The sequence below is a fragment of the Faecalibacterium sp. Marseille-Q4164 genome (genome assembly GCF_017377545.1).
GTDB lineage: Bacteria > Bacillota > Clostridia > Oscillospirales > Ruminococcaceae > Faecalibacterium > Faecalibacterium duncaniae.
The window spans coordinates 1-54,530 of sequence record NZ_JAFREJ010000013.1 but is presented as its reverse complement, the minus strand read 5'-3'; the positions used below and the strand labels follow the sequence as shown (position 1 = coordinate 54,530).

Annotated in this window: 64 protein-coding genes and 1 tRNA gene (1 of these 65 running past the window's edge); 54 read left to right on the top strand and 11 right to left on the bottom strand. The window is 58.5% G+C overall.

Features of this window, described 5'->3' with window-relative positions:
* The 39 genes from rplD to J3352_RS10750 all read left to right on the top strand — a co-directional run.
* On the top strand, window positions 1-441 hold the 3' portion of the coding sequence (gene rplD, locus J3352_RS10940) for a 50S ribosomal protein L4 (RefSeq protein ID WP_005934920.1). It extends 183 nt beyond the left edge of the window; 441 of the gene's 624 nt are visible here — the last part of the coding sequence; the start codon falls outside the window, past its left edge; it ends in the stop codon at window positions 439-441.
* Window positions 441-737, top strand: coding sequence for a 50S ribosomal protein L23 (gene rplW, locus J3352_RS10935; RefSeq protein ID WP_005934919.1), 297 nt, complete (start codon window positions 441-443; stop codon window positions 735-737). Before rplD ends, rplW begins: the two co-directional genes overlap by 1 nt.
* A 78-nt stretch (window positions 738-815) precedes the next feature.
* Window positions 816-1,646, top strand: coding sequence for a 50S ribosomal protein L2 (rplB, locus tag J3352_RS10930; RefSeq protein ID WP_097771302.1), 831 nt, complete (start codon window positions 816-818; stop codon window positions 1,644-1,646).
* Between the two features lie 17 nt (window positions 1,647-1,663).
* Window positions 1,664-1,930 (top strand): 30S ribosomal protein S19, encoded by a 267-nt coding sequence (gene rpsS / locus J3352_RS10925; RefSeq protein ID WP_005934915.1) that lies wholly within the window; start codon window positions 1,664-1,666, stop codon window positions 1,928-1,930.
* Between the two features lie 18 nt (window positions 1,931-1,948).
* Window positions 1,949-2,284, top strand: coding sequence for a 50S ribosomal protein L22 (gene rplV / locus J3352_RS10920; protein WP_005921882.1), 336 nt, complete (start codon window positions 1,949-1,951; stop codon window positions 2,282-2,284).
* Window positions 2,285-2,296: 12 nt separating this feature from the next.
* The gene (gene rpsC / locus J3352_RS10915; RefSeq protein ID WP_005934914.1) at window positions 2,297-3,001 is read left to right on the top strand and encodes a 30S ribosomal protein S3; all 705 of its coding nucleotides are present in this window, start codon (window positions 2,297-2,299) and stop codon (window positions 2,999-3,001) included.
* The gene (rplP, locus tag J3352_RS10910) at window positions 3,001-3,441 is read left to right on the top strand and encodes a 50S ribosomal protein L16 (RefSeq protein WP_005934913.1); all 441 of its coding nucleotides are present in this window, start codon (window positions 3,001-3,003) and stop codon (window positions 3,439-3,441) included. The genes rpsC and rplP overlap by 1 nt, the downstream gene beginning before the upstream one ends.
* On the top strand, window positions 3,431-3,616 hold the full coding sequence (gene rpmC, locus J3352_RS10905) for a 50S ribosomal protein L29 (RefSeq protein ID WP_005934912.1): 186 nt from the start codon (window positions 3,431-3,433) through the stop codon (window positions 3,614-3,616). The genes rplP and rpmC overlap by 11 nt, the downstream gene beginning before the upstream one ends.
* Before the next feature lie 12 nt (window positions 3,617-3,628).
* Window positions 3,629-3,886, top strand: coding sequence for a 30S ribosomal protein S17 (gene rpsQ / locus J3352_RS10900; protein ID WP_005921877.1), 258 nt, complete (start codon window positions 3,629-3,631; stop codon window positions 3,884-3,886).
* 43 nt (window positions 3,887-3,929) lie between these two features.
* Window positions 3,930-4,298: a 50S ribosomal protein L14 gene (rplN, locus tag J3352_RS10895; RefSeq protein WP_005921875.1), complete on the top strand. Its 369-nt coding sequence runs from the start codon at window positions 3,930-3,932 to the stop codon at window positions 4,296-4,298.
* A gap of 13 nt (window positions 4,299-4,311) precedes the next feature.
* Window positions 4,312-4,626, top strand: a complete 315-nt coding sequence (rplX, locus tag J3352_RS10890) for a 50S ribosomal protein L24 (RefSeq protein WP_005934911.1) — start codon at window positions 4,312-4,314, stop codon at window positions 4,624-4,626.
* 18 nt (window positions 4,627-4,644) lie between these two features.
* The gene (rplE, locus tag J3352_RS10885; protein WP_005934909.1) at window positions 4,645-5,193 is read left to right on the top strand and encodes a 50S ribosomal protein L5; all 549 of its coding nucleotides are present in this window, start codon (window positions 4,645-4,647) and stop codon (window positions 5,191-5,193) included.
* A 16-nt stretch (window positions 5,194-5,209) separates the two neighbouring features.
* The gene (locus J3352_RS10880) at window positions 5,210-5,395 is read left to right on the top strand and encodes a type Z 30S ribosomal protein S14 (RefSeq protein ID WP_005921866.1); all 186 of its coding nucleotides are present in this window, start codon (window positions 5,210-5,212) and stop codon (window positions 5,393-5,395) included.
* Window positions 5,396-5,504: 109 nt separating this feature from the next.
* Entirely contained in the window at window positions 5,505-5,903 is a 399-nt protein-coding gene (gene rpsH, locus J3352_RS10875; RefSeq protein WP_005934908.1) for a 30S ribosomal protein S8, read from the top strand.
* A 17-nt stretch (window positions 5,904-5,920) separates the two neighbouring features.
* Window positions 5,921-6,472 carry a 50S ribosomal protein L6 gene (rplF, locus tag J3352_RS10870; RefSeq protein ID WP_156067074.1) on the top strand — a complete coding sequence of 184 codons (552 nt, stop codon included), beginning with the start codon at window positions 5,921-5,923 and terminating at the stop codon, window positions 6,470-6,472.
* 18 nt (window positions 6,473-6,490) lie between these two features.
* A complete protein-coding gene (gene rplR / locus J3352_RS10865) occupies window positions 6,491-6,850 on the top strand; it encodes a 50S ribosomal protein L18 (RefSeq protein ID WP_005934906.1) in 360 nt (119 codons plus the stop codon).
* A 19-nt stretch (window positions 6,851-6,869) separates the two neighbouring features.
* Complete coding sequence (gene rpsE, locus J3352_RS10860; protein ID WP_097771300.1) at window positions 6,870-7,370, top strand: 30S ribosomal protein S5; 501 nt, start codon at window positions 6,870-6,872, stop codon at window positions 7,368-7,370.
* A 14-nt stretch (window positions 7,371-7,384) separates the two neighbouring features.
* Entirely contained in the window at window positions 7,385-7,570 is a 186-nt protein-coding gene (gene rpmD / locus J3352_RS10855; RefSeq protein WP_005934904.1) for a 50S ribosomal protein L30, read from the top strand.
* 20 nt (window positions 7,571-7,590) lie between these two features.
* The gene (rplO, locus tag J3352_RS10850) at window positions 7,591-8,031 is read left to right on the top strand and encodes a 50S ribosomal protein L15 (RefSeq protein ID WP_005934902.1); all 441 of its coding nucleotides are present in this window, start codon (window positions 7,591-7,593) and stop codon (window positions 8,029-8,031) included.
* Between the two features lies 1 nt (window position 8,032).
* Window positions 8,033-9,328 carry a preprotein translocase subunit SecY gene (gene secY / locus J3352_RS10845; RefSeq protein ID WP_097771299.1) on the top strand — a complete coding sequence of 432 codons (1,296 nt, stop codon included), beginning with the start codon at window positions 8,033-8,035 and terminating at the stop codon, window positions 9,326-9,328.
* 141 nt (window positions 9,329-9,469) lie between these two features.
* Window positions 9,470-10,102 (top strand): adenylate kinase, encoded by a 633-nt coding sequence (locus J3352_RS10840; RefSeq protein ID WP_005934900.1) that lies wholly within the window; start codon window positions 9,470-9,472, stop codon window positions 10,100-10,102.
* A 2-nt stretch (window positions 10,103-10,104) separates the two neighbouring features.
* Window positions 10,105-10,896 (top strand): type I methionyl aminopeptidase, encoded by a 792-nt coding sequence (map, locus tag J3352_RS10835; RefSeq protein WP_005934899.1) that lies wholly within the window; start codon window positions 10,105-10,107, stop codon window positions 10,894-10,896.
* 383 nt (window positions 10,897-11,279) lie between these two features.
* Entirely contained in the window at window positions 11,280-11,531 is a 252-nt protein-coding gene (gene infA, locus J3352_RS10830) for a translation initiation factor IF-1 (RefSeq protein WP_005937979.1), read from the top strand.
* Window positions 11,532-11,566: 35 nt separating this feature from the next.
* Window positions 11,567-11,680: a 50S ribosomal protein L36 gene (gene rpmJ, locus J3352_RS10825; RefSeq protein ID WP_005921832.1), complete on the top strand. Its 114-nt coding sequence runs from the start codon at window positions 11,567-11,569 to the stop codon at window positions 11,678-11,680.
* Between the two features lie 81 nt (window positions 11,681-11,761).
* Window positions 11,762-12,133 carry a 30S ribosomal protein S13 gene (gene rpsM, locus J3352_RS10820; RefSeq protein WP_005937976.1) on the top strand — a complete coding sequence of 124 codons (372 nt, stop codon included), beginning with the start codon at window positions 11,762-11,764 and terminating at the stop codon, window positions 12,131-12,133.
* A 14-nt stretch (window positions 12,134-12,147) separates the two neighbouring features.
* Window positions 12,148-12,558 (top strand): 30S ribosomal protein S11, encoded by a 411-nt coding sequence (gene rpsK / locus J3352_RS10815; RefSeq protein ID WP_005934894.1) that lies wholly within the window; start codon window positions 12,148-12,150, stop codon window positions 12,556-12,558.
* 20 nt (window positions 12,559-12,578) lie between these two features.
* Window positions 12,579-13,181 (top strand): 30S ribosomal protein S4, encoded by a 603-nt coding sequence (rpsD, locus tag J3352_RS10810; protein WP_005934893.1) that lies wholly within the window; start codon window positions 12,579-12,581, stop codon window positions 13,179-13,181.
* A 110-nt stretch (window positions 13,182-13,291) separates the two neighbouring features.
* Complete coding sequence (locus J3352_RS10805; RefSeq protein WP_035394747.1) at window positions 13,292-14,248, top strand: DNA-directed RNA polymerase subunit alpha; 957 nt, start codon at window positions 13,292-13,294, stop codon at window positions 14,246-14,248.
* A 25-nt stretch (window positions 14,249-14,273) separates the two neighbouring features.
* A complete protein-coding gene (gene rplQ / locus J3352_RS10800; protein WP_005934891.1) occupies window positions 14,274-14,615 on the top strand; it encodes a 50S ribosomal protein L17 in 342 nt (113 codons plus the stop codon).
* A 299-nt stretch (window positions 14,616-14,914) separates the two neighbouring features.
* Window positions 14,915-16,222 (top strand): hypothetical protein, encoded by a 1,308-nt coding sequence (locus tag J3352_RS10795; protein ID WP_242699952.1) that lies wholly within the window; start codon window positions 14,915-14,917, stop codon window positions 16,220-16,222.
* Between the two features lie 113 nt (window positions 16,223-16,335).
* On the top strand, window positions 16,336-17,040 hold the full coding sequence (locus J3352_RS10790) for a response regulator transcription factor (protein WP_005934889.1): 705 nt from the start codon (window positions 16,336-16,338) through the stop codon (window positions 17,038-17,040).
* An 81-nt stretch (window positions 17,041-17,121) separates the two neighbouring features.
* Window positions 17,122-18,543 (top strand): HAMP domain-containing sensor histidine kinase, encoded by a 1,422-nt coding sequence (locus J3352_RS10785; RefSeq protein ID WP_098924248.1) that lies wholly within the window; start codon window positions 17,122-17,124, stop codon window positions 18,541-18,543.
* 81 nt (window positions 18,544-18,624) lie between these two features.
* Entirely contained in the window at window positions 18,625-19,572 is a 948-nt protein-coding gene (locus J3352_RS10780; protein WP_097771298.1) for a DUF1385 domain-containing protein, read from the top strand.
* Window positions 19,566-20,417, top strand: coding sequence for a peptide chain release factor N(5)-glutamine methyltransferase (prmC, locus tag J3352_RS10775; RefSeq protein ID WP_156067068.1), 852 nt, complete (start codon window positions 19,566-19,568; stop codon window positions 20,415-20,417). The genes J3352_RS10780 and prmC overlap by 7 nt, the downstream gene beginning before the upstream one ends.
* A 126-nt stretch (window positions 20,418-20,543) precedes the next feature.
* Window positions 20,544-21,725 (top strand): recombinase RecA, encoded by a 1,182-nt coding sequence (gene recA / locus J3352_RS10770; protein WP_082210798.1) that lies wholly within the window; start codon window positions 20,544-20,546, stop codon window positions 21,723-21,725.
* A complete protein-coding gene (locus J3352_RS10765) occupies window positions 21,726-22,241 on the top strand; it encodes a regulatory protein RecX (protein ID WP_156067065.1) in 516 nt (171 codons plus the stop codon).
* A gap of 114 nt (window positions 22,242-22,355) precedes the next feature.
* Window positions 22,356-23,681, top strand: coding sequence for a 30S ribosomal protein S12 methylthiotransferase RimO (gene rimO, locus J3352_RS10760; protein WP_156067062.1), 1,326 nt, complete (start codon window positions 22,356-22,358; stop codon window positions 23,679-23,681).
* Between the two features lie 18 nt (window positions 23,682-23,699).
* Window positions 23,700-24,290, top strand: coding sequence for a CDP-diacylglycerol--glycerol-3-phosphate 3-phosphatidyltransferase (gene pgsA, locus J3352_RS10755; protein ID WP_156067059.1), 591 nt, complete (start codon window positions 23,700-23,702; stop codon window positions 24,288-24,290).
* Window positions 24,287-24,949 (top strand): hypothetical protein, encoded by a 663-nt coding sequence (locus J3352_RS10750; RefSeq protein ID WP_156067056.1) that lies wholly within the window; start codon window positions 24,287-24,289, stop codon window positions 24,947-24,949. The genes pgsA and J3352_RS10750 overlap by 4 nt, the downstream gene beginning before the upstream one ends.
* A gap of 55 nt (window positions 24,950-25,004) precedes the next feature.
* Here J3352_RS10750 and asnA read toward each other — a convergent pair whose 3' ends face one another.
* Both asnA and J3352_RS10740 read right to left on the bottom strand, forming a co-directional pair.
* Window positions 25,005-26,018, bottom strand: coding sequence for an aspartate--ammonia ligase (gene asnA, locus J3352_RS10745; RefSeq protein ID WP_156067053.1), 1,014 nt, complete (start codon window positions 26,016-26,018; stop codon window positions 25,005-25,007).
* A gap of 137 nt (window positions 26,019-26,155) precedes the next feature.
* Window positions 26,156-26,524 carry a RidA family protein gene (locus J3352_RS10740; protein ID WP_156067050.1) on the bottom strand — a complete coding sequence of 123 codons (369 nt, stop codon included), beginning with the start codon at window positions 26,522-26,524 and terminating at the stop codon, window positions 26,156-26,158.
* A gap of 190 nt (window positions 26,525-26,714) precedes the next feature.
* Here J3352_RS10740 and J3352_RS10735 point away from each other — a divergent pair, with 190 nt between their 5' ends.
* Both J3352_RS10735 and rny read left to right on the top strand, forming a co-directional pair.
* Entirely contained in the window at window positions 26,715-28,475 is a 1,761-nt protein-coding gene (locus tag J3352_RS10735) for a tyrosine-protein phosphatase (RefSeq protein ID WP_156067047.1), read from the top strand.
* 330 nt (window positions 28,476-28,805) lie between these two features.
* Entirely contained in the window at window positions 28,806-30,377 is a 1,572-nt protein-coding gene (gene rny / locus J3352_RS10730; RefSeq protein WP_005934875.1) for a ribonuclease Y, read from the top strand.
* A gap of 223 nt (window positions 30,378-30,600) precedes the next feature.
* Here rny and J3352_RS10725 read toward each other — a convergent pair whose 3' ends face one another.
* From J3352_RS10725 to J3352_RS10710, 4 genes are all read right to left on the bottom strand, one after another.
* The gene (locus tag J3352_RS10725) at window positions 30,601-31,092 is read right to left on the bottom strand and encodes a GNAT family N-acetyltransferase (RefSeq protein ID WP_156067044.1); all 492 of its coding nucleotides are present in this window, start codon (window positions 31,090-31,092) and stop codon (window positions 30,601-30,603) included.
* A gap of 74 nt (window positions 31,093-31,166) precedes the next feature.
* Complete coding sequence (locus J3352_RS10720) at window positions 31,167-31,769, bottom strand: Type 1 glutamine amidotransferase-like domain-containing protein (RefSeq protein WP_156067041.1); 603 nt, start codon at window positions 31,767-31,769, stop codon at window positions 31,167-31,169.
* A gap of 243 nt (window positions 31,770-32,012) precedes the next feature.
* Window positions 32,013-32,453, bottom strand: a complete 441-nt coding sequence (locus J3352_RS10715) for a hypothetical protein (protein WP_156067038.1) — start codon at window positions 32,451-32,453, stop codon at window positions 32,013-32,015.
* Between the two features lie 117 nt (window positions 32,454-32,570).
* A tRNA-Val gene (locus tag J3352_RS10710) sits at window positions 32,571-32,643 on the bottom strand.
* A 223-nt stretch (window positions 32,644-32,866) separates the two neighbouring features.
* Between J3352_RS10710 and ruvC the strand changes: the two genes are divergently transcribed.
* The 12 genes from ruvC (at window position 32,867) to J3352_RS10650 (ending at window position 45,702) form a co-directional block, all read left to right on the top strand.
* Window positions 32,867-33,379 (top strand): crossover junction endodeoxyribonuclease RuvC, encoded by a 513-nt coding sequence (gene ruvC, locus J3352_RS10705; protein ID WP_005934868.1) that lies wholly within the window; start codon window positions 32,867-32,869, stop codon window positions 33,377-33,379.
* A gap of 162 nt (window positions 33,380-33,541) precedes the next feature.
* Window positions 33,542-34,150 (top strand): Holliday junction branch migration protein RuvA, encoded by a 609-nt coding sequence (gene ruvA, locus J3352_RS10700; protein WP_156067035.1) that lies wholly within the window; start codon window positions 33,542-33,544, stop codon window positions 34,148-34,150.
* A 3-nt stretch (window positions 34,151-34,153) separates the two neighbouring features.
* Complete coding sequence (gene ruvB / locus J3352_RS10695; protein ID WP_005934866.1) at window positions 34,154-35,209, top strand: Holliday junction branch migration DNA helicase RuvB; 1,056 nt, start codon at window positions 34,154-34,156, stop codon at window positions 35,207-35,209.
* A 29-nt stretch (window positions 35,210-35,238) separates the two neighbouring features.
* Window positions 35,239-36,114 carry a class I SAM-dependent methyltransferase gene (locus J3352_RS10690; protein WP_005934865.1) on the top strand — a complete coding sequence of 292 codons (876 nt, stop codon included), beginning with the start codon at window positions 35,239-35,241 and terminating at the stop codon, window positions 36,112-36,114.
* 243 nt (window positions 36,115-36,357) lie between these two features.
* Window positions 36,358-37,197, top strand: coding sequence for an energy-coupling factor transporter ATPase (locus J3352_RS10685; RefSeq protein WP_005934864.1), 840 nt, complete (start codon window positions 36,358-36,360; stop codon window positions 37,195-37,197).
* 15 nt (window positions 37,198-37,212) lie between these two features.
* Window positions 37,213-38,133: an energy-coupling factor transporter ATPase gene (locus tag J3352_RS10680; RefSeq protein WP_005934863.1), complete on the top strand. Its 921-nt coding sequence runs from the start codon at window positions 37,213-37,215 to the stop codon at window positions 38,131-38,133.
* Window positions 38,127-38,942, top strand: a complete 816-nt coding sequence (locus tag J3352_RS10675; protein ID WP_005934862.1) for an energy-coupling factor transporter transmembrane protein EcfT — start codon at window positions 38,127-38,129, stop codon at window positions 38,940-38,942. The genes J3352_RS10680 and J3352_RS10675 overlap by 7 nt, the downstream gene beginning before the upstream one ends.
* A gap of 104 nt (window positions 38,943-39,046) precedes the next feature.
* The gene (gene truA, locus J3352_RS10670) at window positions 39,047-39,796 is read left to right on the top strand and encodes a tRNA pseudouridine(38-40) synthase TruA (protein WP_005934861.1); all 750 of its coding nucleotides are present in this window, start codon (window positions 39,047-39,049) and stop codon (window positions 39,794-39,796) included.
* Window positions 39,793-40,995 carry a DUF5711 family protein gene (locus J3352_RS10665; protein WP_005934860.1) on the top strand — a complete coding sequence of 401 codons (1,203 nt, stop codon included), beginning with the start codon at window positions 39,793-39,795 and terminating at the stop codon, window positions 40,993-40,995. The genes truA and J3352_RS10665 overlap by 4 nt, the downstream gene beginning before the upstream one ends.
* 187 nt (window positions 40,996-41,182) lie before the next feature.
* Window positions 41,183-41,878 (top strand): hypothetical protein, encoded by a 696-nt coding sequence (locus J3352_RS10660; protein WP_005934859.1) that lies wholly within the window; start codon window positions 41,183-41,185, stop codon window positions 41,876-41,878.
* 56 nt (window positions 41,879-41,934) lie between these two features.
* Window positions 41,935-44,238, top strand: coding sequence for an ATP-dependent Clp protease ATP-binding subunit (locus tag J3352_RS10655; RefSeq protein WP_005934858.1), 2,304 nt, complete (start codon window positions 41,935-41,937; stop codon window positions 44,236-44,238).
* Window positions 44,239-44,301: 63 nt separating this feature from the next.
* Entirely contained in the window at window positions 44,302-45,702 is a 1,401-nt protein-coding gene (locus tag J3352_RS10650) for a DUF2971 domain-containing protein (RefSeq protein WP_156067032.1), read from the top strand.
* A 101-nt stretch (window positions 45,703-45,803) separates the two neighbouring features.
* Here J3352_RS10650 and J3352_RS10645 read toward each other — a convergent pair whose 3' ends face one another.
* Window positions 45,804-47,099 (bottom strand): cation:proton antiporter, encoded by a 1,296-nt coding sequence (locus tag J3352_RS10645; protein ID WP_156067029.1) that lies wholly within the window; start codon window positions 47,097-47,099, stop codon window positions 45,804-45,806.
* Between the two features lie 73 nt (window positions 47,100-47,172).
* Entirely contained in the window at window positions 47,173-48,201 is a 1,029-nt protein-coding gene (locus J3352_RS10640) for a glycosyltransferase family 2 protein (protein ID WP_005934856.1), read from the bottom strand.
* A gap of 261 nt (window positions 48,202-48,462) precedes the next feature.
* On the opposite strand from J3352_RS10640, the gene J3352_RS10635 reads away from it, so the two are divergent.
* Window positions 48,463-50,043, top strand: a complete 1,581-nt coding sequence (locus J3352_RS10635; RefSeq protein ID WP_097773281.1) for an ATP-dependent DNA helicase RecQ — start codon at window positions 48,463-48,465, stop codon at window positions 50,041-50,043.
* Window positions 50,044-50,232: 189 nt separating this feature from the next.
* Here the strand turns inward: J3352_RS10635 and J3352_RS10630 are convergent, their stop codons facing one another.
* From J3352_RS10630 to nrdD, 3 genes are all read right to left on the bottom strand, one after another.
* On the bottom strand, window positions 50,233-51,213 hold the full coding sequence (locus tag J3352_RS10630; RefSeq protein WP_035394743.1) for an Abi family protein: 981 nt from the start codon (window positions 51,211-51,213) through the stop codon (window positions 50,233-50,235).
* A 13-nt stretch (window positions 51,214-51,226) separates the two neighbouring features.
* The gene (nrdG, locus tag J3352_RS10625) at window positions 51,227-51,778 is read right to left on the bottom strand and encodes an anaerobic ribonucleoside-triphosphate reductase activating protein (RefSeq protein ID WP_005934849.1); all 552 of its coding nucleotides are present in this window, start codon (window positions 51,776-51,778) and stop codon (window positions 51,227-51,229) included.
* Between the two features lie 69 nt (window positions 51,779-51,847).
* The gene (nrdD, locus tag J3352_RS10620; RefSeq protein ID WP_005934848.1) at window positions 51,848-54,019 is read right to left on the bottom strand and encodes an anaerobic ribonucleoside-triphosphate reductase; all 2,172 of its coding nucleotides are present in this window, start codon (window positions 54,017-54,019) and stop codon (window positions 51,848-51,850) included.
* Window positions 54,020-54,530 lie beyond the last annotated feature (511 nt).

Below are 54,530 nucleotides of genomic sequence, written 5' to 3'. Positions count from 1 at the left end.
AAGAAGCCCTGGCGTCAGAAGGGCACCGGCCACGCTCGTCAGGGCTCCATCCGTGCTCCCCAGTGGACTCACGGCGGCGTTGCTCTGGGCCCCAAGCCCCGCAGCTACAACTACCACATCAACAACAAGGTCAAGCGCCTGGCTCTGCTGAGCGTTCTGTCTGACAAGGCTGCCAATGGCAACATGGTCGTTGTTGATAAGTTCACCTGCGACGAGTACAAGACCAAGGCTGTGGTTGCAATGCTGAACGCTGTTGGCGCTGGCAAGAAGAACCTGCTGGTCAACGAGACCGTCGATGCAAAGTTCGTCAAGAGCGCTGGCAACATTGCCGGTGTCAAGACCACCTTTGCAGGCAGCGTGAACACCTACGATGTGCTGAACGCCGACAAGCTGATCATCAGCGTCGACGCAGCGAAGAAGCTCGAGGAGGTGCTTGGCTAATGAAAACCGCACATGATATCATCCTGAAGCCGGTCATTACCGAGAACTCCATGGCTGGCATCGCTGATAAGAAGTACACCTTCAAGGTTGCTACTGATGCCACCAAGGTCGAGATCGCTCAGGCTGTCGAGACCCTGTTCCCCGGCGCTAAGGTCGCTAAGGTCAACACCATTTCCGTGCGTGGCCGCTTCCGCCGCCAGGGCATGCATGCTGGTTACACTGCCGCTTCCAAGAAGGCAATCGTGACCCTGACCAAGGACTCCAAGGAAATCGAGTTCTTCAACAGCATGGTCTAAACCGAACCCGCCGAGGGTTCCTCTATGGGGATATGACCCCGATAATAATTCATAAGATAAACAAAGGAGAATAGCACAATGGCTATCAAGAAGTATGGCCCCACTACTCCGGGCCGCCGCGGCATGACCGTCACGGATTACAGCGTCCTGAGCAAGGTCGCTCCCGAGCGCAGCCTGCTGGAGCCCATGAAGAAGCACAGCGGCCGCAACAACACCGGTCGTATCACCGTCCGCCACCAGGGCGGCGGCAACCGCACCAAGTATCGTGTCATCGACTTCAAGCGTCAGAAGACCGATATCCCCGCTACCGTCAAGACTCTCGAGTATGATCCGAACCGCAGCGCATTCATCGCTCTGGTCGAGTACACCGATGGCGTTAAGAGCTACATCATTGCTCCCGATGGCCTGAAGGTGGGCGATGTGGTCATCAGCAGCAAGTCTGCCGACATCAAGCCCGGCAACTGCCTGCCCTTCGAGAACATCCCCGTTGGTACCATCATCCACAACATCGAGCTGTATCCCGGCCGCGGCGCTCAGCTGGTTCGTTCCGCTGGCAACATGGCTCAGCTGATGGCTAAGGAGAATGGCTACGCTCTGGTTCGTCTGCCCTCCGGTGAGATGCGCAACGTGCCCGTGAACTGCACCGCAGTTGTGGGCCAGGTTTCCAACATCGACCACGAGAACGTCAACCTGGGCAAGGCCGGCCGTAAGCGCCACATGGGCGTTCGTCCCGGCAGCCGTGGTACCGTTATGAACCCCTGCGACCACCCCCACGGCGGTGGCGAGGGCCGCGCACCTGTTGGTCACTCCGGTCCTATGACTCCCTGGGGCAAGCCCGCTCTGGGTCTCAAGACTCGCAAGCATCATAAGCGCTCCGATAAGCTCATCGTGAAGCGTGCAGGTAAGTAAGAGAGGAGTTTAAGACAATGGGTAGAAGCATTAAAAAAGGACCTTTCGTCCAGGCTGCTCTTCTGAAGCACGTTGAAGCAATGAACGCTTCCGGCAAGAAGCAGGTCATCAAGACCTGGAGCCGCGCCTCCACGATCTTCCCCGAATTCGTTGGTCACACCTTTGCCGTTCACGACGGCCGCAAGCATGTGCCTGTGTATGTGACTGAGGACATGGTTGGCCACAAGCTGGGTGAGTTCGTTCCCACCCGTACCTTCAAGGGCCACACCGGTAATTCTAAATAATAGAGGGAGGAACACAACATGGAAGCTCGGGCAATTCTTCGTTATGCCCGCATTAGTCCCCGTAAGGTGTCTATCGTTATGGACCTGATCCGTAACAAGCCCCTGGACGAAGCGCTGGCAATCCTGCAGTACACCCCGAAGGCCGCTTGTGAGCCCCTTCTGAAGCTGGTGAAGTCTGCAGCCGCTAATGCGGAAAACAACTTCAATATGGACAAGAACAATCTGTACGTTGCTGAGTGCTACGTGTGCCCCGGCCCCACGCTGAAGCGCATGATGCCTCGTGCACAGGGCCGCGGCTACCGCATCCTGAAGCGCACCAGCCACATGACCGTTGTTCTGAAAGAGAAAGAGTAAGGAGGGAAAACAATGGGCCAGAAAGTAAATCCGCACGGCATTCGTGTCGGCGTTATTAAAGACTGGGACAGCCGCTGGTTTGCCTCCAAGAAGGATTTCAGCGATAACCTCGTCGAGGATCACAAGATCCGCACTGAGCTGAAGGCTCAGCTGAAGGACGCTGGTGTCCCCAAGATCGAGATCGAGCGTACTGTGGATCCTTCCACTTCCGCTCCTCGCGTGACTGTTAACATCTACTGCGCTAAGCCGGGCATGGTCATCGGCAAGGGCGGTGAGGAGCGCGTTGCTCTGCAGAACAAGCTGACCAAGGAGTATGGCAAGACTGTGATCGTCAATGTCATCGAGGTCAAGAGCGCTTCCACCAACGCACAGCTGGTTGCTGAGGACATCGCTCGTCAGCTGGAGAACCGTGTGACCTTCCGCCGTGCCATGAAGCAGTGCATGCGCAATGCTATGAGCCCCCGCGATCGTTCCACCGTTCCCGCTAAGGGCATCAAGGCTATGTGCTCCGGCCGTCTGGGCGGCGCTGATATCGCTCGTACTGAGAGCTATCACGAGGGCACCATCCCCCTGCAGACCCTGCGTGCCGACATCGACTACGGCTTTGCTGAGGCTGCTACCACCTACGGCCGCATCGGCGTTAAGGTGTGGGTCTACAAGGGCGAGGTCCTGAAGAGCGCTAAGACCGCTCAGAAGAAGGAAGGAGGCAACAAGTAATGTTACTGCCTAAGCGTGTTAAGTACCGCCGCGTTCAGCGCGGCCGCATGACCGGCAAGGCTACCCGCGGCAACGTGGTGTGCCAGGGCCAGTACGGCCTTGTTGCTCTGGAGCCGGCATGGATCTCTTCCACCCAGATCGAGGCTGCTCGTGTTGCCATGACTCGTTACATCAAGCGTGGCGGCAAGGTGTGGATCAAGATTTTCCCCGATAAGCCCGTTACCGAGAAGCCCGCTGAGACCCGCATGGGTTCCGGTAAAGGCTCTCCCGAGTACTGGGTTGCTGTCGTTAAGCCCGGCCGCGTTCTGTTCGAGCTGGCAGATGTCGATGAGGCAACTGCCCGCGAGGCTCTGCGCCTGGCTATGCACAAGCTGCCCATCAAGTGCAAATTTGCAGTCCGTGAGGACTCCGTGAAGGAGGATGGCACCAATGAAGGCTAATGAACTCCGCGAAATGCAGACCGCAGAGCTGACCAGCAAGCTGGTCGACCTGAAGGCTGAGCTGTTTAACCTGCGCTTCCAGCATGCCATCAACCAGCTGGAGAACCCCGGCCGCATCGACGCAGTCAAGAAGGACATCGCCCGCGTGATGACCGTTCTGGCTGAGAAGCAGTAAGGAGGTTAAACGATGGAAGAACGTAATCTGAGAAAGACCCGCGTCGGCGTTGTCGTGTCCGACAAGATGGATAAGACCATCGTGGTTGCCGTTAAGGATAGCGTGCAGCACCCCCTGTACAAGAAGATCCTGAAGCGTACCGTGAAGTTCAAGGCTCGTGACGAGCAGAACGAGTGCGGTATCGGTGACCGTGTTGAGATCATGGAGTGCCGCCCCCTGAGCAAGGATGTGCGCTGGCGCCTGGTCCGTATCGTTGAGAAGGCAAAGTAATCTTTGCCCGCTGCTTTGAACAGTTTGAAAGGAGATATCTGAAATGGTTCAGATGCAAACTTATCTCAAAGTTGCCGACAACACCGGTGCCAAGGAGCTGATGTGCTTCCGTGTGCTGGGCGGCACCCGCAAGAGATACGCAAACATTGGTGACGTCGTGGTCTGCTCTGTCAAGAAGGCAGCCCCCGGCGGCTCCGTTAAGAAGGGCGACGTCGTCAAGGCTGTCATCGTGCGCAGCAAGCATGGCGTGCGCCGCGACGACGGTTCCTACATCCGTTTTGATGAGAACGCCGCCGTTATCGTTATGGCCGACAAGAACCCCAAGGGTACCCGTATCTTTGGACCTGTTGCTCGCGAGCTGCGTGATGCCGGCTACACCAAGATCCTGAGCCTGGCTCCGGAATCGCTGTAAGGAGGTTTTAAAAATGAATAATCTTCATGTTAAAACCGGCGACAACGTTATGATCATCAGCGGCAAGGACAAGGGCCACACTGGTAAGGTCCTGCAGGTCAGCCCCTCTGAGAACAAGGTCATCGTTGAGGGCCAGAACATGGTTACCAAGCACGTCAAGCCTCGTCGTCAGGGCGAGCAGGGCGGCATCGTGAAGGCTGAGGGTGCTATGTACGCATCCAAGGTCATGCCCATCTGCCCCAAGTGCGGCAAGGCCGTGCGCGTGGGCCATGTCGAGAAGGACGGTAAGATGGTCCGCGTCTGCAAGAAGTGCGGCGCTGAGCTGTAAGGAAAGGAGTAAGGAACAATGGCTCGTTTGAAAGAACAGTATGTCAATGAAATTGCTCCTGCTCTGAACTCTAAGTTCGGTTACAAGAGCGTTATGCAGATCCCCAAGCTGGACAAGGTCGTCATCAACGTTGCCTGCGGCGAAGCCAAGGACAACGAGAAGATCCTGGAAGCTGTTATGAAGGATCTGGGCCAGATCACTGGCCAGAAGGCAGTCGTCTGCCGTGCCAAGAAGAGCGTTGCTAACTTCAAGCTGCGCCAGGGCACTCCCATCGGCTGCAAGGTCACCCTGCGTGGTGAGCGTATGTACGAGTTTGTCGATCGTTTCTTCAACGTCGCTCTGCCCCGTGTCCGCGACTTCCGCGGCATCAACGGCAACGGCTTTGACGGCCGCGGCAACTTTGCATGCGGCATCAAGGAGCAGATCATCTTCCCCGAGATCGACTTTGATAAGGTCGATGCAGTCCGCGGCATGGATGTCTGCTTTGTTACCACCGCTAAGACCGACGAAGAGGGCAAGGAGCTGCTGAAGGCTCTGGGCGCTCCGTTCGCTACCGAGAATAACTAAGGAGGAGATTGATACAATGGCTAAACTGTCTATGAAGCTGAAGCAGTCTCGTCCTGCTAAGTTCTCTACCCGTGCATACACCCGCTGCCGCATCTGCGGCCGCCCCCACTCCGTGCTGCGCAAGTACGGCGTGTGCCGTGTGTGCTTCCGTGAGCTGGCCTACAAGGGCGAGATCCCGGGCGTGAAGAAGGCTTCCTGGTAATTTGCCAGAGGGCTGGATAGAATGTCGGATATCCGCCCCGGGGCAAGCATGTTTCGGGGCGGTATCATTATAAAACAAATGAGAGCTAATCTAAGGAGGTTAGTGGCACATGCAGATTACTGATCCTATCGCGGACCTGCTGACTCGCATCCGCAACGCTAGCACTGCCAAACACCCTTCTGTGGAGATCCCCGCTTCCAACATGAAGAAGGCTATCTGCCAGATTCTGGTTGACGAGGGCTACATCAAGGGCATGCAGGTGAAGAACGACACCGTTCAGGGTACCATCGTTGTCACCCTGAAGTACCAGGCTAACGGCGAGCCCGTTATCGCTGGCCTGCGCCGCGTGTCCAAGCCCGGCCTGCGCATCTACACCAACTGCGAGGATATGCCGAAGGTCATGAAGGGCCTGGGCACCGCAATCATTTCCACCTCTAAGGGCATTATGACCGATAAGGCTGCTCGTGCTGCGCACGTTGGCGGCGAGGTCCTGGCCTTTGTGTGGTAAGAAAGGGGTAAAAGACAATGTCGAGAATTGGAAGAAAACCCATCGTCATTCCTGCCGGCGTCACTGTTACTGTTGATGAAGCAGCACACACCGTCGCTGTCAAGGGCCCCAAGGGCAGCCTGAATTCCAACTTCCACCCCCTGATGACCGTTAAGGTCGAGGGCAATGAAGTTCTGGTTACCCGCCCCAATGACGATCCCCAGGCCCGCAGCCTGCACGGCCTGACCCGTACCAACATCGCTAACATGGTCAACGGTGTTGTGAACGGCTACGAGAAGAAGCTGGAGATCGTGGGCGTTGGCCTGCGCTGCCAGAAGCAGGGCTCCAACCTGGTTATGAACCTGGGCTTCTCCCACCAGGTGAATGTCCCCGATACCGAGGACTGCACCATCGTGTGGCAGGACCCCAACCACTTCTCTGTTACCGGTATTGACAAGCAGAAGGTGGGCCAGTACGCCGCCGAGATCCGCGCCAAGAAGCCGCCTGAACCCTACAAGGGCAAGGGCATCCGCTATGTGGGCGAGGTTGTCAAGCACAAAGAAGGCAAGGCCGGCAAGGGCAAGAAATAAGGTAAGGAGTGAAAGACAATGGTTAAGCAGATCGACAAGAACGAAGCTCGTCTTCGTCGTCATCGCCGCGTTCGCAACAAGATCAGCGGCACCGCAGCACGTCCCCGTCTGGATGTTTTCCGCTCCGCCAAGCACATTTACGCTCAGATCATCGATGATGAGCAGGGCGTGACCCTGGTGTCTGCATCCACTATGGACAAGGACTTCAATGGTTTCGGCGGCAACGTCGAGGCCGCAGCTGAGATCGGCAAGAAGGTCGCAGCAAAGGCTCTGGAAAAGGGCATCACCGAGGTCGTGTTCGACCGTGGTGGCTACGTTTATCATGGCCGTGTTAAGGCCCTGGCTGATGGCGCCCGTGAGGGCGGCCTGAAGCTGTAATGAGAGGAGGAAACACATTATGGCTATGAGAAACCGTGAAGACGACGGCATGATCACCAAGGTTGTCTCCATCAACCGCGTTTCCAAGACTGTCAAGGGCGGCCGCATCATGAAGTTTGCCGCTCTGGTTGTCGTGGGCGACGGCAAGGGCACCATCGGTTATGGCATCGGCAAGTCTGGCGAAGTGCCTGAGGCAATCCGCAAGGGCGAGGCTGCTGCAAAGAAGAACATGCACAAGGTTGCCCTGAAGGGCACCACCATCCCCCACGAGATCGTCGGCAAGTACGGCGCAGGTGCCGTTCTGCTCAAGCCGGCTGCACCCGGTACCGGCATGATCGCCGGCGGCCCTGTGCGTGCCGTCATTGAGGCTGCTGGCATCAAGGACATCCGTGCGAAGTCTATGCGTTCCAACAACCCCATCAACGTTGTTTCTGCTACCTTCGCAGGTCTGTGCGGCCTGGTCAGCGCGGAGTCCGTCGCTGAGAAGCGCGGCAAGACCGTGAGTGAGATTCTGGGTTAAGGAGGTAACAAACCATGGCAGATAAGATGCTCAAGATCGAGCTGAAGAAGAGCCTGATCGGCCGCGGCGCTAAGCAGATCGCTACCGCTGAGGCCCTGGGCCTGAAGAAGCCGGGCGACGTTACCGTTCAGCCTGACAATGCCGCTACGCAGGGCAAGATCGCAAAGATCGGCTTTATGCTCAGCGTCACCGAAGCCTAATAGCAGGGGGTATACGCATAATGAAACTTCATGAACTGCACGCTATTCCCGGTGCAAACAAGGCTGTGACCCGCAAGGGCCGCGGCATTGGCTCCGGCAATGGCAAGACTGCCGGTTTCGGCAGCAAGGGCCAGAAGGCCCGTTCCGGCGTGAAGCACGCTGGTTTCGAGGGCGGCCAGATGCCTCTGGCACGCCGCCTGCCGAAGGTTGGCTTTAACAACATCTTTGCTACCCAGTACGCCATTGTTAACGTGGCTGACCTGGAAGCAGCTTTCAACGCTGGCGATGTCGTTGACACCGAGGCTCTGAAGGCAAAGGGTCTGGTCAAGAAGACTCTGGACGGTGTTAAGGTCCTGGGCAACGGCGAGCTGACCAAGGCTCTGACCGTCAAGGCCGCAGCCTATTCCGCTTCTGCCAAAGAGAAAATCGAGAAGGCAGGCGGAAAGGCTGAGGTGATGTAAGGTGTTCCAGACATTCCGTAACGCATGGAAGATTCCCGAGCTTAAAAATCGTCTCCTGTTCACGCTGGCGATCCTCGTGGTGTATCGTCTGGGCAGCGCCATCCCCGTTCCGTTCATCACCGGTTCTGCACTGAACCAGATGTTCTCCAACGGCAATATGCTCTCGTATCTCGATATGATGAGCGGTGGTGCCCTGTCTCGGTGCACACTCTTCGCGTTAGGTGTGACGCCTTATATCAACGCTTCCATCATTGTGCAGCTGCTCACCGTTGCGATCCCCGCCCTGGAAAACATGGCGAAGGAAGCCGACGGCCAGCAGAAGATGCAGCAGATCACCCGGTATGTCGGCGGTGTCATCGCTCTGGTGATGAGCCTCGGCTACTACTTCGTGATCCGCAATATGGGCGCACTGAAGTACACCAGCGGCGCGGCTGGTATCTTTACCGCTGTTGTCATCATTGCCACCTTTACCGCAGGTGCGCAGCTGATCACCTGGTGTGGTGAGCAGATCGACGACAAGGGTATCGGCAACGGTATCTCCCTGTTGATCTTCTCCTCGATCGTTTCCAACTGGTCCGGTGTCTACACCACCGTCACGGGTCTGCTGACCCGCGCCGCTGCAGGCGAGACCCGGTTCTATATCCTGCTGCCCCTGCTGCTGGTTCTGGCACTGGTTGTGATCGTGTTCATCGTTGTTATGACCAACGCTGAGCGCCGCATCACCATCCAGTATGCCAAGCGTGTGGTGGGCCGCAAGCAGATGGGCGGGCAGAACAGCTACCTGCCCCTGAAGCTGAACATGAGCGGCGTGATGCCCATCATCTTCGCTTCCGCGATGGTTTCGATCCCCGGCACCATCGGCAGCTTCCTGCAGATCGATCAGGCAGCACATCCGTTCTGGTATGCTTTCTTCCATACCTTCAACTACACGTCGCTGCTCTATATCGTGATCTACCTGCTGCTGATCCTGGCCTTCAACTACTTCTATGTGGCCATCCAGTACAACCCCGTTGAGATCGCCAACAATCTGCGTCGCAACAACGGCTCGATCCCCGGCTTCCGTCCCGGCAAGCCGACCAGCGATTTCCTGACCCGCACCCTGAATAAGATCACCCTCATGGGTGCCATCTTCCTGGCTGCGGTGGCTGTACTGCCGATCATTCTGGGCAACCTGACCGGTATGAGCATCCAGCTGGGCGGTACCAGCCTGCTGATCGTGGTTGGTGTGGCACTTGATACCACCCGTAGCCTCGACAGCTTTATGACGATGCGCAACCACAAGGGTTTCCTTGGCTGATCTAAAACAAAAGCACTGATGTGAGAAAGCACTGGAAAGGGGAGCATGCTCGTACTTTTCAGTGCTTTTTTGCTTTGAAGGGGCGTTAGTTCCTTCAAACATCAAAAAAGGCTCCTTTGATAGAGGAAAGGAAGAATACCTATGAATCTGATTCTGTTAGGCGCACCCGGCGCGGGCAAAGGCACCCAGGCCGAGATCATCTGCGCAAAGCTGAACATCCCCTCCATCAGCACCGGCAACATCCTGCGCGCTGCTGTCAAGGAAGGCACCGAGATGGGTCTGAAGGCAAAGAGCTTCATGGACGCTGGCGCTCTGGTGCCCGATGAGGTCATCATCGGCATCCTGAAGGAACGCCTGGCACAGGATGACTGCGCCAACGGCTTCATCCTGGACGGCGTGCCCCGCACCATCGCTCAGGCCGAGGCCATCGAGACCATGGGCATCCGCATCGACAAGGTGCTGGAGCTGTCTGTGGCGGACGATGTCATCGTTGAGCGGATGAGCGGCCGCCGCGTCTGCGAGAAGTGCGGCGCAAGCTACCACATCATCAACAAGAAGAGCAAGGTCGAGGGCGTGTGCGACCTGTGCGGCGGCAAGACCGTCATCCGCAAGGACGACCAGCCTGCTACCGTTCTGGATCGCCTGAAGGCTTACCACGAGCAGACTGAGCCGCTGGTGGCGTTCTACCGTGAGCGCGGCAAGCTGGCCGTGATCCCCTTCTGCCCCTCCATCGAGGAGACGACCGCTGAAGTGATGAAGGCACTGGAGGCATAATCGTGATCCAGATTAAGAATGCGAAAGAACTGGACGGAATGCGCAGGGCCAATGCCCTGAGCGCAGCTGCCCTGAAGTACGGCGGCCAGCACATTGAGGCTGGCATGACCACCTGGGAACTGGATAAGCTGATCTACGATTTCATCGTAAAGCACGGCGGTACCCCCAACTTCAAGGGACTGTACGGTTTCCCGGGAACGGCCTGCATCAGCCTGAATGATACCATCATCCATGGCATCCCGTCGCATGATATCGTCATCCGCCCGGGCGACATCGTCAGCATCGACACCGGTGCAAAGGTCGATGGCTTCAACGGCGACAACGCCTGCACCTATGCGGTGGGTAAGATCGACCTGGAAGCACAGCGCCTGCTGGATGTGACCAAGGCAGCTCTGTACAAGGGCATCGAGCAGGCAAAGGCCGGCAACCGCATCGGTGATATCGGCTATGCGGTGCAGAGCTACTGCGAGGACGCAGGTTTCTCCGTGGTCCGGGAGTTCGTGGGCCACGGCACCGGCCGTGAACTGCACGAGGACCCCGAGGTGCCCAACTACGGCCATCAGGGCCGCGGCCCCCGCCTTGTGCCCGGCATGACCATTGCCATTGAGCCTATGATCTGCCAGTACGACTGCAAGATCACCCAGGCCAAGGACGGCTGGACGGTCAAGACCAAGGACGGCGGTCTGGCAGCGCACTTCGAGCACTCGAACGCGATCCTGAAGGATCACACCGAGATCATGACCCGCTTCTGGGATGATCCCGATTTTGATCCCGAGACCTTTTGCCTGAAGTAAGCAAACCGGCACAGCATCCCCTAAGGCCTCCCGGAAACGGGAGGTCTTTTTGCATCCGGAGCAGGGCCTTTGTGCAATTCTGACAAGTTTTGGTGAAAAATTTTCATCTTCCCGGTGGAGAAGCGCAAAACCGGGGCGGGGAAACGGCCGGTTTGAAAATGCGAGAATTTTTTATCGGAAATACGGAAAAAACACTTGCAAATCCATTGCAAAAGGTGTATAATCTATAAATGGCCGTGACAGCCAGATGCTTTCTCGGTGGACAGGGATTTTCTGCCCACTTTGCGGATTTTGTGCCGCAGGAGAAGAAGTATGTGGCGGTTATCGCCGCCTGTCCGTCAATTCATGGCAAACTGAGCAGATCCAATGAGGAGGCAAATAGCTTGTCTAAAGAAGACGTTATCGAGATCGAAGGCATCGTGCGTGAAGCCATGCCCAACGCCATCTTTAAGGTGGAAATGTTGAGCGAGGATAAGAACACCGGGAAGCTCACTCCCAGCGGGCACATCCTCTTAGCGCACATCTCCGGCAAGCTGCGGACCAATTTCATCCGTATCCTGCCCGGGGACAAGGTTACCGTAGAAATGTCGCCCTATGACTTGTCAAAGGGCCGCATCACCTGGCGCTCCAAATAAGTGCCAGGGCATCAACCAAAAGGAGGTTCAACATCATGAAGGTCAAGCCTTCCGTGAAACCCATCTGCGAAAAGTGCAAGGTCATCCGCCGCAAAGGCCGCGTGATGGTCATCTGCCAGAACCCCAAGCATAAGCAGCGCCAGGGCTAATTCGGGCGCCTGGGGGTCAAGTGCGTAGAGTCCCGGCGCAGACCCCGACACTGACATGGGATGATTTTGGAGGATACTACTATGGCACGTATTGCCGGCGTTGACCTGCCCCGCGAGAAGCGCGTTCAGGTGGGTCTCACCTACGTTTACGGTATCGGTCAGACCACTGCTAACAAGATCCTGGAAGCAACTGGCATCAACCCCGATACCCGCGTCAAGGACCTGACTCTGGAAGAAGAGGCTAAGATCCGTGACTACATCGATCAGGCTAACATCATCGTTGAGGGCGACCTGCGCCGCAACGTTGCTCTGGACATCAAGCGCCTGGTTGAGATCCAGTCCTTCCGTGGCACCCGCCATCGCAAGAATCTGCCCTGCCGCGGCCAGCGCACCAAGACCAATGCACGTACCTGCAAGGGTCCCAAGCGCACTGTCGCTAACAAGAAGAAGTAAGGAGGATTTGAGAAATGGCAAGTGCAAATAACGCCAAGAAGGGCGCAAATGTCCGCATGAAGCGGAAAGAGCGCAAGAACATTGCTGCTGGTCAGGCTCATATCCAGTCTACCTTCAACAATACTGTCGTTACCATCACCGACCTGCAGGGTAATGCAGTGTCCTGGTGCTCCTCTGGCTCCCTGAACTTCCGTGGCAGCCGTAAGAGCACCCCGTTCGCAGCCCAGTCTGCTGCCGAGACCGCAGCCAAGGTTGCAATCGAGCATGGCATGAAGACTGTTGAAGTCTACGTCAAGGGCCCCGGCGCTGGCCGTGAGTCCGCTATCCGTGCGCTGCAGGCTACCGGCCTGGAAGTCACCCTGATCAAGGACGTGACTCCCATCCCCCACAACGGCTGCCGTCCCCCGAAGCGCCGTCGTGTCTGATCGAAGGAGGAAATTGAATTATGGCAAAGAATACGCAGCCTATCGCAAAGCGTTGCAAGGCCCTGGGCATTTCTCCTGCGGTCATGGGCTATGCAAAGAAGAATACCACCCGCAACTCCAACGGCAATGTCCGCAAGAAGCAGTCTGAGTACGCATCTCAGCTGAAGGAGAAGCAGAAGGTCAAGTTTATCTACGGCGTTCTGGAGAAGCAGTTCCACAATGCTTACCTGCGTGCTGAGGCTCGCCCCGGCAAGACCGGTGAGAACCTGCTCCAGATCATGGAGTGCCGTCTGGACAACGTCGTGTTCCGCCTGGGCTTTGCTCAGACCCGCCGCGACGCTCGTCAGCTGGTGAGCCACGCTCACTTCACCGTCAATGGCAAGAAGGTCAACATTCCTTCCTACCAGGTCAAGGCCGGTGACGTGATCGAGGTTCGTGAGTCCAGCCGTTCTTCTGCTAAGTTCGCAAAGCTCGTTGGCCCCGAGGCTCCCGTTGTGGCTCTGCCTTCCTGGCTGAACCGTGAGGCCGGCACCCTGAAGGGTGTTGTGACCAAGCTCCCCGAGCGCAGCGACATCGACTACGAAGTTGCAGAGCACCTCATCGTCGAGCTGTACTCCAAGTAATCCATTAAGAAGGGGAGGCCTTCCTTCTGGATGGCAACCTTTCGCATTCTTTTTAAAAGAATTTAATAATGGGCCGATGGCAACATCGGTTTGACAAGGAGGGCATAGATATGATGGAGATTGAACGTCCCAAAATCGAAACGGCAAGCCTGTCCCCGGACGGCCGCTACGGCAGATTCGTGGCGGAGCCTCTGGAGCGTGGCTTTGGCATCACACTGGGCAACAGCCTGCGTCGTGTGCTTCTTTCCTCTCTGCCCGGTGTCGCCGTGACCAGCGTCAAGATCGACGGCGTGGTTCACGAGTTCTCCACCATTGAGGGCGTCAAGGAAGACGTTACCGAAATTGTCCTGAACCTGAAGGGTATTGCTGCAAAGCTGTACACCGACGGGCCGAAGACAGTGCGTGTTGAGGCAGTCGGCCCTTGTGAGGTTACTGCGGACAACATCAAGCAGGGCGACGATATTGAGATCCTGAACCCTGAATGGCACATTGCAACCCTGGGCGAGGGCGGCAAGCTCGTCATGGAGCTCACCTTCGATAAGGGCCGCGGTTATGTGCCTGCAGAGCGCAACAAGCAGGCCATCGTCGAGAAGAACGATATCAACACTCTTCCCGTCGATAGCATTTACACCCCCGTGCTCAAGGTGAATTATAACGTTGAGAGCACCCGCGTTGGACAGGCCATCGATTACGACAAGCTGACCATCGAGGTTTGGACGGATGGCACGATCAATGCACAGGAAGCCGTTTCTCTGGCTGCCCGTGTGCTGACCGAGCACCTGAACCTCTTCGTCAACCTGTCCGATGAGGCTGCCGGTACGGAGATCATGGTGGAGAAGACCAACGACGATAAGGAAAAGGCTCTGGAGATGACCATCGAAGAGCTGGATCTGAGTGTCCGTTCCTTCAACTGCCTGAAGCGCGCCGGTATCAACACGGTGGAGGATCTGGTCAGCAAGAGCGAGGACGAGATGATGAAAGTCCGTAACCTCGGCCGCAAGAGCCTGGAAGAAGTCATGGCAAAGCTGGACTCCCTGGGCTTCAAGCTGAACACAGACGATGAGTAACTAAAATAATAAGGAGTGAAACGGGATGCCCGGTACCAGAAAGCTCGGTAGAACCAGCGACAGCCGCAACGCTATGATGCGCGCTATGGTCACCTACCTGTTAGAGAATGGCAAGATTGAGACCACTGTCACTCGCGCTAAGGACGTTCGTTCCATGGCCGAGAAGATGATCACCCTGGGTAAGGCCAGCGACCTGCACACCAAGCGTCAGGTCTACGCCTACATCACCAAGGAAGATGTTGCAAAGAAGCTGTTTGATGAGATCAGCCCCAAGTACGCTGACCGCAACGGCGGCTACACCCGCATCATCAAGATCGGCGCTCGCCGCGGCGACGCTGCTGAGATGGCAGTTCTGGAGCTCGTCTGATCGACTCTGACTGTTCAAACAGTGTAACAAAGGCTCTTTCCCTTCGGGGAAAGGGCCTTTTTTGCATCGTGTGGGCCGGGCAGCGGGGTGTTCCCAAAGCAAGTGTCCGCTGGGGTGGGACCCTGCTGCCGCAGGCAGTAGGGCGGGCGATGGAATGGCCCGTTTCACTTGCGTGGGAATGCCGCGCTGCCCGGTTGGGCGTTAGCAGCTGGGGCTTGTGATGGCGGGGCAAGAATGCTATAATTGTACTGTATTTCTGCACGACTTTGCGAATTTTCCACAGAAGGGAGGGGCGGCGGTTGAAAAGACGACGGTTTCTGGTGCTGAGTGCAGGCTGCGTGATGGGCCTGCTCTCGGCGTGCGGCCTTCCGATGTCGGAAAATGTGCAGGTGGAGGAGCTGCTGCGTGCCCCGCGCCTTCCGGGCGACTACGGTGCACTGCAAAATGCCCTGAACGAATGGCTGGGGGAGAGCGCCCAGCTGAAATACCCGATGCAGGGGGAGCTGCTCTCGCCGTTCCTTTTGCAGGATCTGGATGGTGACGGCCAGCAGGATGCCGCTGTTCTCTACACCACGGCCCAAAGTTCCAACGTCTGCATTGCATTTTTGCAGAAGGATGCCGCAGGCGTGTGGCAGGTTCGCCAGAGCATCGAGGGTCTGGCGGATACAGTGGACAATGTCCGGCTGGCACAGCTGCAGGATGGTGCCGCAACCCAGCTGGTGGTGGGGTACCTCGCCGCGCAGGGCGACAGCTATCTGGCGGTGTACTCCTACGAGAACGGCACGGTCAATGCCATTCTGGAACAGTCCTATGAGCAGTATCTGGTGGAGGATATCACCGGCGGCGGCAACGAGGATCTGATCCTGATGTCCACGCTGGAGGACGGCGGGGTGCAGATCGAGCTGCTGACCGTTGACCGGGACGGGATGTTCCAGCAGGTGGCTGTCATGGGCCTTTCGGCAGATAAGTTCTCGGGCTGCGCCGCTGTGGCGGCGGGCCTGGGAGCGGACGGAAAGCGCTATCTGGTGCTGGACGGCTGGACCGGCCTCTCGGGCAACAATCTGGCCACGGTGCTGCTCTACTTCGATGAGGAAAGCCAGCAGATGTTGCCCGCTGAGCAGATCAGCACCAGTGAGCTGTACAATGCGTCCCTGCGCAATGTCTCCACGCTGGTCAGCCGGGATCTGGACGGCGACGGCATCGTGGAGATCCCCACCCAGCCTGACGAAGCGGGCCTGCTGAACCTGAGCCAGAGCCGACGGATGGATTTTATCGTCTGGATGGACTACACCAGCCCGGAGCCGGAAAAGAGCTTCGGCCTGTTGGACGAGGAGAGCAGCTGCTACATTGAGTTGCCTGCCGAGTGGGAGGGCAACCTGATGCTCACCGACAGCGCTGAGGGAGAGGAGGCCGTGGAGCTGCACACCGTGGACGAGGGCAAGCTGGTGCTGATCATGCGCCTGGTTCCTTCCAGCGAGAGCGCGGCGGGCTGGACCCGCCTGGGCGTGGTGGCATCCCGCCAGATGCAGGCCAAGTTCGGGCCGGACGTGGTGCTGAAGGATCAGAGCTATCGACTGTCCCGGTCGTTGTATCGGTTGAATGGATGATGCCGCTCAGTTTTGCAGAAGTTTACCGGATGCAGGCTGGGTGTTCTGAGGTGAAATGCTTCTCCGTGTGCTCTTGGGCAGAGGGAGAAGGCAGAAAAATATGGAGGTCTTAGATGGTCAAGGTACTTGTGGTAGAGGATGAAGCCAGCATCCGCGAGATGATCGCGCTGAACCTGCGGCTGGCGGGGATGGAGGCGGTGGAGGCCGACAGCGCCGAAGCCGCCCTGCCTCTGCTGGAGCAGAAGCCCGGCTGTGATGCTGCCATTCTGGATGTGATGCTGCCCGGCATGAATGGGTTCTCGCTCTGCGAGACCATCCGCCGCACCGACCAGAAGATCGGCATCATCATCCTGAGTGCCAAGGGGCAGGAGCAGGACAAGATCCGCGGCCTGTCCATCGGCGCGGATGACTATATGACCAAGCCTTTCAGCGTCAGTGAGCTGCTGGCCCGTGTGGAGGCCCTCTGCCGCCGGGTGGGCCGCTCGGGCGGCGGCTCCGCTGCAGACGAAAATGCCCCCACCACGCTGGTCAGCGGGGAATTTGTGCTGGATGAGAACCGCCGTGTTCTCCTCAAGGCCGGGCGGCAGATCGAGCTGACCCAGGTGGAGTTCCAGATCATGGAGCTGTTCTTCCACAACCCCGGCATCGCGCTGGTGCGGGAAAAGATCCTGAAGGGCGTGTGGGGTGAGAACTACTTCGGCGATGTGAAGATCGTGGATGTGAACATCCGCCGCCTGCGGATGAAGGTAGAGGATGAACCCAGCCACCCCACCCACATTATGACAGTGTGGGGCTACGGCTACCGGTGGGAGGAGTAAGGAAAAACCTCTCAGTTGCGCTGTACTCGACTGCTCTCCCAATAGGAGAGCCAGGATTACTGACAGAAAGGAGGAAAAGCAATGCGCAGTGGGATTACCAACCGCTGGCTGCGGGGAAGCCTGTTCCTGACCGTGCTGCTGGTGCTGCTGGTGGAGAGCATGTTCGTGTACAACTTCGGCCGCAGCTACTACAACAGCGTCCAGCAGACCATGATGCGGCGTTTTTCCTCCATCAACGGTCAGCTGAAAATGTACACCGGCGACACGGCTCAGAAGACCGCGGCCAACCGCAGTGTGGCCCTGCGCCGGATGGTGGAGCAGTTTGCGGATAAAGACAAATATGAGTTCATGCTGCTGGACGGTTACGGCGGCGTGATCGCCTCCTCCAGCGGCACAGGTGCGGACGGCATCGTGGTGCAGGACGATTTTAACAAGGCGCAGGATGCACCGGACGGCGTGGGTGTGGCTATCTACCGCACCGCCAGCGGGGAAACGGTCATGGCTGTGTGCAGTCTGGTGCCCTATGCGGCCGAGGATGTGGCTGCCATGCGCCTTGTCACCAGTCTGACGCTGGTGCAGGCGCAGCTGAAAAGCGTTTTCATCGTCAGTCTGATCGTGGTGGCGGCCATTCTGGGCTTTACAGTGGCCTCTGGCCTGTACTTCGTGCGGGGCATCGTGGTGCCGCTGGGGCAGGTGGAGCGGATCGCCGCCAGCATCGCCCGGGGAGAACTGGATGTCCGTCTGCCTGTGACCGGTGACGAGCGGGACGAGGTGGACCGCCTGCGCGGCACCATCAATCAGATGGCCGAGGGGCTGGAAGAGACGGAGAAGATGAAGAACGAATTCATCAGCTCGGTCTCCCATGAGCTGCGCACGCCGCTCACCTCCATCCGGGGCTGGGTGGAGACCCTGCGCACCCTGGATGATCCCACTGATGAGAACTACCGCAAGGGGCTGGAGATCATCAACAACGAGACCGCCCGCCTGTACAACATGGTGGAGGAGCTGCTGGATTTCAGCCGCCTGCAGAATGGCCGCCTGAAAATGGAGTGCCGCCCCCTGGACCTTGTGGCTGAACTGACGGACGCTGTCCTTTTCTGTGAAGCGCGCATCCAGCGGGAGGGGCTTCTGCTGGCCTATGCGGAGCCGGAGGAGATGATCCCGGTCTACGCCGACCCCGACCGCCTGCGGCAGGTGTTCATCAACATTTTGGACAATGCCATCAAGTATTCGGCCCCCGGCGGACGCATCACGGTCAAGATCTGGCAGGGCGAGTACAAAGCCTTCATCGAGATCATCGATCAGGGCCGCGGCATCCCGCCGGAGGATCTGGAAAACGTCAAGACCAAGTTTTACAAGGGCAGCAACTCGGTGCGGGGCAGCGGCATCGGCCTTGCGCTGGTGGATTCCATTATGACCGCACTGGACGGCACCATGGACCTCAAGAGTACGCTGGGCCGGGGCACGGTGGTCACCCTGGGGCTGCCGATCTACAAACGATAAGAGATTGTCCATATTTATCTGGTAAGATAGAGGGGCAGTTTTTACGATAGAGAGGGGCCGCAGCGCCCCATAGGAGAGCCAATGAATCAACCGAATAAGGAACGCTTCAAGACGAGTGTGGGCGGGCAGGCCCTGATGGAGGGCATTATGATGCGGGGCCCGAAAAACATCTGCTGTGCCGTCCGCAAGCCCGATGGAACCATTGAGACCAAGGTCGAGCCCACCCCCACCCACGGCGTGTGGACAAAGATCCCGCTGGTGCGGGGAGCCATCTCGATGATCGAGAGCTTGATTATGGGATACAAGTACATGATGTACTCGGCACAGGTGAGCATGGGGGACGACTACGACCCCGCCGAAGAGGAGACCGCCTTTGAAAAATGGGTGGGCGACCATCTGGGCAAAAAGGCCGAAGATATCATGCTGGCGGCAGCTGCCGTGATCGGCGGGCTGTTTGCCATCCTGCTCTTCACCGTTCTGCCCACGGTGCTGGTGGGCGGCCTGAACCATCTGGTGCCGCTGGGCCGCTGGGCCAAGGTGGTGCTGGAAGCGGTGCTCAAGGTCGCCATCTTCCTGACCTACATGGCCGCCATCTCCCGGATGAAGGAGATCCACCGGGTGTTCGAGTACCACGGAGCCGAGCACAAGACCATTGCCTGCTACGAGGCCGGAGACCCCCTCACGGTGGAGAATGTCCGCAAATATACCCGCTTCCACCCCCGGTGCGGCACCAGCTTTTTGATCCTGGTGGTCATCGTCAGCGTGTTCCTGTACAGCGTGCTGCCCTGGTCCAGCACCAGCCTGCGGGTGGTGTTCAAGCTGCTGCTCCTGCCGCTGGTCATGGGCATCAGCTACGAGCTGCTCAAGTGGTGCGGCCGGTCGGACAACATCGCCACCCGCATCATCCGGCAGCCCGGCATCTGGGTGCAGCATCTGACCGTGTTTGAGCCGGACGACAGCATGATCGAGGTGGCCATTGCTGCCGTCACGCCGGTCCTGCCCGAGGACCCGGAGGACGGCAGATGGTAACCGCAGGGATGCTGCCCCGGGCAGCAGTCCGGGAGGTGGAGGCACGCCTGCGCGCCGCAGGCTGCCCCGACGCGGATTTTGACGCGGCCGAGCTCTTCCGGCTGGCAGCGGGCGGGGATGTCCGCCTTGCCGATGCTCCGCTGGGTGCAGAGCAGGCAGAGCGGCTGGAAGCCCTGACGGCCCGCCGCGCGGCCCGGGAGCCTTTGCAGTACCTCTGCGGCAGCTGGCCCTTCCTCGACTTTGAGCTGGCTGTCGGCCCCGGCGTGCTCTGCCCCCGGGCCGATACTGAGGTGGTGGCCGAAGCCGCCGCCGGAATGCTGGCTGGGGTGGAGGCACCCCGGGTGCTCGACCTCTGTGCCGGCACGGGCTGTTTGGGGCTGGGCGTGAAGCGCTTCTGCCCGGCGGCACAGGTCACCAGTCTGGAGAAGAGCCCTGCGGCATACCGCTATCTGGAGCAGAACGCCCATCTCTCCCCGGTACTGACCATCACCCCGGTGCGGGGGGATCTGTTCACCTACTGGCAGACCCTGCCGGAGGGGCAGCTCGACCTCATTGTGTCGAACCCGCCTTACCTGACCGCCGCCGAGATGGGCGCACTGCAGCCCGAGGTGGCGCAGGAGCCTGCCATGGCGCTGGAAGCGGGGGAGGATGGGCTGGTATTTTACCGCGCCATTGCGGAACACTACCAGAAAGCTCTGCGCCCCGGCGGTGCCCTTGCCCTGGAAATCGGCTGGCAGCAGCGGGAAGCTGTAACGGCTCTGCTTGCCGCCAACGGGTGGACGGAGATCGTGTGCAGAAAAGACTTTGGCGGCAATGACCGCTGTGTGATGGCGAGAAAACAATAAAAATATCTACAACTTCCTGTTGTAATATCTGTAAAATGTGTTATACTAGTACCGAAAGAATTGGAATGCCCGCGCCTGCGTTTGGCCGCACCGCGCCGGGAACAGATGACAAAGGAGCATGACACTATGGCAAAAAATCAGAACAACAACGTTGCCCCGGCGACCCAGAAGACCGATCCCGGTGCCAAGAAGGATGCGCTGGCCACGGCACTGGCCCAGATCGAGAAGCAGTTTGGCAAGGGCGCTGTGATGAAGCTGGGCGACAACGCCGCCATGCAGGTGGATGCCATCTCGACCGGCAGCATCGGCCTGGATCTGGCACTGGGCGTGGGCGGCGTGCCCCGGGGCCGCATCATTGAGGTGTACGGCCCTGAATCCAGTGGTAAGACCACGCTGGCCCTGCATGTTCTGGCCGAAGCCCAGAAGAAGGGCGGCGATGTTGCCTTCATCGACGTGGAGCACGCGCTGGACCCTGTGTATGCCGAGGCGCTGGGTGTGGACATCAACAACCTGCTGGTCAGCCAGCCCGATACCGGTGAGCAGGCCATGGAAATCTGCGAAGCGCTGGTGCGCTCCGGTGCCATTGATGCCATCGTTGTGGACTCTGTTGCCGCCATGGTGCCCCGCGCTGAGATCGAGGGCGAGATGGGCGACAGCCATGTGGGCCTGCAGGCCCGCCTGATGAGCCAGGCCATGCGCAAGCTGACCAGCGTCATCGGCAAGACCAACACCGTCTGCATCTTCATCAACCAGCTGCGTGAAAAGGTCGGCGTGGTCTACGGCAACCCCGAGGTCACCACCGGCGGCCGCGCCCTGAAGTATTATTCCTCTGTCCGCATCGATATCCGCCGCGTGGAGGGCCTGAAGGATTCTTCCGGCCAGTTCATCGGCAACCATACCCGCGCCAAGATCGTCAAGAACAAGGTGGCTCCTCCGTTCCGTGAGGCGGAGTTCGACATCATGTTCGGCGAGGGCATCTCCAAGATGAGTGAGCTCATCGATCTGGGTGTCAAACTGGGCATCGTTCAGAAGAGCGGTGCATGGTTCAACTACGGCGATATCCGCCTGGGTCAGGGCCGCGACAATGCCAAGCAGTTCCTGCGCGATAACCCCGAGATCGCCAACGATATCGAGGGTCAGGTGCGCGCCAATGCCGACAAGCTCTATGCCACCCGCCGCCCGGGGGGCAAGGCTGCTGCCGCCCCTGCAGAGGGGGAACCGGCAGCTCCTGCTACAGCAAAGGAGCCGGTGGTCAAGGCTCCCGCCCGCAGCAGCGAGAGTGAGCTGGATATCATGGTGGAAGAGTAAATGGCCTTTTACAGCCGTGGCCGCCGCCCGCTGGCCGAAGAGGAAAAATCCACCGATGCCGCCAAGGCCCGCACCCGGGCCATGGAGCTGCTGGCCGGGCAGGAGCTTTCCTCGAGCCAGCTGTATGAGCGGCTGAACCGCCGCTATACCCAGCAGACCAGTGCCGCCGTGGTGGCAGAGATGGTGCAGCGGGAGTATATCAACGATGCCCGCTATGCCGAGACCCGTGCCCACGCCCTGCTGGCGGCAAAAAAGAGCCGCCGCGCCGCTGCCCAGAATCTGCGGCAGAAGGGCCTGGCCGCAGGCGAGATCCAGCAGGCGCTGGATGCTGTTTACACCCCCGATGTTTCTGGCGAGGACCCGGAACTGGAAGCCGCCGCCGCTCTGGTGGAAGGGCATTACCGCAAAAAGCTGGAAGCGGGCCGCAGGGATCTGGTCATTGCGGCCCTGCAGCGGCGGGGATTTTCGTATTCCGTCATTAAGGAAGCCATTCGCAGGGTGGAGGAGGGGGAATAACCCTCTCAGTCAAAGCCTGCGGCTTTGCCAGCTCCCCCGAAGGGGGAGCTTTTCCGGAGCAAATCGTAAAAAATCAAAAGCATCCCTCAAAAGAGAAAGAGAGTATCATCCCTTATGAAAATTGCATGTATTTCCCTTGGCTGCCCCAAGAACCAGGTCGATCTGGACGTGATGGTGCACATCCTGCTTTCGGCCGGTCACGAGACGGTGGCCGACCTGGGTGAAGCCGATGTTATTCTGGTCAACACCTGCGGCTTTATCGAGAGCGCCAAGACCGAGGCCATTGAGAACATTCTGGAGGCCTGCGCCTACAAGCAGCAGAACCCGGAGCTGAAGGTCATCGTCACCGGCTGCCTGGCCGAGCGTTACCGCAGCCAGATCGAGGAGGAGATCCCCGAGGTGGACGCTGTGGTGGGCTGTGCCTCCAACAAGGCCATTGACACCATCGTGGCCCGCCTGTTCCACGGCGAGAACCATCTGGAAAGCTACGGTGCCAAAAAGGACTTCCCGCTGGGCGGCAAGCGCGTCATCGGCACGCCTGCCCACTATGCGTACTTAAAGATCGCAGAGGGCTGCAACAACCGCTGCCACTACTGCGCCATCCCCGGCATCCGCGGCCCGCTGCACAGCCGCGATCTGGCCGACTGCGTGGCCGAGGCCCGCTGGCTGGCCGGTGAGGGCGTGAAGGAGCTGATCGTGGTGGCCCAGGACCCCACCGCCTATGGCGAGGACTGGGGCAAGCCCGGCAGCATCTGTGAGCTGCTGGACAAGCTGAACAAGGTGCCGGGCCTTGAGTGGATCCGCATCATGTACGCCTACCCGGAGCGCATCACCGATGACTTTATTGCTGCCATGAAGCGGAACGAGAAGGTGGTGCCTTACCTCGACCTGCCCATCCAGCACTGCAACGATACCATCCTCAAGAACATGAACCGCCGCTCCAACCGCGCAGAGCTGCTGGAGGTCATCGGCAAGCTGCGCCGGGAGATCCCCGGCATCACCCTGCGCACCACCCTGATCGCGGGCTTCCCCGGCGAGACCGAGGAGCAGTTCGAGGACCTGTGCAACTTTGTCAAGGAGGTCAGATTTGACCGTCTGGGCTGCTTTGCCTATTCTGCCGAGGAGAACACTGTGGCCGCAAAGATGGACGGCCAGATCGATCAGGAGACCAAGGACCGGCGCGCTGAGCTGGTGATGCAGATCCAGACCGGCATCATGGCCCAGAAACAGGCCGAGAAGGTGGGCCAGACCGTCCGTGTGCTCTGTGACGGCATCGACGAGGAGAGCGGCCTGTACCTCTGCCGCACCACCGGCGATGCCCCCGAGGTGGACGGCAATGTCTACGTTTCCAGCGAGGAGCCGCTCTACCCCGGCCAGTTCTATGATGTGCTGGTGGAAGACAGTGACCTTTACGATCTGTACGGCACGGTTGCAAAATAACAAATTGGAGGAATCTATATGAATCTGCCCAATAAGCTCACCCTGACCCGCATCATTCTGGTGCCGGTGTTCATGGTCTTCGTTTCCCTGACCCAGATCGGCACGGAAGATTTCAACCCCACCTGGTATCTGGTGGCGGGCATCATCTTTGCCGCGGCCAGCTTTACCGATTTTCTGGACGGCCATCTGGCCCGCAAGTGGAACATGGTCACCGACTTTGGCAAGTTTGCCGACCCGCTGGCCGACAAACTGCTGACCACCGTGGCCTTCATTTACATGCTGCGGGACGGCGTGTGCAGCCCGGTGGTGCTCTGCATCATCCTGGCCCGTGAGTTCGCCGTGTCCGGTCTGCGCATGGTGGCCGCCGGTGCCAAGGACGGCAAGGTCATCGCCGCCAACATGTGGGGCAAGGTGAAGACTGTGCTGCAGATGCTGACCATCATCTTCTACTACTTCGGCACCGCATTGACCTGGGGCAATTTCATTATGATAGGCGCTGACTGCGTGTTCCTCTCTTACTGGCTGTGCTGGCTGGTGGCCATTGCCACCGCCATCTCCGGCATCAAGTACCTGTGGGACAACCGCAGCTTCATCAATACCGCAAAATGATCAAGAAGATCGCCATTCTCTGCTCCATTTTCCTGAACCTCTGCATCGTGCGGTGGGAGCCGGTGGCCATCCGGATGACCTGGGAAGCGGTGGGCAACCAGACCTTCACCTTTTACACCGAGAACTCCAATGTCTTTGCGTTCTTTGTCTGCCTGCTGGTGGCGGTGTGTCAGGTAATCTGCCTGTTCACGGGGCGGCAGCTGCCCCGCTGGGTCAAGACACTCAAGTACATTGCCACCTGCTGCCTGACCATGACCTTCCTGACCGTGGTGTTCGTGCTGGGGCCCTACTGTGCCGACCAGGGCGGCGTGGTATTTCTGCTGACCGAGAGCTCCATGCTCTACCACCACCTGCTCAACCCGCTGTGTGCCTTTGTCTCCTTTGTCCTGCTGGAACGGGAGCCAAAGCTGCCTGCGCGGTGCGTTCCGCTGGCGTTGGTCCCCACGATGCTCTATGGCTCTGTGGCCCTCTGGGCCAATTACCAGCGGCTCATCACCGGGCCTTACCCGTTCCTGCTGGTCTATCAGCAGACCACCCGGCAGACGGTGCTGTGGTGTGCGGCCATCCTGGCCATGAACCTGCTCTATGCCTGGCTTGTCTGGCGGCTGGGCGGGAATCGCCGCAAAAAGAAAAATGTGGGCTTGCTTTTCAGAAGCTGAGATGCAAAAAAGGCTCTCTGCCGGTTTTGGCAGAGAGCCTTTTCTCGTGTTTTGCTTACAGCAGGGGGATCCCGGCCTTTGCGCAGGCCGCGCGGGTGGCTTCGTCCCAGACGCTTGCCTGTACTTCGCCGATGTGGGCGCTGCCCAGCAGCAGCATGCACAGACGGCTCTGGCCGATGCCGCCGCCGATGGTGTAGGGCAGCTCACCGCTCAGCACTGCCTTGTGGAAAGGCAGGGTGCGGCGGTCGTCACAGCCTGCCATGGTCAGCTGCCGGTCCATGCTCTCGGGGCTGACGCGGATGCCCATGCTGCTCAGCTCGTAGCTGCACTGCAGGGGCTCGTTCCAGAACAGCAGGTCACCGTTCAGGTCCCAGTCATCGTAGTCGGGGGCGCGGCCATCGTGGGGCTTGCCGCTCTTCAGGGGAGCACCGATCTTCATCAGGAAGGTGGTGCCGTTTTCCTTTACAAAGGCGTTCTCGCGCTCCTTCGGGGTCAGGTCAGGGTACTTGTCCTCCAGCTCCTGGGTGGTAATAAAGGTCACGTTGGGGGTGTGCAGGGGCAGATCCTGCAGCTGGGGGAACATGGCGTGCAGGTTCATCTCGGTGGCGCAGACAGCCGACACGATGGAGCGCACCACGTTCTTCAGGTAGGCCTCGCTGCGGTCCTCCTCGCGGATGACCTTCTCCCAGTCCCACTGGTCCACATAGACGGAGTGGAGGTTGTCCAGCTCCTCGTCCCGGCGGATGGCGTTCATGTCGCAGTACAGGCCCTTGCCCACGCGGAAGCCGTAGTCCTTCAGGGCCTTGCGCTTCCACTTTGCCAGCGACTGCACCACCTGTGCCTCAATGCCGCTGTCCCGGATGTCAAAGGTGACCTTGCGTTCCACGCCGTTCAGGTCGTCGTTCAGGCCGGTGGAAGCCTCCAGAAACAGCGGAGCCGACACGCGGTAGAGGTTCAGCGTGGCACACAGGGTGTCGGCAAACAGCCGCTTCACGGTGCCGATGGCACGCTGGGTGTCGTACAGGTTCAGCGCGGGTGTGTAGTTCTGCGGGATCATCGTCTTGCTCATAACAGTTTACCCCTCTCTTTCCGTTCTCCGCCGCCGAGTTGCGGCACCGGAACGGCTTTCCCTTTAATACAGTAAATTATGGCACAATTTCAGAGCGTTGTAAAGGGGAGAACGCAAAGCCGGTGCAATTCGGGAGCTTACGCCTCTGCCACGGCCTCGATCTCGCACAGGACACCCTTGGGCAGATCCTTGACGGCAACGCAGCTGCGGGCGGGCTTGGAGGTGAAGTACTTTGCGTAGACCTCGTTGAAGGCGGCAAAGTCGGCGATATCGGCCAGGAAGCAGGTGGTCTTGATGACCTTGTCGTAGCCGGAGCCGGCGGCTTCCAGGATCGCACCCACGTTCTTGCAGCTCTGCGCGGTCTGGGCGGCGATGCCCTCGGGCACAGTGCCGTCTGCGGGGTTCACAGGGATCTGGCCGGAGGTGTAGACGAAACCGCCTGCGATGAAGCCCTGGGAGTAGGGGCCGATCGCGCCGGGAGCCTTTTCAGTAGCGATGACTTTCATGGAAAATACCTTCTTTCTGTGTGGTTGATGGAGCTTCTCTCCTCGGGGAGAAAAATTCTGCTGCTTGAAGTCTACACCATGCGGCGGGATGTGTCAATCCGGGAGGGACTTTTTGCCCGCGCGGCCTTTACAAGCGGGCAAAAAGGCGGTATCCTTAATCTATTGATACACCACCCTTCAGGAGGAACCCATGGATATCCGCCAGCTGCATTATTTTCTGGTTTTGTGCGAAGAAATGAACTACACTCGCGCGTCACAGCGGCTGTTTCTGTCGCGGCAGGCCCTGCGGCAGAGCATCACGGCGCTGGAAGCCGAGCTCTGCGGCCCGCTGTTCGTCAGCGCTCACCACAAGCTCTCGCTCACCGAGCGGGGGCTGAGCTTGCAGCGCCATGCGGCCCCGGTGGTGGAGCAGTTCCAGCAGATGCAGGCGGCCCTCCATGCGGAGATCCAGTCGGCCCAGCCGGTGCGCATCGGCATCAGTGTCTCGCTGGTGCCGGACTACCTGCCCGGGCTGGAGACCCAGCTGGACAAGTTCCGCCAGCAGTACCCCCACATTGAGATGCGGTTCCGCCTGCTGGAAAACGATGCCGTGGCCGATGGTGTGGAGCAGGGCGAGCTGGACGCGGGCCTTGTGATGGATCTGGGCACGGCGGCTCCGGTGCTGGCCCGCACCACCCTGCGGGCCGACCCGGCCTGCCTGCTGGTGCCGCGCGGCCATCCCTTCTGGGAGAAGGAGCGGGTGCCGCTTTCGGCCCTGCGGGGCCAGCGGGTGCTGCTGCCCAGCCTGCGGCAGGATCTGTTCAGCCCCCTGTGGGATGCCTGCGCCCGGGAGGGCTTTGCGCCCAACGCGGAGATCGGCCCCAGCTTCTATCAGGCGTACTATCTGGTCCAGGAGCAGCTCTGCACCTGCCTGACCCGCTACGAGCCGGGGGCACGGCGGGAGCTGGACCGGGTACGGGACGTGCTGCTGGAAGATCTGCCGCCCCTCTGCGTCTCGATGGTGCAGCGGCGGGACCACAACTCGGCCTATCTTGACCTGCTGCGGGGCTACCTGATGGAGGTCATCGGGGGCGCGGCATCCCTGCCGCCCCGGCGGGGCCGCCCGGCAAAGCCCTTCTACAACTTCCCGGTGCTGTCCAGCGCCGCCCCCAAGGCGGCACCGCAGCACCCGGCTCCGGGCACCCAGCTGCCCTTTGCGGGCGGAAACAACTTCCGGGAGCTGGGCGGCTACGAGGCCGACGAGGGCAAGCATGTCAAGTGGGGGCAGATCTACCGCGGCATTCCTACGGGACTGCTGACCGGGGCGGCTGACCGTAAGCTGCTGGACAGCCTGGGTCTGCGGCTCATCCTCGACCTGCGCAGCGAGTCCGAGGCAGCGGAGCAGCCTGACTATGTACCCGATGGCGCGCGGCTGGTGCGCATCTGCGGGCTTTGCCACCCGGACGGAAGCGAGATCTCCTTTTCTCCCGGGGACATTGAAAAGCTGCTCAAGGGCAAGAAGGATGTGGAGCATAACCTCGCCGATGCCATGTATGAGCAGATGCTCTTCCGCAATAAGGCCTACAAGGAGCTGTTCCGGGCGCTGGAGGCGGGCGAAACGCCGATCCTGTTCCACTGCTCCGGCGGGAAAGACCGCACCGGCGTGGCGGCCATGCTCATCCTGCTGGCGCTGGGCGCTTCCGATGAAACGATCTGTCAGGATTTTGTCCGGACCAATGTCTGCCGCCGCCCGGAGCTGGAAAAGATCTGGGCCGCCCATGCCGAGGAGATCGAGGCGCATCCGGAACAGAAGCAGTTCTATCAGGGCATTGCCGGTGTCCACCCGGAGTCTGCCCCCTTTGTGTTGGACACCATCCGCAAAGAGTACGGCACCACCGATGCCTATCTCGAGGCGGAATACGGCCTGACCCCCGCCCGCCTGATGCGGCTGCGGCGGATGTATCTGGAATAATGGCTGTTTTTTTAGAAAATTCCTTTCACTTTACTTGACATTGTACCAAATGTTTCGTAATATAAGAAGTAGTATGGAATCCATGACGCTGCGTGCAGGGATCTTCCGCAACCAAAGTTCAATGGGGCTTCATCTGCCCGTTTTTATATGAAAACCTTGTAGATAAAAAAGCTGCATCAGGCCGCAGGGGCAAACATGCCCTTTTTGTGCGGTGCTGTTGTCTGTTTTGTTGTTGAGAGCTTGATTTTGTATTGTTGACCCACGCCTTGCACGGCAGCGTCTCCAGATTTTAGTTGATTTTGAACTTTAATTGTAAGGAGAGTGAACACGATGTCCCCGATCATTCTGTTGATCGTGGTCGTGGTTGCTGCTGTTGCTGCCGGCGCGGGTTATTTTATTGGTTACAACAACCGTAAAAAGACCGCCGAGGCACAGATCGGCAGCGCAGAAGCCGAGGCTACCCGCCTGGTGAACGAAGCAATCAAGACCGCTGACCAAAAACGAAAAGAAGCTGTTCTGGAAGCCAAGGACGAGGCGTTCCGCCTGAAAGCCGAGGTCGATGCCCAGAAGGCAGAGGCCGACAAGGAGATCAAGCAGCGCCGTGCTGAGATCAGCCGCCAGGAGAACCGCATTGACCAGAAGGAAAATGCGCTGGACCGCAAGACCGAAGCCCTGGAAAAGAAGGAAGAAGAGCTCAAGAAAAAGCACGAGGAGGCCGACAGCCGTCTGGCTGAGGTGGATGCCATCCGTGCCAAGGAGATGGAGCGCCTGGAGACCCTGGCGGGCCTGAGCCAGGAGGATGCCCGCGAAGTGCTGCTGCACAAGGTGGACGAGGAGCTCACCCACGAGAAGGCTGTCCGTGTGGCTGCCTACGAGACCGATCTGAAGGAAAACTGCGATAACATCGCCCGCAACATGATCGGTCAGGCCATCAGCCGCTGCGCCGCTGACCACTGCAGCGAGACCACCGTCAGCGTGGTGCCCCTGCCCAGCGACGAGATGAAGGGCCGTATCATCGGCCGTGAGGGCCGCAACATCCGCGCGCTGGAAACTGCCACCGGCGTGGATCTTATCATCGACGATACCCCGGAGGCCATCACCCTGTCCTCCTTTGACCAGACCCGCCGCGAGGTTGCCCGCATGACGCTGGAGCGCCTGATCGGTGATGGCCGCATCCACCCCGCCCGCATTGAGGAGACGGTGGAGAAGTGCCGCCACGACCTTGAGCTGCAGATGAAGCGGGAGGGCGAGCGCGCCGTGATGGAGCTTGGCATCCACGGCCTGCACCCCGACCTCATCAAGCTCATCGGCCGCCTGAAGTACCGCACCAGCTTTGGCCAGAACGCTCTGACCCACAGCATGGAGGTGGCCTGGCTGGCCGGTCTGCTGGCAGGCGAGATGGGCGTGAACGTCACGCTGGCCCGCCGTGCCGGTCTGCTGCATGATATCGGCAAGGCCCTTGACCACGAGATCGAGGGCAGCCATGTCCAGATCGGTGTGGATATCTGCCGCAAGTACAAGGAAAACACCCAGATCATCCATGCCATTGAGGCCCACCACGGCGATGTGGAGCCCAAGACCCCGCTGGCCTTTATTATTCAGGCCTGCGATGCCATCAGCGCTGCACGTCCCGGTGCCCGCCGCGAGAACGTGGAGAGCTATGTCAAGCGTCTGGAAAATCTGGAGGAGATCTCTTCCAGCTTTGAGGGCGTGGAGCAGGCCTTTGCCGTTCAGGCCGGCCGTGAAGTCCGCATCATGGTCAAGCCTGATGTCATCAGCGATGATCAGGTCATCCTGCTGGCCCGCCAGATCGCCAAGAAGATCGAGGATACCCTCGATTATCCCGGCCAGATCAAGGTCAACGTCATCCGCGAGAGCCGCGCCATCGAGTACGCGAAGTAAGATCAGAACCAAGAGGAGCCCGTTGTGTTCGTACAGCGGGCTCCTTTTTTGTCTGTGAGCCTCTCGGGCGCGTCGTGTCAGATCTACGGGCAGCCACTACGTCAAGTGCACAGACGCAGAGTTTGCCCAGTGGTGCAGGTAGACCATATCCTCCCAGCAAATGCAAAGCGCCCCCGCTCACCGGTGTTTCCGGCAGGCGGGGGCGCTGCTTTTTGTAGGAAGTTCAGAAGGTCAGCCGCATCTGGTACCACACCACGCCGCCGTGGGTGGAGCCGGAAACGCCTTCGCTGACAAAGCCGAAGCCGGCGTAATAGTGCACGAGCCTGTCCTTGCAGGTGAGCACCAGCCCCCTGCGGCCCTGAGCCTTTGCATCGGCGATGGCCCGGCGGAGCAGCTGCCCGGCCAGGCCCTGTTTCCGGTATTCGGGCAGGGTGTTCACCCCAAAGATCATCTGCCACGCCCCATGCGCATCGTGCAGGGAAGCGTCGGCGTACATCTCGTCTGTCAGGTCGGGGGTATCGGTCACAAAGCCGTCCACAAAGGAGACGAGCTTTTCGTCCTCGAACAGCAGCCAGAAGTGGTCGGCATAATGGGCCAGCCGCCCGGCAAATTCTTCTTTTGTGGCCGCCTCCGCAGCCGGAAAGCAGGCCGCCTCCACGGCGGCAATGGCAGCCAGATCTTCAAAGGTGGCAGTACGGATCTTTTGCATAGTCATTCTCCAGAGTTTGATTTGTTGAGCTGAGTATACCACACCATCCCGCAAAGCGCCAGCAAAACAAAAAGAACCACTTAGTCTTTGCAAATAACCTTTGAACCTTCACCATCAATTACAATTCCCTGACGGTTGTTAATTGGGCATAGATTCAAATCCGAAAACTCAGTCATTATTTTCTCGGTAACTTTCTTAAATGGTGCTGTAAGATAATGCGGAAGAACATAGAAATCAATCAAATTAAGCCCTGTATCATCTTCTTGTGAGTAGTCCTCCGGCTTTTCATCCATTTGCTCGATATATTGGATGCTTGGAGCGCATATAATCGCACCTGCCGATTCACCAATCATCAGTTTTCCCTTTGCCAATTCTTTCTTCAACAGCTCATCCGTTCCCGTTTTACGGAGCTGGTCTATAAGGAAAAAAGAATTTCCGCCGGTAAAATATATCACATCCGCATCTTCAAAAACAGACTGTATCGTTGAATAAGCCTCCGTTGAAATATCAATTTCAGTTACGATTGCTCCCAACTTTTTGAATAATTTTCGAGCCGAGCCGACATAACCGGTGTAGCCTTCACGCAGCGAAGCTGTTGGAATAAATGCGACTTTTTTATTTTCAATTTCTTCCTTTATCAGACTTCCTACACTTGAAAAGTGCGAACATAAAAACAGTTTCATCAATATTCTCCTTTATAAATTCCGCGTTGTTGAACTAAGCCGAGTATACCACACCATCCCACAAAGCGCCAGCAAAACAAAAAGAACCACCGATTGAAGTCGATGGTTCTTTTCCCCGGGCGGTGCAGGGGCCATCCGGGACTTCACTTCTCAAGCTCCTGCGAGTTTCCGAAGTGCTCTTGTTGGAGTACGCCTGCTCCAAACCCTGCCAGGAACGAGTACGGCAAACTGGAAGTTGTCTGCTTAGTTCATTATTTCAATCATTTGCTCAATAAACCGTTCAGCGTCTTCCATATTATAAGTTTTTTCATTGATGACAACTTTCCCTGATGATGTCGCAAATACACTGTTGATCAGCAAATCATCATCATACACATAAATAGAAAGTGTTTTGTTCCCTAAATCGGATGTAGACCCATTTGAAAATAGTGTACCTACTGTTCTCCTGTAAGTATATTTATCTAACAGAGATAGAATGGCATTCTTTTGGTCTATGGTAATATCCTGGTAATTCACAGAATCAATGTATGCCTCACCATTTTCTACTCCAATCTGGCTGTATATCATTTTCATCTGGTTGTCAGCCTCTGCAACATCTGAAAGTGATAAAGGCTTGAAATATACGATACAGCAAATTAAAAATGCAATCACAATTACTATAGAGCATAACATTTTCTTTTTCATACACAATATCTCCAAATTCCGAGTTGTTGAACTAAGCCGAGTATACCACACCATCCCGCAAAGCGCCAGCAAAACAAAAAGAACCACCGACCGAAGTCGATGGTTCTTTTCCACGAGTGGACGGTACAGGACTCGAACCTGTGACCTCCTGCACGTCAAGCAGATGCTCTACCAGCTGAGCTAACCGTCCATATTCTGTTTGTGCCGCAATCAGCTTGATTATGATATCATACCGCCGGGCAAAAAGCAAGCCCTTTTTTGAAAATTCTGCAAACTTTTTGATGCCGGGTTTACTGTGGATGGAAAATCAGCCGCCCAGCGCACATTTTGTAAACCGCCCCAAGGTGTTTCCGTTGCCCTGAACGCCGGTTTGTGGTATAATACATTGATTATAATAGGAAAGGTATCGCAGAATGAGAGTTTTGGGCATCGACCCGGGTTACGCCATTGTGGGCTGGGGCGTTTTGGACTATGCGGGCAACCGGTTTGCACCGGTGGATTTCGGGGCCGTGTGCACCGATGCCGGGGTGCCGTTTGAGCAGCGGCTGGACGAGGTCTACACCGGCATCCGGGAGGTCATCGAACGGACACAGCCTGAGGTGCTTGCCATCGAAAAGCTGTTCTACCAGCACAACCAGACCACCGTGATCGGCGTGGCCGAGGCCCGCGGGGTCATCCTGCTGGCGGCGGCGCAGGCGGGCATCCCCATCTACGAGTACACCCCCATGCAGGTAAAACAGGCCGTTACCGGCTACGGCAAGGCCGTGAAAAAGCAGGTGCAGGAGATGACCCGCATCCTGCTGCATCTGCCTGCTGTGCCCAAGCCCGATGATACCGCCGATGCACTGGCCATGGCCATCACCTTTTGCCATACCAACGGCAACCAGCTGAACCGCTTTGCAAGAAGGGGCGTTGGGCCGATCTGAGCCCTCTCCGTCAATGCTGCGCATTGCCACCTCTCCCGAAGGGAGAGGCAATCGCGGCTTTTGGTATAGTAGCAGCCGCCCAATTCGATGCTTTGGCTCCCCCTTTGGGGGAGCTGGCGAGCGAATGCAAGACTGAGAGGGGAAGGCTGCTGGAGGAAAACTATGATTTACAGTCTATCCGGAAAAATCATCAAAAAGACCCTGAACGCTGTGGTGGTGAGCTGCGGCGGGGTGGGCTACTATGTACAGTGCCCGACCAGCGTTGCGGGCGCACTGCCCGGGGTGGGCCGGGAAGCCACCCTTTACACCGTGATGAGCGTGACCGAAAATGACATCAGCCTGTACGGCTTTGCCACTGAGGAGCAGCAGAGCTGCTTTGAGCTGCTGACTGCCGTTTCCGGTGTGGGCCCCAAGGTGGGTCTGGCCATTCTCAGCGTGATGGAGCCTGACCGGGTGGCGCTGGCAATCTCGGCGGGCGACCACAAGGCGTTCAAGGCGGCATCCGGCGTGGGCCCCAAGCTGGCCCAGCGCATCGTGCTGGAGCTGAAGGATAAGGTGGCAAAGGGCTTTGTGGATGGCATCAACCTCGAGGATGTGGGCGCGGCCACTGCCGCCCCCGCCGCACAGGGAGCCGGGCAGGCCATTGCGGCGCTGGTCTCGCTGGGGTACAGCCAGAGCGAAGCCGCTCTGGCCGTTTCCAAGATCGACGCAAGCCTTCCCGTGGAAGAGATCATCAAGCTGGCCCTGCGGGGCATGGCAGGCAGGAGGTAATCCATGCAGGACGAAACCGCGCTCTATGGCGCAAAAATGATGCAGCCCGGCTTAACGGCGGCGGACAACGAGGAAAACAGCCTTCGCCCGCAGCATCTGGAGGACTACATCGGACAGGACAAGGTCAAGCAGAACCTGAAAATCTATCTGGAAGCCGCCAAGCGGCGCGGCGAGCCCATGGATCACATCCTGCTCTATGGCCCCCCGGGCCTGGGCAAGACCACGCTGGCGGGCATCATCGCCAACGAGATGGGGGTGCAGATCCGCATCACCAGCGGCCCGGCCATTGAGAAGCCCGGCGACCTTGCCGCCCTGCTGACCAATCTGCAGGAGGGCGACGTGCTCTTCATTGATGAGATCCACCGCCTGTCCCGGCAGGTGGAGGAGGTGCTCTACCCGGCGCTGGAGGATTACGCGCTGGATATTATGATCGGCAAGGGCCCCAGCGCCCAGAGCATCCGGATCAACCTGCCCCGCTTCACGCTGGTGGGCGCTACCACCCGTGCGGGCCAGATCACCGGCCCCCTGCGGGACCGCTTCGGTGTGCTGCTCAAGCTGGAGCTGTACAGCCCCGATGAGCTGAGCCGGATCATCCAGCGCTCGGCGGGCATCCTCGACCAGCCCATCACCCCGGAGGGCGCTTACGAGCTGGCCAAATGCAGCCGGGGCACCCCCCGCGTGGCAAACCGCTTCTTGAAGCGTGTCCGCGACTTTGCCACCGTGCTGGGGGATGGCATCATCGACCGGGATGTTTCCCTGATGAGCCTGAAGCGGATGGACGTGGACGCGCTGGGTCTGGACGAGCTGGACCGCAGCCTGCTCCGCGCCATCATTGAGATGTACAACGGCGGCCCTGTGGGCCTGGAAACGCTGGCGGCGGCGCTGGGCGAGGAGGCCGTGACGCTGGAGGATCTGTGTGAGCCCTACCTGATGCAGATGGGATTTCTGACCCGTACCCCCCGTGGCCGCTGTGCCACCCGCCTTGCCTATGAGCACCTGGGCCTGAAAGCCCCCGAGACCGGAAGCCCGGAGGACAACGGCCAGCAGAGCCTGTTCTGAGCCGTTTGAAGAGAGAAAGGAGGACGCTTATGCGCCCTGCAGATAGTTGGAAAGATTACGAGCTGCTGGATGCCACCGGCGGCAACCGCCTGGAACGCTGGGGAGAGACCATCCTCATCCGGCCCGACCCGCAGGTGGTGTGGAAAACCGAGAAGCAGAGCCCGCTCTGGGCCAAGGCCGATGCCATCTACCACCGCTCCAATCAGGGCGGCGGAGAGTGGGAGTACCGCCGCCGTCTGCCTGAGAAGTGGAAGATCTCCTGCGGTGAGGGCGAGGACAAGCTGACCCTCATCGTCAGCCCCACCGGTTTCAAGCACACCGGCGTGTTCCCGGAGCAGGCCGTTAACTGGGCCTGGTACGCCAGAAAGATCCGTGCGGCAGGCCGCCCTGTCAAGGTGCTGAACCTGTTTGGCTACACCGGCGGCGCAACGCTGGCCTGTGCCGCTGCGGGGGCTACTGTCTGCCATGTGGATGCTTCCAAGGGCATCGTAGCGTGGGGCAAGGACAACGCCGTGGCCAGTGGTCTGGCTGACCGGCCCATCCGCTGGCTGGTGGACGACTGCGCCAAGTTCGTGGCCCGGGAAAAGCGCCGGGGCAACACCTACGATGGCATCATCATGGACCCGCCCAGCTACGGCCGCGGCCCCGGCGGCGAGATCTGGAAGCTGGAGGACTGCATCTACGAGCTCATCAGCCAGTGCGAGGAAGTGCTGAGCGATACGCCCCTCTTCTTTGCGGTCAACAGCTACACCACCGGCCTGTCCCCCGCGGTCATGGAGTATATGCTCAAGACCACACTGGTGCCACGCTTTGGCGGCAAGACCAGCTGTGATGAGATCGGCCTGCCCGTTTCCGCCACCGGTGGCGTTGTGCCCTGCGGCGCAACGGCCATTTGGGAAGAATGAACTCCCTCAGTCACGGCTGTCGCCGTGCCAGCTCCCTCGGGGAGGGAGCCTTTGGCATGGCGGGAACGTTGACCGTTTGCCGGAAAACTTCTCGGTTGCGCAAGAGGCCCCATCTCAGAGGGGGCTGTCTGCGAAGCAGACTGGGGGAGTGTCCTGACGACAGCCATTCTGAAAAAATGAAGAAGAACCAAGAATGGGGTACAGCCCTTTTGAGAAGGGCGCACCACCGGAAAGAGAAAACCTATGGAAGAAACGATTTTAACTGCGAAAGATCTGAAGTTCCGCTATGACCCGGAACAGCCGGACTACGCCCTGAACGGCGTGTCGGCTGAGGTGAAGCGGGGCGAATTTGTGGCAGTGCTGGGGGCCAACGGCTGTGGAAAATCCACGCTGGCCAAGCACTTCAACGCCATCCTCCTGCCGGAGAGCGGTACTGTGCTGGTGGAGGGGATGGACACCAAAGACGAGGACAAGATCTACGATATCCGCCAGACCGTGGGCATGGTGTTCCAGAGCCCGGACAACCAGATCGTTGCCACCGTGGTGGAGGAAGATGTCGCCTTTGCGCTGGAAAATCTGGGCGTGCCGCCGGAGGAGATGCGCCGCCGCGTGGATGAAGCGATGAAGATGGCGGGCATCTACGAGTACCGGGAGCGTGCGCCCCACAACCTGTCCGGCGGCCAGAAGCAGCGCGTTGCCATTGCGGGCGTGGTCGCCATGCGGCCCGACTGCCTGATCTTGGACGAGGCCACCGCCATGCTTGATCCCCGGGGCCGGGAGCAGGTGATGCAGACCATCCACCATCTGAACAAGAATATGGGCATCACGGTGGTGTCCATCACCCACTATATGGAAGAAGCTGCTCAGGCCGACCGCGTGCTGGTGATGAGCAAGGGCAATGTGGTCATGGAGGGCACCCCGAAAGAGGTGTTCAGCCAGACCGAAAAGGTGCGCGCCCTGCGGCTGGATGTGCCGCAGGCTGCCGAGCTGCGGGATGAGCTGGTCAAGGCCGGCATCCCCATGCCCGAGGGCATCATCGACACCGGCGCGTGCGCACAGGCTCTGTATGAGCTTTTGAAGTAAGGGAGGGGACGGAAGATGGGAAGCATTATCAAAGTAGATCACCTGAGTTATGTCTATAACCCGGGAATGCCCAATGCCGTCACCGCGCTGGATGACGTGAGCTTTGAGGTGGAAGAGGGAGATTTTGTGGGCATCATCGGTGCCACCGGCTCCGGCAAGAGCACCCTCATCACCCACATGAACGGCCTGAACAAGCCCACCAGCGGTCACATCATCATCGATGGCCGTGACCTGTGGGCCGAGCCGGAAAAGATCCGGGAATTCCGTTTCCTCACCGGTCTGGTGTTCCAGTACCCGGAGTACCAGCTGTTTGAGGAGACCTGCTATAAGGATATCGCTTTTGGCCCCAGAAACATGGGGCTGGACGAGGCCGAGATCGACAGGCGAGTGCATGAAGCAGCGGACTTTGTTGGCCTGGATGAGGCGCTGCTGCAGCGCAGCCCCTTTGAGCTGTCCGGCGGCCAGAAGCGCCGGGTGGCCGTGGCGGGTGTGATGGCCATGAAGCCCCGCATTCTGGTGCTGGATGAGCCTGCCGCCGGTCTGGACCCCGAGGGCCGGGACGAGATCCTGTCTGAGGTCAAGGAGTACCACAAAAAGACCGGCACCACCGTGCTGCTGGTCTCCCACAGCATGGAGGATATTGCCAAGTACGCGGACCGTGTGCTGGTGATGAGCAACAAGAAGATCGCCATGTACGACACCGTGGAGAACGTGTTCGCCCGTGCGCCCGAGCTGCTGGCGCTGGGCCTGAGCGTGCCGCAGGTCACAAAGATCTTCCTCAAGCTGCGGGAGATGGGTGTGGATGTCCCGGCGGATGTTTACACCGTGCCCTATGCCGTCAAGATGATTTTGGAAGCCAAGAAGCGCCGGGACGCAGGCGAAAGCCTTGTGCTGCCCCGTGTGGATGCAAAGAAGGGGGGCGCTGCCACATGCTGAGAGATATCACCATCGGCCAGCACTTCCCGGGCGACAGCCTTGTGCATAAGTTCGACCCCCGCATGAAGCTGGTGCTGACCATCGTCTACATCATCCTGCTGTTTGCCGCGTCCAACCCGCTGGGCCTGACGCTGTCCCTTGTGTTCCTTGTGGCCATGTACGGCGTGGCGAAGATCCCCTTCAAGCTGATCACCAAGAGCCTGAAGCCCATTTTGCCCATCATCCTCTTTACCGCGGTGCTCAACCTCTTCTTTGTTTCGGGCGAGGGCGAGCCGCTGGTGCACTTCTGGGTGCTGAACATCTACGCCGAGGGCCTGCGCTATGCCATCCTGATGGCGGTGCGCGTGATGGCACTGATCGCGGGCACCAGCCTGCTGACCTATACCACCAGCCCCATCGTGCTGACGGATGCCATCGAGCAGCTGCTCAAGCCTTTGGGCAGGCTGCACTTCCCGGTGCATGAGCTGGCTATGATGATGAGCATTGCCCTGCGGTTTATCCCGACCCTGATCGAAGAGACCGACAAGATCATGAACGCCCAGAAAGCCCGCGGTGCCATGCTGGACAACGGCTCCATGATGGAGCGTGTCAAGGCGCTGGTGCCGGTGCTCATCCCGCTGTTCATTTCGGCCTTCCGCCGCGCCGATGAGCTGGCCATGGCCATGGAGTGCCGCTGCTACCGCGGCGGTGATGGCCGCACCCGCCTGAAGGTGCTGCGCTGCACCCGGCAGGATTATATCGATCTGGCGGTGTGCATCGTCTGCTTTATGGTGATCCTGAGCTCGAGACTGGTGTTCCCGAATTTTTAAAAACTCCCCCAGTCGCCTGCGGCGACAGCCCCCTCGAGGAGGGGGCCTTATAGCCTCCCTCTTTGAGAGAGGTGGCACGGCAAAGCCGTGACGGAAGGAGTTCCATGCAGAACTATTTACTGACCCTTGCCTACGACGGCACCAACTACTGCGGCTTTCAGGTGCAGCCCAACGGGCGGAGCGTGGCCCAGACCTTTCAGGATGGGCTGGAAGCGGTGCTCCACAGCCGCCCCGATATCAAGGGGTGCAGCCGCACCGATGCCGGGGTCCACGCGCTGGGCTTTGCGCTGAACTTCCACGCGGAGACCCGCATCCCCCCCGAAAAGCTGCCGTTGGCCATCAACCAGCACCTGCCCCCGGATATCCGGGTGCTGTGCGCCCGGGTGGTGCCGGAGGAGTTCCACGCCCGCTATGCCGCCCATACCAAGACCTACCTGTACCGCATCCACAACCACCCCATCGATTCGCCTTTTGATGAAAAATATTACACCCGGGTGCCCCGGCGGCTGGATGTGGATGCCATGCAGAGGGCGGCGGAACAGTTTGTGGGAAAGCACGATTTTCTGGCCCTGTGCGCGGCGGGCTCCTCTGCTGCTGCCCACGGAGATACCGTGCGCACCATCACCGACTGCCATGTGACCCGGAAGGGCGACGAGGTGGACATTGAGGTGACAGCGGACGGCTACCTCTATAACATGGTGCGCATTCTGGCAGGCACCCTGTGTGAGGTGGGCGCGGGCCGGATGCAGCCCGATGCCATCCCCGGCATCCTTGCCAGCCGGGACCGCAGCCAGGCCGGGCCGACGCTGCCCGCAAAAGGGCTATTTTTGGAGAAGGTGGACTACGACCTATGAGAAAAAATCGCAACCGTCCGGAGAGTGACGAGCCGCTTTCGGAAGGGCGGGTCGAATATCTGGAAGCTGCCCGCCAGCGTGTGCGGAACAGGCGCATCCGCCGCACGGCGGTGCTGCTGGTGCTGCTGACGGCGGTGGTGCTGTTTGCCACCGGCATCGCGGGCAGCTCGGTGGCGGCCCTGAAGGACCTGACCGATACGGCCCGCATTGCCCTGCTGCCCGGCTCCGGTTGGCCCCAGCAGACCGGTGTGGCCGAGCTGGAGCAGATGGCCCCCCTGACCGGCAGCTTTGTGGAGCTGGGGGACGAGGGCTGTGTGGTCTGGTCGCGCACCGGCAAAAAGCTGAACAGCATCCAGAGCGGCTATGCCCGCCCGGCGCTGGCCGCGGGCAAGACCCGCTTTGTCCTCTACAACCGCTCCGGAAACGAGCTGCGGGTGGAGAGCCGCACCCAGAACCTTTACACCAAGCAGCTGGAAAACAGTATTTTCCTCTGCGCCATGTCGGACAACGGCACGCTGGCCGTGGTCACGGAGGACCAGACCAGCATGGCAAAGCTGCTGGTATACAGCCCCTCCATGGAGCAGCAGCTCAGCTGGAGCATGACCTCCAACGACGGCACCCCCCTGCGGATGGCCTTTTCCCCCGACAGCCGGAAGCTGGCGGCGGCAGCCGTCACCGTCAGCGGGGGACAGGTGATGACCAACCTCTACCTCATCAATCTGGCATCGGGCGATCCCGTCAGTCTGGTGAATCAGGGCGGTGTGCCCCAGTGGCTGGGGTGGACCTCTGCTTCCACGATCCTGGCTGTCTACGATACCAGGGCCGTGCTCTACAATGCGGGCGGCGGCGAGCGTGCGGTCTATGATTTTGCGGGCACGGAGCTGAAAGATGTTTCGGTGGACGCGGCAGGCAATGTGGCCCTGCTGCTGGCATCGGGGCAGGTCTCTCAGGCTGTGACGCTGGACAAAAACCTGAACGTCCAGTTCAGCGCCGCTGTCTCGGCGGCAAATTCCATTGTCCGGGCGGGGAACCTGTTCTATCTGCTGGCCGATAACGCCGTGGAGTGTTTTGATGCGTCCGGCACCCAGCAGTGGAGCCAGAACCTTGACACCAGCCCGCAGGCATTGCTGGCCAACAGCAAGGATCTGCTGCTGTTCAGCGGCAACACGGTGCAGAAGTTGGAAGCACCCGCTGAATAACCCTCTCCGTCAATGCTTGCGCATTGCTACCTCTCCCAAAGGGAGAGGCAATTGCGGCTTTGAGGAAAAAGAGTGCAATCTATTTTGTAGCTTCCCCTGTCAGAAGCGTTGGCTCCCACTTTGGGGGAGCTGGCACGACGGCAGTCGTGACTGAGAGGGTGAGCCAGTTCGGAATAAGGTTAAACGTATGTTCAAGAATCCGTCATTTATTTTTGATATCCTATGTACGGTGGTCTGGCTGGTGCTGGCCGTCCGGTATGCCCGCAAAGGCTTTCTGGCCTCGGTGGTGCAGCTGACGGGCAGCCTCATCAGCCTGTTCGGTGCCAAAGCCTTTTCAGGCTGGGCAGCCGGGCAGGTGTTCGAGCGCTTCCTCGCCGGAAGCTTCCGGGACCAGATTGCTGCCAATATCGCCGCCGGGGGAGCCGTCAGTCTGGATGGCATTGCCCAGCGGTACGCGGGCTTTCTGCCCGAGGCGTTCCGGGCATCCATCGTGGATGCCTGCGAGCGCTCCATCTCTGCCGTCCTCAATGACAACGCCGTTGTGCTGGCGGATACCATCGTCCAGAAGGTGCTGGCTCCGCTGCTGACCCCGGTGATCTCGCTGGTGCTGTTCTTTGTGGCGTTTGCCCTGCTGCGGATGCTGGTCAGCCTGCTGGTCACAGTGCTGGGGCTGGTGAACAAGCTGCCCGTGATCGGTGCAGTGAACCACTGGCTGGGCTGGGGCGTGGGCGGCATTGCCAGCCTTGTGGACATCTATCTGGTGCTCTGCGTGGTCTGGGCGCTCATTGTGATCACCGGCGGCAACCTCACCATGCTCAACGACACGGTGATGAGCGGCAGCCTTTACTATAAAGTATTCAATGTGTTCAACCCGTTTGTCTGAAAAGTATTCAATGTGTTCAACCCGTTTGTCTGAGCGGGGAGGGAAAAGGAGGAACAATGGTCTGCATTCGATGCCAGAAGCGGCCTGCCATTATTTTTGTCCAGCGGATGGAAAATGGCCAGATGAAAAACGAGGGGTACTGCCTGCACTGTGCCCGGGAGATGCACATCAAACCGGTCGATGATCTGATGAAGCAGTTCGGCATGTCCGACGAGGACATGGATGCCATGGAAGACCGGATGGAAAACATGATGCAGGAGATGGGGGACATGAGCAACATGAACCCCTTCTCCATGATGATGGGCATGGGCCAGCCGGACCAGAGCGAGGAGGACGGCGACCTTGTGCCCGGCTCCAGCGCCACCTTCCCGCTGGGGGTGAACGGCGGTGCCCAGAACGGCAAAAACGAAAAGAAGGCGGGCAAAAACGACAAAAAGCCGCCCCGCCGCAAGTTTTTGGATACCTACTGCGAGAACCTGACCCGCAAAGCCCGGGAGGGGAAGCTGGATGATATCATCGGCCGCGACCGGGAGATCTACCGCACCATCCAGATCCTGAGCCGCCGCCAGAAGAACAACCCCTGCCTCATTGGTGAGGCGGGCGTTGGCAAGACCGCCATTGCCGAGGGCATTGCCGAGCGCATTGCCAAGGGGCAGGTGCCGGCAGGGCTGCAGGATAAGGAGATCTTCCTGCTCGACCTGACCAGCCTTGTGGCAGGCACCCAGTTCCGCGGCCAGTTTGAGCAGCGGGTCAAGGGCCTGCTGAGCGAGGTCAAGGCGGCGGGCAACGTCATCCTGTTCATTGACGAGATCCACACCATTACCTCTGCCGGTGAGAGCGAGGGTGCCATGAATGCGGGCAACATCCTGAAGCCCGCCCTCTCCCGTGGCGAGATCCAGGTCATCGGTGCCACCACCTTCAACGAGTACCGCAAGTATATCGAGAAGGACCAGGCGCTGGAGCGCCGGTTCCAGCCCGTGCGGGTGGAGGAGCCCAGCGTCGCTGATACGCTGGCCGTGATGGGCGGCATCAAGCACTACTACGAGGAGCACCACCATGTGCAGGTGCCCGCCGATGTGCTGAACGCCACCGTGACCCTGAGCGAACGGTATATCACCGACCGCTACCTGCCCGACAAGGCCATCGACCTGCTGGACGAGGCCTGTGCCTGCTGCAATCTGGCCCACCCGGTCATCTCCGAGTACCTGACCATGCAGAAGGAACTGGAGGCCCTCAAGCAGGAAGAGGCCGACATGGAAAACGCCGATGTGAACGAGCCCATCGATTACGAGCGTGTGGCAGAGCGCAAGACCCGGATGGCGCAGCTGGAGCGGGAATTGCCCGCCAAGCAGGCCGCGGCCGGGGAGATCCAGGTGACCATGGACGATGTGGCCAAGGTCATTGAGCTGTGGACGGGTATCCCGGCGGTGAAGATCCGGGAGACCGAGTATGCAAAGCTCGCCAGCCTTGAGACCGAGCTGAAAAAGAAGATCATCGGTCAGGACGATGCCGTGCATCTGGTGGCGCAGGCGGTCAAGCGCAGCCGCGCCGACCTTTCGGGCCGCCGCCGTCCGGCCAGCTTCATCTTTGTGGGCCCCACCGGCGTGGGCAAGACGGAGCTGGTGAAGCAGCTGGCAAACCAGCTCTTTGACGGCCCCGACCCCCTGATCCGGCTGGATATGAGCGAGTATATGGAGAAGTACGCGGTGTCCCGCATGATCGGTTCCCCTCCGGGCTATGTGGGCTACGAGGAGGCGGGTCAGCTGACCGAAAAGGTCCGCCGCCGCCCATACAGCGTGGTGCTGTTCGATGAGATCGAAAAGGCCCACCCCGATGTGATGAATATCCTGCTGCAGATCCTGGACGAGGGCAAGATCAACGATGCCCAGGGCCGCACCGTGGATTTCTCCAACACCGTCATCTGCATGACCTCCAATGCGGGCAGCAGCGACCAGACCACCGCAAGTCTGGGCTTCAACCGCAGCGAGGAGGAGCGGAACGAGGAAAAGAGCCGCAAGGCACTGAGCCAGTTCCTCCGCCCTGAGTTTTTGGGCCGCGTAGATGAGGTCATCACCTTCAAGCCGCTGAGCGAGGAGACCCTGCAGGGCATTGCCGCCCTGATGCTGGACGAGTACAAGCCCAGCATGGAGGCCAAGGGCATTGCCTACAGCTATACCCCGGCGGCACTGGCAGCGCTGGTGCACAAGAGCCAGGGCGGCAAGTTTGGTGCCCGCGACCTGCGCCGCACCATCCGCAAGGCTGTGGAGGACCCCGCCGCTGAAAAGATCATCGACGGTACCCTTGTTTCCGGCTCCACCCTGACCGTGGATGCTGAGAACGATGAGATCGTGCTGAAATAAGTAAAGATCCCGGAGGGCAGAAACGCCCTCCGGGATCTTTGTTCTTTGAAGGAGGAGAGAAGAATGAACTTGTATCACTACCGATCAGTGGAAAGCGCACGAAAGGAGATCGAGTGCCGTACATTCCGCTATGCGGACCGGAACGAATTGAATGATCCCTTGGAGGGCTATGCTCAGATTTACTGGAAAGGCGATTGTCCGGCGTGGGAGGGACTGTTCCGGAACTATATCTGCAGTGTATACTATGCTGTAGTTGGCATTCAATTGAATGCAAGCGAGGAACTTTTGGCAGAGAGGGCAGTTATTCCGGATATTCACTGCTTTGATGATGTTCCGCTGGGGCAGGTCTGGAAAGAATTATCGGATCGTTTTGTACAGACAGCATTGGTGCAGAAGCTGATAGTAGATCTAGGAAATACGGAGACCGAAATGAATGCCCACCGCTTGAGGCAAATTTTGCGGCTCTGCCATGAGGATGCAATCAAAATTTGTCTGGACGACATGCACAAACGGAAAACGTTGCCAGGGGAGCAGGGCGGGCCGGTGGTGTCAATCAGCGAAAAGGCCGACTGGGAAAAGATGGGAGGCTTTGGAAATCTTGAAAGTCCGCTGATAAAAATGATGAAGGCAGCTTTTGAGGTTTATGAAGAAACACTGGAAAGCAGTTTTCTGAAACTGGAACAGGAGATCGAGGCAAACGAACCAAATGCCCGGAAGCGGAGGCTCTGGCTGAAGGTGAGGCTGGGATTTCCGGCCCTTTATATTGCTGGTCTGCAGGAACTGCCCTACCCCAGAATGTTTATGATGTGCTTTTCCACCGACGGAACAAACTCGGCCATGTGGGGAAATTATGCGCAAAATCACTGCGGTGTCTGTCTAGTCTACCGTGCCAACGAAGAAAATGGAAAGCAGACTCTTCGTGTAAAAACAGCCGAAAGCTGGAGTTCAAGTAGCGGATATTCCTGCGGTTTTCGGGATGACCCGGTCTACCCAGTTCGTTATACGGACGAGCAGGTAAAGCGCAACTTTTTTGAATCATTGGGACGGCTGACTTTTTCGCAGATTGAATCCTGGATGGTTTCGTCCAAAGGTGAACGAAGCCGGATTCTAGAACTTTACGACAAGGATGCGTGGCGGGTGCAGTATTGGAAAGACCAGCAGGAGAAATATTTGACGAAGCTTCCTGCCTGGAGCCATGAACAGGAATATCGACTGCTTATGAATGACAGTTTTCATCAGCACACGGAGGCAGAGCGCTATGTGGGATACGACCCAGCAATCCTGGAGGGCGTGATCTTTGGTATCAAGACATCGGAAGCTGATAAGATGCAGATTTTCCGAACCTTGCGAAAATCTATGGAGGAAGCAGGGCGGGACCCGAAGGAACTGGAGGTGTGGCAGGCGGAATATGATGACGAAACGCGGAAGATCAGCCTGAGGAAACGGCATTTTCCCATCTGGTAAAAGAAAACACATTTCCGGACAGAACAAAACCTCCCTGTGCAGAAGAATAGCGCTGCAGGGGAGGCTTTTGTCGTTAATTTCTTAGATAGGGAAGCCGATGACTACTTAACAGACACTGGCTCCTCCGGCTTGTTGGTGGTACGGGCGCTCGTGCGGCCCTCGGGAATGATCTCGCCTGCGGCGGTCAGGCTGAGCTTGGCCAGGGTCGGACCGACCAGCTCGTACACCAGCACCGAGAAGAGCACCACGTTGCGCACCATGTGGCCGTCGGAAAGCTCGGCAGCTTCGGCGGCCATGCCCAGCGCCACACCGGCCTGCGGCAGCAGGGTGATGCCCAGATACTTCTGGATCTTCTCGCTGCAGCGGGTGGCCTTGCAGCTGACATAGGAGCCGGAGATCTTGCCCAGAGAGCGGGAAGCGATATAGGCGGCACCAATGAGCAGGACCATGGGGTTGGCGAGGATGTTCAGGTCCAGCTCCGCGCCGGACAGCACGAAGAACAGGATGTTCACCGGGCTTACCCAGCGGTCCAGGCGGTCCATCAGCTCATCGGAAGTGGGGCAGATGTTGCAGAACACGGTGCCGGTCATCATGCAGACCAGCAGCAGCGAGAAGTTGCAGTGGATGGGGCCGACCTCAAAGCTGACCATGGAAAGGCCTACCGTCAGCAGCACAAAGGCCACCGAAAGGCTCATGCGCTTGGAGCGGGAGTGGAAGTAGATCTCCAGCTGGTTGAGCAGCAGACCGGCCAGCGCGCCCAGACCCAGGCTGAGTACGATCTCCACCAGAGGCTCCAGAAGGATGCTGATGGGGTCGATGCGGCCTTGTTCCAGCGCGTTTGCGATGCCGAAAGAGGCTGAGAAGAGCACCAGACCCACGGCATCATCAATGGCGACCACCATCAGCAGCAGGCGGGTCAGGGGGCCGCTTGCCTTGTACTGCTTGACCACCATCAGGGTGGCGGCAGGGGCTGTGGCAGAGGCGATGGAACCCAGCGTGATGGCCGATGCCATTGAGATGACATCCGGCCGGGCAAAGTGCAGGGCCACCAGAGCGATATCCACCAGCACGGTGGTGATAACGGCCTGCAGGATGCCCACAGTGACCGCCTGCCTGCCCATGCTCTCCAACGCGCTGAGCCGGAACTCGTTGCCGATGACAAAGGCGATGAAGCCCAGTGCCACTTGTGTGATGATGCCGTAGCTCTCGACCTGTGCAAGGCTCCCGAAGCCGAAGCCCCAGCCGCTCAGGCCCAGCCGACCCAGAAAGAAGGGGCCCAGCAGAAGCCCCGCCACCAGATAAGAGGTGACAGCCGGCAGACGGACCGCTTTCGCTGCACGGGATGCCAACAGGCCTGCAATGAGCGAAAGAGACATGCAAATGAGCAATTGCTCCATAAAACAAGATCCTCCTCAGGAATTAAGATACGTTAAAAAGTATATTTTATCTGAGGAGGAAAAGCAACATTTGTTAATTGAATTTAAAAATCTTCTGTGCAAGGCGGTAACCGCCCAGCACGAGCTTGTCGCCCTTGGGGATCTTCAGGTTGGTCACGCCGCCAAAGCCGTAGCGGATGGAGCGGTAGACCCCGGCACTGGTGTGTGCCTTGAGGTAGGCCCACAGTTCGTTCTCCTTCTGCTTGGCAGCGGCACTGCCGTCCAGCAGAAGGAAGATGTCGCTGATGGCCATCATCATGGAGAGGTAGTGCAGCATATAGCTGCGCAGCTTCTTCTGGCCCTTAAGGGCATCCAGGTCCTGGCAGTCGATCATGTGGCGGGTCACCCGCAGCTGCTGGTCCACCCGCTTGACCATTACACTTTCGTTCACGCTCTGGTCGGCCCGGCCGATGAAGTAGCGGTACAGGTCCAGATCCATATAGTACATGCTCTTGACAAAGGGCAGGGGCTGGTAGACAAAGATGTTGTCCACATAGAAGGTGTGCTTGGGCAGCACCATGCCGCAGTCCCGCAGCACCTGCGTGCGGTACATCACCGAGTGCATCAGCAGGTTCTGGTCGGGCCGGAAGTGGCCGACATGCGTCCAGCTGAACAGCCGGTTCTGGGGGAACACATTGGTGTAGCGCACGGTGTGGCTGGTGTTGTCCTCCACATGCTCGTAGACATAGTTGCAGATCATCAGGTCAGGCGCGGTGCCCCGGGCAGTCAGCGTGTTCAGCTTGGCCAGCACGGTCCTGAGGGCTGCTTCGTCCAGCCAGTCGTCGCTGTCCACTACCTTGTAATACAGGCCGGTGGCGTTGCGGATGCCCTGATTCACGCCCTCGCCGTGGCCGCCGTTCTCCTGATGGATGGCCTTGACGATGGTGGGATATTTGGCGGCGTACTCGTCGCAGATGGCGGGGGTGTCATCCTTGGTGGAACCATCGTCCACCAGGATGATTTCGGCCTGCTCCCCGGCGGAGAGCAGGGTCTCGATGCAGTGGCGCATATATGCCGCCGAGTTGTAGCACGGGACGGCGAAGGTGATCAATTTCTGAGCCATACAAAATACTCCTTTGCTTTTTTCCGGCAGATGCGCAAGGCAGGGGCCGGGATGGAGATATGTACCCATATTATAGCATTTTTGTGCAGGAAATGCTATCGAACGTGGGAAATGTCAGAGATGTTTTACAATTATCCGGGGAGTTGTGGTATACTGATTGGGTTACAGACCGCTCAGGCCGCAAGCGCGTCCGCTTCCCCGTACAGGAGAGACGGCATGGCAGGGCAATGACGGAGAGGTTTTGTATGGATAGGAGGAACCATGGAAAGTCCGCATAGTATTCTGAAAAAAGTCTTTGGCTACGACAGCTTCCGCCCGGGTCAGGAGGAGATCGTCTCCCGCCTGCTGGCCGGGCAGGATGTGCTGGCCGTGATGCCCACAGGTGCGGGCAAGTCCATCTGCTATCAGGTGCCGGCCCTGCTGCTGCCGGGCATCACCATCGTGGTCTCGCCGCTGGTGAGCCTGATGAAGGATCAGGTGGGGGCGCTGGTACAGGCCGGTGTGGCGGCAGCTTTCCTGAACAACAGCCTGACGGACAACCAGAAGGCCCTGATGCTCCGCCGCGCCCGGGAGGGGTGGTATAAGATCATCTATGTGGCTCCGGAGCGGCTGGAGATGCCGGGTTTCCAACGGTTTGCGCAGGAGCGGGAGATCAGCATGGTCACGGTGGACGAGGCCCACTGCATCAGCCAGTGGGGGCAGGACTTCCGCCCCAGCTACCTGCGCATCAAGGCGTTTGTGGACAGCCTGCCCAAGCGCCCGGTGGTGGGAGCCTTTACGGCCACCGCCACGGCCCATGTGCGGGAGGACATCCGCACCCATCTGGAACTCCACACCCCCTACGAGGTGACCACCAGCTTCGACCGGCCCAACCTCTATTTTGCCACCCGCAGGGCCCTGCCCAGCGAGAAGCCCAAAGTTCTGCTCGAACTTGTACTCAGGGAGCGGGACAATGCGGGCATCATCTATTGCAGTACCACCCGGCAGGTGGACGAGACCACCCGCCTGCTGCAGAGCCGGGGCATCCGTGCGGCAGCCTACCACGCCAAACTGGATGCGGATACCCGGCGGCAGAATCAGGACGATTTCCTCTATGACCGGGTGCAGATCATGGTGGCGACCAATGCCTTCGGCATGGGCATCGATAAGCCAAACGTCCGGTTCGTCATCCATTATAATATGCCCAAGGATCTGGAGAGCTATTATCAGGAGGCGGGCCGCGCGGGCCGTGACGGGGAGCCAGCCCGCTGCACCCTGCTCTATTCCGGCACCGATGTGCGCACCATCCGGTTCTTCATCGACAAGGAGATGGAGGCTGACAACGGCCTGCCTGCGGATGTCAAGGCCGAAGCGGCACGCAAGGCAGAGGAACGGCTCAAGTACATGACCTTCTACTCCACCACGCCGCGCTGCCTGCGGGGGTATCTGCTGAGCTACTTCGGCGAGGCCGCGCCCCAGAAGTGCGAGAACTGTTCCAACTGTCTGCTGGCAGCACAGGCCGCCGAACAGGTGGAGGAGCAGGCGGCACAAGCCCGCCAGCGTGCCGCGGCCAGTGCGAAGCGGCTGGCCTCGGCCTCCCGCCGCCGTGCCGACGAGGATGCCCTCAGCGAAGCGGACGAGAAGCTGCTGGCGGCCCTCTATGCCCTGCGCAAGCGGCTGGCCGCAAAGCAGAAGCTCCCTGCCTATATGGTGTTCAACGATTCCACCCTCCGCCAGATGGCACTGAAAAAGCCCCTGAGCGTGGAGGAACTGCTCAATATCCCCGGTGTGGGCGAGAAAAAGGCCGCCCGCTATGGGCAGGAGTTCCTCAGTGTGATCGAAGAAACCGTTGGCACACGGTGAATTGGAGATAAAAGAACAAATAAAGCGTCCCGTTTTCCACGGCCAGTGCAGGCAGGGTGGAAAACGGGACGCTTTTTGTAAAAATAAAAGGGAACTGAATCGCTCCAGTTCCCTCAAGTATATGTCCCTGAGAACATATACCCCAATTAGTAAGAATATTATATCGCAGCTGTTGAAAAAATGCAACTGTTAAATATAATTTTTCAAAATTTCCATCCGTTTCGTCAGGTCGGGATGAATGACAATTGAAGCGACGGCAGGGTTGACTTCAGAGCGATAGGTTTCTGTGATATGCTCAAATTCTTCAATGAACTTAAGGATTTCGGAATTTGGCATCTGCAATAGCTTCAGATAATAGGACATCAGAATGACATAATCTCCGATGGTTTTGAAATTGACATACGGAAGCTGAATCGCAGAACGGAGACAGGCTTTCATTGCCTTTGTGGGGTCAAAATTGCGAAATCGGGTATCAAATACCACGGCATTGTGAGCAATAGCATTTCGGAGATCTTTCAAAGCATAGATGTAGCGAAATAAGAGCTCACAGGATGTATCGTTGGAAAGATCAAGGCCAATGCGGGTGGAAATATCTTTTCGGACAGGAAAAGTCAAACAAGAAAGCAAGTATCCAAAATCTCCCATGGTCATGATCTCGAAGAAAGCCCAAAGAGGAACACCGGAGTAAGTTGGATTATTGTAAAAATGTGTGATTTTTGGATTTCCTTTCGCATAGGCGTTTGCAAGGCTGGACTGGATGGAACGCTGAAGGTTCAATTTGTTTTGCTGGGCTCGCTTTTTCTGTTCAACGGTGAAATTGGCAGGGGAGTTGTTGTAACTGCAAACGACACGATCCAGAACATCCGAAATACTCTCGGATTGTGCGTTTTCAAGGATGCCCTGCAATGCGATGTTCTTGACAGCAGTTTCGATGAACATCATTTTTCCGTAAAACAGAGCTTTCAGGGCAGAATCATATTGGATGGTGGCATAGAGCTCTTGATAAGAGGAAAAAGGCAGGCGCGCACCGGCAGATTTGAAGAAACGATAGCCTTTATAGCCATGATAATATCCGGTTGTGACAAGCTGCTGTTTCTGTGTTTCGCCGGAGATGGCGATGCCGTTGTCACGCAGGTGCTGCATTAAGTCGTTTGTTGTTTTATAGCTCATGGGCATCCTCGATTTACATGCTATGGGTAGCAAACACCTGTTCGTCCTCCCACCAGACGGGGGCCTTTGCGGCAAGGCTCTTGGGTACATCCAGAAGCCGCTGGTTGGAGCTGCCCCGGAAGCGCAGGGAGATATCGTGCTGGGCTTCCACAAAGCGGCCGTCCACCAGAACATCCAGCAGGCTCAGCAGCTCATCGGTGACCTCACAGCGGGCCGGGCAGGGAACACTGCCGGTCAGCTGCTCCCAGGTGTAGCCGGAATAGCACCAGACGCTCTTATTCGGGTACAGCGCCCTGAAGTTGCGGACGAAGGGCAGCAGTTCCCGCTGATTCTCCGGCTCAAAAGGCTCACCGCCCAGCAGGGAGATGCCTGCAATATAGTCGGGCTGGCAGGATGCAAAGATCTCGTTGCGCACAGCTTTGTCGAAAGGCTGACCGTACCCGAAATCCCATGCTACCTCGTTGAAGCAGCCCGGGCAGTGGTGCCTGCAGCCCGAAACAAAGATGCTGGTGCGCACCCCCGGCCCATTGGCAATGTCGTAATACTTGATTGTTGCGTAATTCATAGATAAAACTCCATATAAAAAGCTCCCCCTCTCGGGGGAGCTGTCAATGCGAAGCGTTGACTGAGAGGGTTACAGATGCAGCACCCGATCCTTGATCTCCTGTGTCCGGCCCTGGTTCCAGAACTGGGTGCCGATATAACCGCAGGTGCGGCGGGCAACGTTCAACTTGTTCTGGTCACGGTTGCCGCACTTGGGGCACTCCCACACCAGCTTGCCGTCATCCTCCACGATCTTGATCTCTCCGTCGTAGCCGCAGCACTGGCAGTAATCGGACTTGGTGTTCAACTCGGCGTACATGATGTTATCATAGATGAACTGCAGCACGCTTATCACGGCCTCCAGATTGTCCTGCATGTTGGGCACTTCCACATAGCTGATGGCACCGCCCGGGGACAGCTTCTGGAACTCGCTCTCAAACTTGAGCTTGGTGAAGGCATCAATGGGCTCCGAAACATGGACGTGGTAACTGTTGGTGATATAGTTCTTATCGGTGATGCCGGGCACGATGCCGAACCGCTTCTGCAGGCACTTGGCAAACTTGTAGGTGGTGGATTCCAGCGGGGTGCCGTAGAGGGAGTAATCCATGTTCTCGGCCTTCTTCCACTCGGTGCACTTGTCGTTCATGTGCTGCATCACGCTCAGGGCAAAGGGTTTGGCACCGGCATCGGTGTGGCTCTTGCCGGTCATATACTTCACGCACTCATACAGACCGGCGTAGCCCAGGCTGATGGTGGAGTAGCCGCCAAAGAGCAGCTTGTCGATCTTCTCGCCCTTCTTCAGGCGGGCCAGTGCGCCGTACTGCCACAGAATGGGGGCGGCATCGCTGGGGGTGCCCATCAGGCGCTGATGGCGGGCCTGCAGTGCCTTGTGGCAGAGAGCCAGACGCTCGTCAAAGATCTTCCAGAACTTCTCGAAGTTGCCGCCGGAGGAAAGGGCTACATCCACCAGATTGATGGTGACAACACCCTGATTGAAGCGGCCGTAGTATTTGGGCTTGCCGGTCTCGGGGTCCACATAGGGGGTCAGGAAGCTGCGGCAGCCCATGCAGGTGTAGCAATGGCCCTCGCCGTTTTTGTCCACCTTGAGTTCGAGCATCTTCTTCTCAGAGATGTAGTCGGGCACCATCCGCTTGGCAGTGCACTTGGCAGCCAATTCGGTCAGGTAATAATAAGGAGTGCCGGGGCGGATGTTGTCCTCTTCCAGCACATAGATCAGCTTGGGGAAGGCGGGGGTGATCCAGACACCGGCCTCGTTCTTCACGCCCTGATAGCGCTGACGGATGGTCTCCTCGATGATGATGGCAAGGTCGGCCTTTTCCTGTGCGTTGCGGGCTTCTCCCAGATACATGAACACGGTGATGAAGGGGGCCTGACCGTTGGTGGTCATCAGAGTCACGACCTGATACTGGATGGTCTGGACACCGCGGTTGATCTCGTTGCGCAGGCGGCGCTCCACGATCTCCTTCTTGCGCTCCGGGGTAACGTCCAGCCCTTCCATCTCCGCCTCGACCTCAGCGGCGATCTTCTTGCGGGAGACATCCACAAAGGGAGCCAGATGGGTCAGACTGATGCTCTGGCCGCCGTACTGGTTGGATGCCACCTGCGCAATGATCTGGGTGGCAATGTTGCAGGCGGTGGAAAAGCTGTGGGGCTTTTCAATATAGGTGCCGGAGATCACGGTGCCGTTCTGCAGCATATCTTCCAGGTTGACCAGATCGCAGTTGTGCATGTGCTGCGCAAAGTAGTCGGAATCGTGGAAGTGGATCAGGCCCTCGTTGTGTGCCTTGACGATCTCCGGGTCCAGCAGAAGGCGGGCGGTCAGGTCTTTGGAGATCTCACCAGCCATATAGTCGCGCTGGACGCTGTTCACGGTGGGGTTCTTGTTGGCGTTCTCCTGCTTGACTTCCTCGTTCTGGCACTCGATCAGGCTGAGGATGCGCTCGTCGGTGGTGTTGGTCTGGCGCTTCAGGCTCTGCACATAACGGTAGGTGATATAATGGCGGGCTACATCGTGGGCCTGAATGTCCATCAGCTTGTTCTCCACCATGTCCTGGATCTCTTCCACGCTCACGGCACGGTTCAGCGCCTGGCACTGCTCCGTGACATCGTTGGCGATGGACAGGATCTGCTCCTGGGTCAGGCTGCTCTTGCGGCTGACCGAATCGCTGGCCTTGGTGACCGCAGTGATGATCTTGGTGATATCAAATGGAACTTCCGAACCGTTGCGCTTGATGATCTTCATAGTGTTCCTCCGTCGTTCTATCTGTGTACAGTTCAAACGGGTGCCTCTTGCGAAAGAGGCACCCGCAAAGCAGTCTTGGGATGCGTTCAATTGATGTGATTCTATGATATCACTATTTAGTGATATGTCAATGGAGAAACCACTACATTTTGTGTTTTGGCGGTTTCGCCAAAATTGAGCCAAGAATCTTGGAGCAAAATTTGAGGCCAAAGCTCTTGACAAACTGTGCAAGGAAAGTGTTTGCATTCCGGGGCGTAATATCCACGGCGGTGTATACTTCTCTGGAAGTTTGGATAGAACAATACCTTATTATATAGAGAAAAATGACCTCTGAGGTCCCTGCAGCCTTCTGCGTCAAGGAACGTGTAAATTACAGTTAAAAAACTAGTCAAAAAGTCAAAGACGCAAAAAGAAACGAAAAAAGTGAAAAAAGGGGTTGCCAAACGTGTCGGGATATGGTATTATACTTGAGCGCCAAGGGCCGCCGGAAAGAATGACTTCTGAAAGCGGC

Excerpts from the sequence above, each read along its gene's own strand:
- rplW (WP_005934919.1), top strand. The coding sequence starts at position 441 with ATGAAAACCGCACATGATATCATCCTGAAGCCGGTCATTACCGAGAAC.
- rplB (WP_097771302.1), top strand. The coding sequence starts at position 816 with ATGGCTATCAAGAAGTATGGCCCCACTACTCCGGGCCGCCGCGGCATG.
- rpsS (WP_005934915.1), top strand. The coding sequence starts at position 1,664 with ATGGGTAGAAGCATTAAAAAAGGACCTTTCGTCCAGGCTGCTCTTCTG.
- rplV (WP_005921882.1), top strand. The coding sequence starts at position 1,949 with ATGGAAGCTCGGGCAATTCTTCGTTATGCCCGCATTAGTCCCCGTAAG.
- rpsC (WP_005934914.1), top strand. The coding sequence starts at position 2,297 with ATGGGCCAGAAAGTAAATCCGCACGGCATTCGTGTCGGCGTTATTAAA.
- rplP (WP_005934913.1), top strand. The coding sequence starts at position 3,001 with ATGTTACTGCCTAAGCGTGTTAAGTACCGCCGCGTTCAGCGCGGCCGC.
- rpmC (WP_005934912.1), top strand. The coding sequence starts at position 3,431 with ATGAAGGCTAATGAACTCCGCGAAATGCAGACCGCAGAGCTGACCAGC.
- rpsQ (WP_005921877.1), top strand. The coding sequence starts at position 3,629 with ATGGAAGAACGTAATCTGAGAAAGACCCGCGTCGGCGTTGTCGTGTCC.
- rplN (WP_005921875.1), top strand. The coding sequence starts at position 3,930 with ATGGTTCAGATGCAAACTTATCTCAAAGTTGCCGACAACACCGGTGCC.
- rplX (WP_005934911.1), top strand. The coding sequence starts at position 4,312 with ATGAATAATCTTCATGTTAAAACCGGCGACAACGTTATGATCATCAGC.
- rplE (WP_005934909.1), top strand. The coding sequence starts at position 4,645 with ATGGCTCGTTTGAAAGAACAGTATGTCAATGAAATTGCTCCTGCTCTG.
- J3352_RS10880 (WP_005921866.1), top strand. The coding sequence starts at position 5,210 with ATGGCTAAACTGTCTATGAAGCTGAAGCAGTCTCGTCCTGCTAAGTTC.
- rpsH (WP_005934908.1), top strand. The coding sequence starts at position 5,505 with ATGCAGATTACTGATCCTATCGCGGACCTGCTGACTCGCATCCGCAAC.
- rplF (WP_156067074.1), top strand. The coding sequence starts at position 5,921 with ATGTCGAGAATTGGAAGAAAACCCATCGTCATTCCTGCCGGCGTCACT.
- rplR (WP_005934906.1), top strand. The coding sequence starts at position 6,491 with ATGGTTAAGCAGATCGACAAGAACGAAGCTCGTCTTCGTCGTCATCGC.
- rpsE (WP_097771300.1), top strand. The coding sequence starts at position 6,870 with ATGGCTATGAGAAACCGTGAAGACGACGGCATGATCACCAAGGTTGTC.
- rpmD (WP_005934904.1), top strand. The coding sequence starts at position 7,385 with ATGGCAGATAAGATGCTCAAGATCGAGCTGAAGAAGAGCCTGATCGGC.
- rplO (WP_005934902.1), top strand. The coding sequence starts at position 7,591 with ATGAAACTTCATGAACTGCACGCTATTCCCGGTGCAAACAAGGCTGTG.
- J3352_RS10840 (WP_005934900.1), top strand. The coding sequence starts at position 9,470 with ATGAATCTGATTCTGTTAGGCGCACCCGGCGCGGGCAAAGGCACCCAG.
- rpmJ (WP_005921832.1), top strand. The coding sequence starts at position 11,567 with ATGAAGGTCAAGCCTTCCGTGAAACCCATCTGCGAAAAGTGCAAGGTC.
- rpsM (WP_005937976.1), top strand. The coding sequence starts at position 11,762 with ATGGCACGTATTGCCGGCGTTGACCTGCCCCGCGAGAAGCGCGTTCAG.
- rpsK (WP_005934894.1), top strand. The coding sequence starts at position 12,148 with ATGGCAAGTGCAAATAACGCCAAGAAGGGCGCAAATGTCCGCATGAAG.
- rpsD (WP_005934893.1), top strand. The coding sequence starts at position 12,579 with ATGGCAAAGAATACGCAGCCTATCGCAAAGCGTTGCAAGGCCCTGGGC.
- J3352_RS10805 (WP_035394747.1), top strand. The coding sequence starts at position 13,292 with ATGATGGAGATTGAACGTCCCAAAATCGAAACGGCAAGCCTGTCCCCG.
- rplQ (WP_005934891.1), top strand. The coding sequence starts at position 14,274 with ATGCCCGGTACCAGAAAGCTCGGTAGAACCAGCGACAGCCGCAACGCT.
- J3352_RS10790 (WP_005934889.1), top strand. The coding sequence starts at position 16,336 with ATGGTCAAGGTACTTGTGGTAGAGGATGAAGCCAGCATCCGCGAGATG.
- J3352_RS10785 (WP_098924248.1), top strand. The coding sequence starts at position 17,122 with ATGCGCAGTGGGATTACCAACCGCTGGCTGCGGGGAAGCCTGTTCCTG.
- J3352_RS10780 (WP_097771298.1), top strand. The coding sequence starts at position 18,625 with ATGAATCAACCGAATAAGGAACGCTTCAAGACGAGTGTGGGCGGGCAG.
- prmC (WP_156067068.1), top strand. The coding sequence starts at position 19,566 with ATGGTAACCGCAGGGATGCTGCCCCGGGCAGCAGTCCGGGAGGTGGAG.
- recA (WP_082210798.1), top strand. The coding sequence starts at position 20,544 with ATGGCAAAAAATCAGAACAACAACGTTGCCCCGGCGACCCAGAAGACC.
- J3352_RS10765 (WP_156067065.1), top strand. The coding sequence starts at position 21,726 with ATGGCCTTTTACAGCCGTGGCCGCCGCCCGCTGGCCGAAGAGGAAAAA.
- rimO (WP_156067062.1), top strand. The coding sequence starts at position 22,356 with ATGAAAATTGCATGTATTTCCCTTGGCTGCCCCAAGAACCAGGTCGAT.
- pgsA (WP_156067059.1), top strand. The coding sequence starts at position 23,700 with ATGAATCTGCCCAATAAGCTCACCCTGACCCGCATCATTCTGGTGCCG.
- J3352_RS10750 (WP_156067056.1), top strand. The coding sequence starts at position 24,287 with ATGATCAAGAAGATCGCCATTCTCTGCTCCATTTTCCTGAACCTCTGC.
- asnA (WP_156067053.1), bottom strand. The coding sequence starts at position 26,018 with ATGAGCAAGACGATGATCCCGCAGAACTACACACCCGCGCTGAACCTG.
- J3352_RS10740 (WP_156067050.1), bottom strand. The coding sequence starts at position 26,524 with ATGAAAGTCATCGCTACTGAAAAGGCTCCCGGCGCGATCGGCCCCTAC.
- J3352_RS10735 (WP_156067047.1), top strand. The coding sequence starts at position 26,715 with ATGGATATCCGCCAGCTGCATTATTTTCTGGTTTTGTGCGAAGAAATG.
- rny (WP_005934875.1), top strand. The coding sequence starts at position 28,806 with ATGTCCCCGATCATTCTGTTGATCGTGGTCGTGGTTGCTGCTGTTGCT.
- J3352_RS10725 (WP_156067044.1), bottom strand. The coding sequence starts at position 31,092 with ATGACTATGCAAAAGATCCGTACTGCCACCTTTGAAGATCTGGCTGCC.
- J3352_RS10720 (WP_156067041.1), bottom strand. The coding sequence starts at position 31,769 with ATGAAACTGTTTTTATGTTCGCACTTTTCAAGTGTAGGAAGTCTGATA.
- J3352_RS10715 (WP_156067038.1), bottom strand. The coding sequence starts at position 32,453 with ATGAAAAAGAAAATGTTATGCTCTATAGTAATTGTGATTGCATTTTTA.
- ruvC (WP_005934868.1), top strand. The coding sequence starts at position 32,867 with ATGAGAGTTTTGGGCATCGACCCGGGTTACGCCATTGTGGGCTGGGGC.
- ruvA (WP_156067035.1), top strand. The coding sequence starts at position 33,542 with ATGATTTACAGTCTATCCGGAAAAATCATCAAAAAGACCCTGAACGCT.
- ruvB (WP_005934866.1), top strand. The coding sequence starts at position 34,154 with ATGCAGGACGAAACCGCGCTCTATGGCGCAAAAATGATGCAGCCCGGC.
- J3352_RS10690 (WP_005934865.1), top strand. The coding sequence starts at position 35,239 with ATGCGCCCTGCAGATAGTTGGAAAGATTACGAGCTGCTGGATGCCACC.
- J3352_RS10685 (WP_005934864.1), top strand. The coding sequence starts at position 36,358 with ATGGAAGAAACGATTTTAACTGCGAAAGATCTGAAGTTCCGCTATGAC.
- J3352_RS10680 (WP_005934863.1), top strand. The coding sequence starts at position 37,213 with ATGGGAAGCATTATCAAAGTAGATCACCTGAGTTATGTCTATAACCCG.
- J3352_RS10675 (WP_005934862.1), top strand. The coding sequence starts at position 38,127 with ATGCTGAGAGATATCACCATCGGCCAGCACTTCCCGGGCGACAGCCTT.
- truA (WP_005934861.1), top strand. The coding sequence starts at position 39,047 with ATGCAGAACTATTTACTGACCCTTGCCTACGACGGCACCAACTACTGC.
- J3352_RS10665 (WP_005934860.1), top strand. The coding sequence starts at position 39,793 with ATGAGAAAAAATCGCAACCGTCCGGAGAGTGACGAGCCGCTTTCGGAA.
- J3352_RS10660 (WP_005934859.1), top strand. The coding sequence starts at position 41,183 with ATGTTCAAGAATCCGTCATTTATTTTTGATATCCTATGTACGGTGGTC.
- J3352_RS10655 (WP_005934858.1), top strand. The coding sequence starts at position 41,935 with ATGGTCTGCATTCGATGCCAGAAGCGGCCTGCCATTATTTTTGTCCAG.
- J3352_RS10650 (WP_156067032.1), top strand. The coding sequence starts at position 44,302 with ATGAACTTGTATCACTACCGATCAGTGGAAAGCGCACGAAAGGAGATC.
- J3352_RS10645 (WP_156067029.1), bottom strand. The coding sequence starts at position 47,099 with ATGGAGCAATTGCTCATTTGCATGTCTCTTTCGCTCATTGCAGGCCTG.
- J3352_RS10640 (WP_005934856.1), bottom strand. The coding sequence starts at position 48,201 with ATGGCTCAGAAATTGATCACCTTCGCCGTCCCGTGCTACAACTCGGCG.
- J3352_RS10635 (WP_097773281.1), top strand. The coding sequence starts at position 48,463 with ATGGAAAGTCCGCATAGTATTCTGAAAAAAGTCTTTGGCTACGACAGC.
- J3352_RS10630 (WP_035394743.1), bottom strand. The coding sequence starts at position 51,213 with ATGAGCTATAAAACAACAAACGACTTAATGCAGCACCTGCGTGACAAC.
- nrdG (WP_005934849.1), bottom strand. The coding sequence starts at position 51,778 with ATGAATTACGCAACAATCAAGTATTACGACATTGCCAATGGGCCGGGG.
- nrdD (WP_005934848.1), bottom strand. The coding sequence starts at position 54,019 with ATGAAGATCATCAAGCGCAACGGTTCGGAAGTTCCATTTGATATCACC.